The 55,934-nt window shown below is 38.7% G+C and carries 65 protein-coding genes and 1 pseudogene (2 of these 66 running past the window's edge); 28 read left to right on the top strand and 38 right to left on the bottom strand.

The window, feature by feature from the left end; genetic code table 11:
• Window positions 1-937, bottom strand: the 5' portion of a protein-coding gene (locus ACXAE4_RS12180; RefSeq protein ID WP_028414386.1) for an asparaginase. The gene continues 47 nt to the left of window position 1, outside the view; only the first 937 of its 984 coding nucleotides appear in the window; the start codon lies at window positions 935-937; the stop codon falls past the left edge of the window.
• 267 nt (window positions 938-1,204) lie between these two features.
• Between ACXAE4_RS12180 and ACXAE4_RS12175 the strand changes: the two genes are divergently transcribed.
• Window positions 1,205-1,561, top strand: a complete 357-nt coding sequence (locus tag ACXAE4_RS12175) for a helix-turn-helix domain-containing protein (RefSeq protein WP_028414387.1) — start codon at window positions 1,205-1,207, stop codon at window positions 1,559-1,561.
• 23 nt (window positions 1,562-1,584) lie between these two features.
• Here the strand turns inward: ACXAE4_RS12175 and ACXAE4_RS12170 are convergent, their stop codons facing one another.
• From ACXAE4_RS12170 to ACXAE4_RS12160, 3 genes are all read right to left on the bottom strand, one after another.
• Window positions 1,585-1,977 carry a hypothetical protein gene (locus ACXAE4_RS12170; RefSeq protein WP_028414388.1) on the bottom strand — a complete coding sequence of 131 codons (393 nt, stop codon included), beginning with the start codon at window positions 1,975-1,977 and terminating at the stop codon, window positions 1,585-1,587.
• A 131-nt stretch (window positions 1,978-2,108) separates the two neighbouring features.
• Window positions 2,109-2,279, bottom strand: a complete 171-nt coding sequence (locus ACXAE4_RS12165; protein WP_013083852.1) for a hypothetical protein — start codon at window positions 2,277-2,279, stop codon at window positions 2,109-2,111.
• Between the two features lie 286 nt (window positions 2,280-2,565).
• Window positions 2,566-4,056, bottom strand: coding sequence for an MFS transporter (locus ACXAE4_RS12160; RefSeq protein WP_289578007.1), 1,491 nt, complete (start codon window positions 4,054-4,056; stop codon window positions 2,566-2,568).
• Between the two features lie 295 nt (window positions 4,057-4,351).
• Between ACXAE4_RS12160 and ACXAE4_RS12155 the strand changes: the two genes are divergently transcribed.
• From ACXAE4_RS12155 to ACXAE4_RS12135, 5 genes are all read left to right on the top strand, one after another.
• Window positions 4,352-4,666 (top strand): ArsR/SmtB family transcription factor, encoded by a 315-nt coding sequence (locus ACXAE4_RS12155; protein ID WP_013083854.1) that lies wholly within the window; start codon window positions 4,352-4,354, stop codon window positions 4,664-4,666.
• A 70-nt stretch (window positions 4,667-4,736) separates the two neighbouring features.
• Window positions 4,737-5,165 carry a DMT family transporter gene (locus ACXAE4_RS12150; RefSeq protein ID WP_028409192.1) on the top strand — a complete coding sequence of 143 codons (429 nt, stop codon included), beginning with the start codon at window positions 4,737-4,739 and terminating at the stop codon, window positions 5,163-5,165.
• A gap of 12 nt (window positions 5,166-5,177) precedes the next feature.
• Window positions 5,178-5,630 carry a DMT family transporter gene (locus ACXAE4_RS12145; RefSeq protein WP_228307320.1) on the top strand — a complete coding sequence of 151 codons (453 nt, stop codon included), beginning with the start codon at window positions 5,178-5,180 and terminating at the stop codon, window positions 5,628-5,630.
• Between the two features lie 238 nt (window positions 5,631-5,868).
• The gene (locus ACXAE4_RS12140; protein WP_028414391.1) at window positions 5,869-6,324 is read left to right on the top strand and encodes a hypothetical protein; all 456 of its coding nucleotides are present in this window, start codon (window positions 5,869-5,871) and stop codon (window positions 6,322-6,324) included.
• A 401-nt stretch (window positions 6,325-6,725) separates the two neighbouring features.
• Window positions 6,726-8,348 (top strand): APC family permease, encoded by a 1,623-nt coding sequence (locus ACXAE4_RS12135; protein ID WP_028414392.1) that lies wholly within the window; start codon window positions 6,726-6,728, stop codon window positions 8,346-8,348.
• Between the two features lie 30 nt (window positions 8,349-8,378).
• On the opposite strand, the gene ACXAE4_RS12130 is transcribed toward ACXAE4_RS12135, so the two are convergent.
• From ACXAE4_RS12130 to ACXAE4_RS12105, 6 genes are all read right to left on the bottom strand, one after another.
• Window positions 8,379-8,798: an Rrf2 family transcriptional regulator gene (locus ACXAE4_RS12130; protein WP_028414393.1), complete on the bottom strand. Its 420-nt coding sequence runs from the start codon at window positions 8,796-8,798 to the stop codon at window positions 8,379-8,381.
• 99 nt (window positions 8,799-8,897) lie between these two features.
• Complete coding sequence (locus tag ACXAE4_RS12125; protein WP_047750525.1) at window positions 8,898-9,542, bottom strand: hypothetical protein; 645 nt, start codon at window positions 9,540-9,542, stop codon at window positions 8,898-8,900.
• 190 nt (window positions 9,543-9,732) lie between these two features.
• Window positions 9,733-10,098, bottom strand: a complete 366-nt coding sequence (locus ACXAE4_RS12120) for a hypothetical protein (RefSeq protein ID WP_025751140.1) — start codon at window positions 10,096-10,098, stop codon at window positions 9,733-9,735.
• Entirely contained in the window at window positions 10,095-10,400 is a 306-nt protein-coding gene (locus ACXAE4_RS12115) for an antibiotic biosynthesis monooxygenase family protein (protein ID WP_013057785.1), read from the bottom strand. Before ACXAE4_RS12115 ends, ACXAE4_RS12120 begins: the two co-directional genes overlap by 4 nt.
• Window positions 10,401-10,563: 163 nt before the next feature.
• On the bottom strand, window positions 10,564-11,796 hold the full coding sequence (gene ystJ / locus ACXAE4_RS12110; RefSeq protein ID WP_014459372.1) for an NADP-dependent malic enzyme: 1,233 nt from the start codon (window positions 11,794-11,796) through the stop codon (window positions 10,564-10,566).
• Between the two features lie 270 nt (window positions 11,797-12,066).
• A complete protein-coding gene (locus tag ACXAE4_RS12105) occupies window positions 12,067-12,861 on the bottom strand; it encodes an AAC(3) family N-acetyltransferase (RefSeq protein ID WP_289578009.1) in 795 nt (264 codons plus the stop codon).
• Between the two features lie 317 nt (window positions 12,862-13,178).
• Here ACXAE4_RS12105 and ACXAE4_RS12100 point away from each other — a divergent pair, with 317 nt between their 5' ends.
• Window positions 13,179-14,183, top strand: coding sequence for a DUF3231 family protein (locus ACXAE4_RS12100; RefSeq protein ID WP_034270240.1), 1,005 nt, complete (start codon window positions 13,179-13,181; stop codon window positions 14,181-14,183).
• Window positions 14,184-14,414: 231 nt separating this feature from the next.
• The gene (locus ACXAE4_RS12095) at window positions 14,415-14,945 is read left to right on the top strand and encodes a GNAT family N-acetyltransferase (RefSeq protein WP_154973730.1); all 531 of its coding nucleotides are present in this window, start codon (window positions 14,415-14,417) and stop codon (window positions 14,943-14,945) included.
• A 41-nt stretch (window positions 14,946-14,986) separates the two neighbouring features.
• On the opposite strand, the gene ACXAE4_RS12090 is transcribed toward ACXAE4_RS12095, so the two are convergent.
• Window positions 14,987-15,736 carry an SDR family NAD(P)-dependent oxidoreductase gene (locus ACXAE4_RS12090; protein ID WP_274862551.1) on the bottom strand — a complete coding sequence of 250 codons (750 nt, stop codon included), beginning with the start codon at window positions 15,734-15,736 and terminating at the stop codon, window positions 14,987-14,989.
• Window positions 15,737-15,935: 199 nt separating this feature from the next.
• On the opposite strand from ACXAE4_RS12090, the gene ACXAE4_RS12085 reads away from it, so the two are divergent.
• Entirely contained in the window at window positions 15,936-16,202 is a 267-nt protein-coding gene (locus ACXAE4_RS12085; RefSeq protein WP_033580575.1) for a hypothetical protein, read from the top strand.
• Window positions 16,203-16,251: 49 nt separating this feature from the next.
• Here the strand turns inward: ACXAE4_RS12085 and cysI are convergent, their stop codons facing one another.
• Together cysI and ACXAE4_RS12075 are read right to left on the bottom strand one after the other, a co-directional pair.
• Complete coding sequence (gene cysI / locus ACXAE4_RS12080; protein WP_028414400.1) at window positions 16,252-17,973, bottom strand: assimilatory sulfite reductase (NADPH) hemoprotein subunit; 1,722 nt, start codon at window positions 17,971-17,973, stop codon at window positions 16,252-16,254.
• Window positions 17,974-17,995: 22 nt separating this feature from the next.
• Window positions 17,996-19,804, bottom strand: a complete 1,809-nt coding sequence (locus ACXAE4_RS12075; RefSeq protein WP_274862552.1) for an assimilatory sulfite reductase (NADPH) flavoprotein subunit — start codon at window positions 19,802-19,804, stop codon at window positions 17,996-17,998.
• Window positions 19,805-20,416: 612 nt separating this feature from the next.
• Between ACXAE4_RS12075 and ACXAE4_RS12070 the strand changes: the two genes are divergently transcribed.
• Together ACXAE4_RS12070 and ACXAE4_RS12065 are read left to right on the top strand one after the other, a co-directional pair.
• The gene (locus ACXAE4_RS12070) at window positions 20,417-20,599 is read left to right on the top strand and encodes a YolD-like family protein (protein WP_013083869.1); all 183 of its coding nucleotides are present in this window, start codon (window positions 20,417-20,419) and stop codon (window positions 20,597-20,599) included.
• Window positions 20,600-20,624: 25 nt separating this feature from the next.
• Window positions 20,625-20,777: a hypothetical protein gene (locus ACXAE4_RS12065; protein WP_165573525.1), complete on the top strand. Its 153-nt coding sequence runs from the start codon at window positions 20,625-20,627 to the stop codon at window positions 20,775-20,777.
• A 35-nt stretch (window positions 20,778-20,812) separates the two neighbouring features.
• Here the strand turns inward: ACXAE4_RS12065 and ACXAE4_RS12060 are convergent, their stop codons facing one another.
• On the bottom strand, window positions 20,813-22,420 hold the full coding sequence (locus ACXAE4_RS12060; RefSeq protein ID WP_028414403.1) for an MDR family MFS transporter: 1,608 nt from the start codon (window positions 22,418-22,420) through the stop codon (window positions 20,813-20,815).
• 22 nt (window positions 22,421-22,442) lie between these two features.
• The gene (locus ACXAE4_RS12055; RefSeq protein ID WP_013057798.1) at window positions 22,443-22,895 is read right to left on the bottom strand and encodes a MarR family winged helix-turn-helix transcriptional regulator; all 453 of its coding nucleotides are present in this window, start codon (window positions 22,893-22,895) and stop codon (window positions 22,443-22,445) included.
• A 158-nt stretch (window positions 22,896-23,053) separates the two neighbouring features.
• Here ACXAE4_RS12055 and ACXAE4_RS12050 point away from each other — a divergent pair, with 158 nt between their 5' ends.
• Window positions 23,054-23,803 (top strand): MerR family transcriptional regulator, encoded by a 750-nt coding sequence (locus ACXAE4_RS12050; protein WP_289578014.1) that lies wholly within the window; start codon window positions 23,054-23,056, stop codon window positions 23,801-23,803.
• A 128-nt stretch (window positions 23,804-23,931) separates the two neighbouring features.
• Here the strand turns inward: ACXAE4_RS12050 and ACXAE4_RS12045 are convergent, their stop codons facing one another.
• From ACXAE4_RS12045 to ACXAE4_RS12030, 4 genes are all read right to left on the bottom strand, one after another.
• Window positions 23,932-24,465 (bottom strand): GNAT family N-acetyltransferase, encoded by a 534-nt coding sequence (locus ACXAE4_RS12045; protein WP_098113279.1) that lies wholly within the window; start codon window positions 24,463-24,465, stop codon window positions 23,932-23,934.
• Window positions 24,466-24,509: 44 nt separating this feature from the next.
• Entirely contained in the window at window positions 24,510-24,881 is a 372-nt protein-coding gene (locus ACXAE4_RS12040; RefSeq protein ID WP_013083874.1) for a hypothetical protein, read from the bottom strand.
• A gap of 42 nt (window positions 24,882-24,923) precedes the next feature.
• Window positions 24,924-25,115 carry a hypothetical protein gene (locus ACXAE4_RS12035; protein ID WP_014459359.1) on the bottom strand — a complete coding sequence of 64 codons (192 nt, stop codon included), beginning with the start codon at window positions 25,113-25,115 and terminating at the stop codon, window positions 24,924-24,926.
• 84 nt (window positions 25,116-25,199) lie between these two features.
• Window positions 25,200-25,472, bottom strand: coding sequence for a hypothetical protein (locus ACXAE4_RS12030; RefSeq protein ID WP_028414407.1), 273 nt, complete (start codon window positions 25,470-25,472; stop codon window positions 25,200-25,202).
• 222 nt (window positions 25,473-25,694) lie between these two features.
• Here ACXAE4_RS12030 and ACXAE4_RS12025 point away from each other — a divergent pair, with 222 nt between their 5' ends.
• Entirely contained in the window at window positions 25,695-25,928 is a 234-nt protein-coding gene (locus ACXAE4_RS12025) for a hypothetical protein (RefSeq protein ID WP_028414408.1), read from the top strand.
• A 15-nt stretch (window positions 25,929-25,943) separates the two neighbouring features.
• Window positions 25,944-27,053, top strand: coding sequence for a GerAB/ArcD/ProY family transporter (locus ACXAE4_RS12020; protein WP_028414409.1), 1,110 nt, complete (start codon window positions 25,944-25,946; stop codon window positions 27,051-27,053).
• Between the two features lie 149 nt (window positions 27,054-27,202).
• Here the strand turns inward: ACXAE4_RS12020 and ACXAE4_RS12015 are convergent, their stop codons facing one another.
• On the bottom strand, window positions 27,203-27,919 hold the full coding sequence (locus ACXAE4_RS12015) for a CPBP family intramembrane glutamic endopeptidase (protein WP_028414410.1): 717 nt from the start codon (window positions 27,917-27,919) through the stop codon (window positions 27,203-27,205).
• Window positions 27,920-28,138: 219 nt separating this feature from the next.
• Here ACXAE4_RS12015 and ACXAE4_RS12010 point away from each other — a divergent pair, with 219 nt between their 5' ends.
• Together ACXAE4_RS12010 and ACXAE4_RS12005 are read left to right on the top strand one after the other, a co-directional pair.
• Window positions 28,139-29,326, top strand: coding sequence for a macrolide family glycosyltransferase (locus tag ACXAE4_RS12010; RefSeq protein ID WP_028414411.1), 1,188 nt, complete (start codon window positions 28,139-28,141; stop codon window positions 29,324-29,326).
• Between the two features lie 326 nt (window positions 29,327-29,652).
• Window positions 29,653-29,931 (top strand): RNA polymerase sigma factor, encoded by a 279-nt coding sequence (locus ACXAE4_RS12005; protein WP_028414412.1) that lies wholly within the window; start codon window positions 29,653-29,655, stop codon window positions 29,929-29,931.
• A gap of 21 nt (window positions 29,932-29,952) precedes the next feature.
• Here the strand turns inward: ACXAE4_RS12005 and ACXAE4_RS12000 are convergent, their stop codons facing one another.
• Window positions 29,953-30,270 (bottom strand): hypothetical protein, encoded by a 318-nt coding sequence (locus ACXAE4_RS12000; protein WP_028414413.1) that lies wholly within the window; start codon window positions 30,268-30,270, stop codon window positions 29,953-29,955.
• Between the two features lie 206 nt (window positions 30,271-30,476).
• Between ACXAE4_RS12000 and ACXAE4_RS11995 the strand changes: the two genes are divergently transcribed.
• A complete protein-coding gene (locus tag ACXAE4_RS11995) occupies window positions 30,477-30,596 on the top strand; it encodes a DUF4023 domain-containing protein (RefSeq protein ID WP_080754499.1) in 120 nt (39 codons plus the stop codon).
• Between the two features lie 173 nt (window positions 30,597-30,769).
• Window positions 30,770-31,810, top strand: a pseudogene (locus tag ACXAE4_RS11990) (alkene reductase); the annotation flags it as partial.
• 135 nt (window positions 31,811-31,945) lie between these two features.
• On the opposite strand, the gene ACXAE4_RS11985 reads toward ACXAE4_RS11990, so the two are convergent.
• The 4 genes from ACXAE4_RS11985 to ACXAE4_RS11970 form a co-directional block, all read right to left on the bottom strand.
• Window positions 31,946-32,668 (bottom strand): GDSL-type esterase/lipase family protein, encoded by a 723-nt coding sequence (locus ACXAE4_RS11985; RefSeq protein ID WP_028414415.1) that lies wholly within the window; start codon window positions 32,666-32,668, stop codon window positions 31,946-31,948.
• A gap of 245 nt (window positions 32,669-32,913) precedes the next feature.
• Complete coding sequence (locus ACXAE4_RS11980) at window positions 32,914-35,952, bottom strand: efflux RND transporter permease subunit (RefSeq protein ID WP_028414416.1); 3,039 nt, start codon at window positions 35,950-35,952, stop codon at window positions 32,914-32,916.
• A gap of 122 nt (window positions 35,953-36,074) precedes the next feature.
• Window positions 36,075-36,524, bottom strand: a complete 450-nt coding sequence (locus tag ACXAE4_RS11975) for a DUF6188 family protein (protein WP_028414417.1) — start codon at window positions 36,522-36,524, stop codon at window positions 36,075-36,077.
• A 33-nt stretch (window positions 36,525-36,557) separates the two neighbouring features.
• Window positions 36,558-37,133, bottom strand: a complete 576-nt coding sequence (locus ACXAE4_RS11970; RefSeq protein ID WP_475236085.1) for a TetR/AcrR family transcriptional regulator — start codon at window positions 37,131-37,133, stop codon at window positions 36,558-36,560.
• A 259-nt stretch (window positions 37,134-37,392) separates the two neighbouring features.
• Here ACXAE4_RS11970 and ACXAE4_RS11965 point away from each other — a divergent pair, with 259 nt between their 5' ends.
• A complete protein-coding gene (locus ACXAE4_RS11965) occupies window positions 37,393-37,686 on the top strand; it encodes a DUF3817 domain-containing protein (RefSeq protein ID WP_013083888.1) in 294 nt (97 codons plus the stop codon).
• A 47-nt stretch (window positions 37,687-37,733) separates the two neighbouring features.
• Here the strand turns inward: ACXAE4_RS11965 and ACXAE4_RS11960 are convergent, their stop codons facing one another.
• Window positions 37,734-38,108 carry a DUF7674 family protein gene (locus ACXAE4_RS11960; RefSeq protein WP_028414419.1) on the bottom strand — a complete coding sequence of 125 codons (375 nt, stop codon included), beginning with the start codon at window positions 38,106-38,108 and terminating at the stop codon, window positions 37,734-37,736.
• A gap of 75 nt (window positions 38,109-38,183) precedes the next feature.
• Complete coding sequence (gene hutI, locus ACXAE4_RS11955) at window positions 38,184-39,461, bottom strand: imidazolonepropionase (protein WP_028414420.1); 1,278 nt, start codon at window positions 39,459-39,461, stop codon at window positions 38,184-38,186.
• A 414-nt stretch (window positions 39,462-39,875) separates the two neighbouring features.
• On the opposite strand from hutI, the gene ACXAE4_RS11950 reads away from it, so the two are divergent.
• Entirely contained in the window at window positions 39,876-40,139 is a 264-nt protein-coding gene (locus ACXAE4_RS11950; protein ID WP_013057818.1) for a hypothetical protein, read from the top strand.
• Between the two features lie 34 nt (window positions 40,140-40,173).
• Here ACXAE4_RS11950 and ACXAE4_RS11945 read toward each other — a convergent pair whose 3' ends face one another.
• The 3 genes from ACXAE4_RS11945 to ACXAE4_RS11935 all read right to left on the bottom strand — a co-directional run bounded on the left by ACXAE4_RS11945 (window position 40,174) and on the right by ACXAE4_RS11935 (window position 42,192).
• Window positions 40,174-41,001, bottom strand: coding sequence for an LCP family protein (locus ACXAE4_RS11945; RefSeq protein WP_028414421.1), 828 nt, complete (start codon window positions 40,999-41,001; stop codon window positions 40,174-40,176).
• Window positions 41,002-41,134: 133 nt separating this feature from the next.
• The gene (locus ACXAE4_RS11940) at window positions 41,135-41,677 is read right to left on the bottom strand and encodes a GNAT family N-acetyltransferase (protein WP_028414422.1); all 543 of its coding nucleotides are present in this window, start codon (window positions 41,675-41,677) and stop codon (window positions 41,135-41,137) included.
• 101 nt (window positions 41,678-41,778) lie between these two features.
• The gene (locus ACXAE4_RS11935) at window positions 41,779-42,192 is read right to left on the bottom strand and encodes a hypothetical protein (RefSeq protein WP_033580565.1); all 414 of its coding nucleotides are present in this window, start codon (window positions 42,190-42,192) and stop codon (window positions 41,779-41,781) included.
• Window positions 42,193-42,373: 181 nt separating this feature from the next.
• Between ACXAE4_RS11935 and ACXAE4_RS11930 the strand changes: the two genes are divergently transcribed.
• Both ACXAE4_RS11930 and ACXAE4_RS11925 read left to right on the top strand, forming a co-directional pair.
• On the top strand, window positions 42,374-43,153 hold the full coding sequence (locus ACXAE4_RS11930; protein WP_025751115.1) for an undecaprenyl-diphosphate phosphatase: 780 nt from the start codon (window positions 42,374-42,376) through the stop codon (window positions 43,151-43,153).
• A 1-nt stretch (window position 43,154) separates the two neighbouring features.
• Window positions 43,155-43,493 carry a hypothetical protein gene (locus tag ACXAE4_RS11925; RefSeq protein WP_028414424.1) on the top strand — a complete coding sequence of 113 codons (339 nt, stop codon included), beginning with the start codon at window positions 43,155-43,157 and terminating at the stop codon, window positions 43,491-43,493.
• A 29-nt stretch (window positions 43,494-43,522) separates the two neighbouring features.
• Here ACXAE4_RS11925 and qoxD read toward each other — a convergent pair whose 3' ends face one another.
• From qoxD to ACXAE4_RS11890, 7 genes are all read right to left on the bottom strand, one after another.
• Window positions 43,523-43,831, bottom strand: coding sequence for a cytochrome aa3 quinol oxidase subunit IV (gene qoxD / locus ACXAE4_RS11920; RefSeq protein ID WP_013057824.1), 309 nt, complete (start codon window positions 43,829-43,831; stop codon window positions 43,523-43,525).
• Between the two features lie 3 nt (window positions 43,832-43,834).
• Entirely contained in the window at window positions 43,835-44,443 is a 609-nt protein-coding gene (qoxC, locus tag ACXAE4_RS11915; protein WP_013057825.1) for a cytochrome aa3 quinol oxidase subunit III, read from the bottom strand.
• A complete protein-coding gene (qoxB, locus tag ACXAE4_RS11910) occupies window positions 44,443-46,386 on the bottom strand; it encodes a cytochrome aa3 quinol oxidase subunit I (RefSeq protein ID WP_013083896.1) in 1,944 nt (647 codons plus the stop codon). Before qoxB ends, qoxC begins: the two co-directional genes overlap by 1 nt.
• Before the next feature lie 46 nt (window positions 46,387-46,432).
• Window positions 46,433-47,386, bottom strand: a complete 954-nt coding sequence (gene qoxA / locus ACXAE4_RS11905; RefSeq protein ID WP_013057827.1) for a cytochrome aa3 quinol oxidase subunit II — start codon at window positions 47,384-47,386, stop codon at window positions 46,433-46,435.
• Window positions 47,387-47,952: 566 nt separating this feature from the next.
• Window positions 47,953-48,531, bottom strand: a complete 579-nt coding sequence (locus ACXAE4_RS11900; RefSeq protein ID WP_013057828.1) for a hypothetical protein — start codon at window positions 48,529-48,531, stop codon at window positions 47,953-47,955.
• Between the two features lie 307 nt (window positions 48,532-48,838).
• Window positions 48,839-49,186: a rhodanese-like domain-containing protein gene (locus tag ACXAE4_RS11895; RefSeq protein WP_028409228.1), complete on the bottom strand. Its 348-nt coding sequence runs from the start codon at window positions 49,184-49,186 to the stop codon at window positions 48,839-48,841.
• Window positions 49,187-49,667: 481 nt separating this feature from the next.
• A complete protein-coding gene (locus ACXAE4_RS11890) occupies window positions 49,668-49,820 on the bottom strand; it encodes a hypothetical protein (RefSeq protein WP_289578017.1) in 153 nt (50 codons plus the stop codon).
• Between the two features lie 507 nt (window positions 49,821-50,327).
• On the opposite strand from ACXAE4_RS11890, the gene ACXAE4_RS11885 reads away from it, so the two are divergent.
• The 6 genes from ACXAE4_RS11885 (at window position 50,328) to ACXAE4_RS11860 (ending at window position 55,810) form a co-directional block, all read left to right on the top strand.
• Window positions 50,328-50,756 carry a PAS domain-containing protein gene (locus ACXAE4_RS11885; protein ID WP_223546161.1) on the top strand — a complete coding sequence of 143 codons (429 nt, stop codon included), beginning with the start codon at window positions 50,328-50,330 and terminating at the stop codon, window positions 50,754-50,756.
• A gap of 300 nt (window positions 50,757-51,056) precedes the next feature.
• The gene (locus ACXAE4_RS11880) at window positions 51,057-51,416 is read left to right on the top strand and encodes an ArsR/SmtB family transcription factor (protein ID WP_028414427.1); all 360 of its coding nucleotides are present in this window, start codon (window positions 51,057-51,059) and stop codon (window positions 51,414-51,416) included.
• A 31-nt stretch (window positions 51,417-51,447) separates the two neighbouring features.
• Entirely contained in the window at window positions 51,448-54,006 is a 2,559-nt protein-coding gene (locus ACXAE4_RS11875; protein WP_098113276.1) for a heavy metal translocating P-type ATPase, read from the top strand.
• Window positions 54,007-54,064: 58 nt separating this feature from the next.
• Window positions 54,065-54,685, top strand: coding sequence for a class I SAM-dependent methyltransferase (locus tag ACXAE4_RS11870; protein ID WP_154973741.1), 621 nt, complete (start codon window positions 54,065-54,067; stop codon window positions 54,683-54,685).
• Window positions 54,686-54,769: 84 nt separating this feature from the next.
• Window positions 54,770-55,276, top strand: coding sequence for a PCYCGC motif-containing (lipo)protein (locus tag ACXAE4_RS11865; protein ID WP_205664189.1), 507 nt, complete (start codon window positions 54,770-54,772; stop codon window positions 55,274-55,276).
• Window positions 55,277-55,492: 216 nt separating this feature from the next.
• Window positions 55,493-55,810 carry a DUF3243 domain-containing protein gene (locus ACXAE4_RS11860; RefSeq protein WP_014459329.1) on the top strand — a complete coding sequence of 106 codons (318 nt, stop codon included), beginning with the start codon at window positions 55,493-55,495 and terminating at the stop codon, window positions 55,808-55,810.
• A gap of 46 nt (window positions 55,811-55,856) precedes the next feature.
• On the opposite strand, the gene ACXAE4_RS11855 is transcribed toward ACXAE4_RS11860, so the two are convergent.
• Window positions 55,857-55,934 carry the 3' end of an N-acetylmuramoyl-L-alanine amidase gene (locus ACXAE4_RS11855; RefSeq protein WP_028414431.1) on the bottom strand. It continues 768 nt past the right edge of the window, so only the last 78 of its 846 coding nucleotides appear in the window; its start codon lies off the right edge, out of view — the gene reads right to left on this strand; the stop codon is at window positions 55,857-55,859.

Raw genomic sequence — 55,934 nt, 5'->3', positions numbered from 1 at the left:
GGTGAGGGTCTTTGGTTTGTCCGAGCACCCACATTAATTTAGGAACAATGGCTTCTGTGTTCATGTTTTTTGAGCGAACGACGCTGTCATGATTAATCATTCGGCCTACTTCATAAATGCCCATGTCTTCTCCTTCTTCAAGGCACTGAGTAGTAATGACAACGGATACACCGTGATTTGTCAATTCAACAAGCTTGGCTAAAATATTGCGAACTTGAAATGGAATTCCTCCACTTCCATAGCTTTCAACAACAACGCCTTGATATACATCTTTTAATCCATCGAAAAATTCAGGCTTAATTCCGGGAAACAGTTTGACAACTGCCACATCCGTACAAAGAGATGTATTAACCGTCAACTCTTCTTTACTAGAGCCAACCGATTTTGTATATTCCACCGTATTATCATGGATAGACGCCACGTATGGATAGTTAATGCTTTCAAATGCATCATAACTTTTTGTACGAAGCTTAATTGCTCTTGTGCCTTGAATCACACGACCGTCAAAGACTACATAGACTCCGCCTGTTTCCTCACATGCAAAGCGAATCGCATCTGCAATATTGCGCTTCGCGTCCGTTTTACTAAATGAAATAGGAATTTGAGATCCTGTAATTGCAATTGGTTTTTTAGAATGCTGAAGCATGTAAGAAAGAGCTGCCGATGTGTAGGCCATTGTATCTGTTCCATGGGTAATAACAAAACCATCGTATTCATTATAATGCTCTTCAATCGCTTTTGCCATCTCTATCCAACATTCAGGCTGCATATTTGTACTATCAAGATTCATAAGAGATTTGCTGTCAATTTGACAATGTTCATTTAAATCAGGTATGTAGCTTAGTAATTGATCTGGCTCCATTCCAGGAACAAGTCCATTTTCACCTTCAAGTGAAGCGACCGTTCCGCCAGTTGATAACAATAATAGTTTTTTCAAAACCGACATCCCCTTTGCTTAATTTCTGTAAAAAAACCTGACAATCTATCAAATAAATTATATTCATTTCGCGTACTTCACCTGTAATTATAGTAACCCAAATTCAATAAATCAAGAGAAAAATTATTCGTTTCGCGTACACTTTTCTCTACGGCAATGATATAATGAATAAAAATGTAAATTAGCTCACGGTTTGATTCCAAAGATCTGCGCGCGAGCTGAATGCCTCGGTTTTTTACATACTACACCTACAAAGGAGCGTCATGAATGTTAAGCAGATTAGCTCAACTCAGGAAAGAAAAAAAATGGTCTCTTCAATATACAGCTGACCAGCTTGAAATTGCTAAAAGCACCTACGCAGGATACGAATCTGGCTATCGTCGTCCTTCTCTTGAAGCACTCGTTACAATCGCAGAACTATTTGATACATCAACAGACTACTTGCTAGGTAAGGAAAAGGAACCTCATTCTCCTTCAGATGCACCCATCGAATTAACATCGCCTCAGACTCATAGAATTACGGTCGACGGTGCGGAACTATCTCAAGAAGAAATTCAGCAGCTGACGGCCTTTATTCGTGCTAAAAGACAAATTGAAAAAGAAACTGCACCTTCTTCAATTTAAAGAAGATTAGAAGCAGGTTGCTTCTAATCTTCTAGCTGCATGTCTAAATAGGCTACTACTTCTTTTGTTATTTCCTCTTCTGTTTCTTCCATCAGCTCTCCGGTTATCTTGCTACCTGGGAGCTTCTTCGAAGAACGAATGCCCAAAAATGTGCGTACACAGTGCCAGATAGGAATAAAAAGACCATCTAAAAACTCATCTTTTTCTAAAATACCCACTTGAATAGTGGCGTGATAACCAGGGTGAAAAGGATTTTCCCCTTCACGGATCACATCTACAGAGATCTCCATCCCCTTTTTTTCAAAAGCTTCTTTATATTGTTCATATATGGATTTAAGAAGTTCTTGCATAGACCTTTCAACCTTATGTATATGCTTTTCTAACTGCGGCGTAAATTGTTTTGCGGTGTATTCCATCTATTTCCCCCTTCTTTCGGTTCCCTATCTATTATTTTATTGTATCATAAGAAAAGCGTTCGTCTGTCTAGCAGAAAACCCCGCTTTTTTGTAGAAAAGCGGGGTTCATACATACCTTTATTAGCAATAGCCTACATTGCTTTATCTTGTTTAGAAGATGATTTTAATTTTTTATTTTTAGTTGGATCTGGCTCATTAGAAGACATGATGATGTTTCCTTCGCCGTTGCACACTTTGCACTTTATCAATCCAAATTTCTTACCGGCTCCTTGGCATTGTGGACAAACATATCGAATTGGCATAAACTGTACCTTCCTTTTTTCTAATTTATACCTGCGCCTTGAAAGCGCCTGTGGTTAGTTTATAGTTTCATTATAAATTGTACAATCCACCCTATCAAGACGTGCCAAATTGCACATCTTTGATGGCAAGAAATTCTTCCTTTCTAAAATTCACCTAAAAAATGAGTCGATAGGCAGGAGAATTTCTATTGTTGTTAAAAGGCAATACGTCAGAGGAAGTTTCTTATTGGATATAATTAGCGAATCCTCGCGCTAAAAATTTTACTTTTTTTCGTGAATCTAAAGGCTAAACAACCGTTTTATCTCGAATTTCTTTTGAAATGGTTACGTCTTTCCAAAGCTGTTCGTATTTATAGCCCGTTAAACTTTCACAAACCGCTTTCGCTTCAGGAGTAACGGCGGTCGCCGGCCCCCCCTTTTTTCTTCTTTCAATTTCAGCTAATAAAATTTTGTGATTTTTCGGACTTATTTTAAACCATATGGTTGCTATAATTCCCATGAGAATTAAAATAGCAGGTACAATCATGAACAGCTTTTGTAAGCCGGCTAGCGTAGACGCTGACTGCTCGGCATTTGGTACATAGCCAATATTCTTTAAGGCAATACCAACAAGAAAAATCGCAAGCGCCTGAGACGATTTTCGAATAAATGACATCAGCCCTGCATACACGCCTTCTCGTCTTTTTGTCGTAATCATCTCATCTACATCTGATACAAATGGCAGTACATTCCATGGAATCATGATCGCTCCCGAATGACCGCTTCCTAAAAAAAATGCCGCTAAGTAAATAAGAACTAACGAGCTATCTGTTGTTAGGAAACTGAATAAAATAATGCCCGTTCCCCAAATGACCATGCTGAAGTTATAGGTTAATTTATTTCCTAACTTAATGGCTATGTACGTAACAAGAGGAATAAATAGCACTTGTGTAATTTGCACAAAGCTCAGGGTATCTGCATAGATCGCTTCGCGCAGCATGTAATAGGCAATAAAATAAAAGAAAAGAGCATTAAATACATCCATTGCAATGTAAGATGCTAAATACATGGCAAGGTACACGTTAAACGACTTGTTTTTAAATGCACTTCCAAAACTGATAAACAGCTGCTTAAATTCTAACCAAAATCCGTTTTTCTTTTTTCGTTCCACTACTTCTCCGCTATCCCATGTTCCCTTGTAGACAAAAATCCATGGAAGAGCAAAAAGAAGACCAAAGATAATGCCCATGATTAAATATCCTTGTCCACCTGGAAACGCATCAATGATTCGTTTCGGGAAAAAAGCACCTAAAAATGAAGCCCCTTGTGAAAAGACCATGCGTATTCCCGTCATTTTCGAACGAATACTATAATCTGTCGTCATTTCTGCTGCTAGCGTGTTGTAAGGAACCATCACCATACCAAACGCCGTGTTGAATAAAAGATAGGCTAAGATAAAATAGGAGTATTTAAACATATGTGAGCCTTCAATAGGAATCCACAGCATACTGAACGTGATGGCAACTGGAATGATTCCAAAAAGAAAAAAGACTCTTCTTCGTCCTTTTTTTGTCTGAAGATGATCAGATATGTACCCAATGGTTGGATCTAACAAAGCATCCCACACTTTTCCAAGAGCTACAATCGTTCCTGCTTCTACAGGAGAAAGCCCGGCTACATCCGTTAAAAAAACCATAAATAATGTGCCGATAATAAAAAAGGATCCTCCGCCAAACAAATCCCCAAATCCATACGCTACCATATTACGAAAGCGCACTTGTTTTGTTTTCCCTTGCATATGCAGCCCTCCCCCTGAGTAAATAGACTAGCTTCTTTTGTTATTCACTTTTTTCTATTTTACTAAACTATCCCTTAAAAAATAAGGGATATGTCATCTGTTCTACTCACAAAAATAAGATACTTTCTACTTATATAAATAGAAAAGCAGCTGGATAAAACGTTCTTCTTTATACCCTATTATAAGTTGACTTTTTGTTCACAGCTGTTATAATTCAACCCATTGCTAGTTATTTAGCTATAAAATGCAAACTTGAACATTTGACATCTGAGCTGTGACGAATAAAATAATAAGTATGAAACCTATTGATATCTTTAAAGCATTATCTAATGAAACTCGATTAAATATATTAGAGTGGTTAAAAGAACCTGAAAAGCATTTTAAAGACAAACAAGCACATTTGCCTAAGGAGGTCAGCAGCAGAGGCGGTGTTTGCGTGGGAGATATTCAAGAAAAAGCTCAGCTGTCTCAGTCAACAGTATCCAGCTATCTTTCCATGATGCAAAAAGCAGGTTTGTTAGAGTCAATTCGGCACGGTCAATGGACATACTATCGCCGAAACGAAGAGACGCTTCAAGAGCTTTCTTCATTCTTACGAAAAAAACTTTAACGAGTTTTTTTCACTCATTATATCTATTTTTCTAGATATACAAATATAAAGAAATATTGGAGTGATAAACGTGAAGTTGTTGGTTTATTTAGTTGCGGTTTTAGGCGGCGCTGCTTTAAGTATGGAAGGCGCCATTGCCGGAGAACTCGGAAAAACAGTTGGAAAACTTGAAAGCAGTTATTATATTTTTATCATGGGAACGCTCATTTTAGGTCTGACCACTTTATTTGCTGGAAAGGGAGATTTACCTTACGTCTTAAAAGCGCCTAAGTGGAATTTAACCGGTGGATTATTAGGTACGGTTTATTTAACGATTCTAGTGATTAGTATCCCCTTTATCGGAATTGGCGTTTCAATGGTTGCGGTTATTGTGGGCCAAATGATTACAAGCATGATCATTGAGCATTTTGGTTGGCTTGGCAGCAGCAAAATTAAAATTAACAAAGAACGCGTAATGGCTATTGTATGTATGGGAATTGCGCTTGTACTTATTTTCTAGGAGGGTTTTACAATGAGTTTATTGATGGTGATACTTACCTTAATAGGAGGATTAACGCTAAGCGCTCAGTCTTCTATTAACGGTACTTTAAGTAAAAAAACAGGTACGTTTGAAACAGCTTTTTTAACCTTTGCAACAGGTGCCATGATTTTAACGATTGTCGTGGTCTTCTTTGGACAAGGAAACATTCTCTCTGTTTTTGATGTCCCTAAATGGCAGCTTACTTGCGCTTTATTCGGAGCATCTTATTTGTTTCTAACCGTTTTAGCCGTTCCTAAAATTGGCGTAACAGCAGCTAATATTTCAACTGTTATCGGTCAGTTATTTGCAAGTATGATTATCGACCATTTTGGCTGGTTTGGAAGCAAAGAAGTACCCTTTGATCTATCCCGCTGGATTGGTGTAGCATTTATGTTATTAGCTCTTTATTTTATTTTTAAAGGCAATAAGAAACCAGCAGCATAAAATATTCATGAAAATAGCCAAGTGTCCCTATGTAAAGGCGCACTTGGCTATTTTTGTACGTAAACCGCGTTTGAATTTTCAATCAATTATTTAGAACATATTTTATTTAAACGAAATTGGTTTTTAATCAGGTGAATTTCACAAAAAACTGTGCATACCTTCATGCCTTTGTTCAAAAGATAAAGATGCAGATTTAGAAAATCAGCTACATAAACGAACAGGTAAGGTGGGTTTTTTCGTGGGAAAATTTTTGTTTTTAGCAGCATTTGTCTTTTTTTGTTTTACGCTTTCCATTTCCGCAGAAGAAAATATACCAGAAGAAAATATAGAATCACACGTAAGTCAGCCTGTTGTAAAAGATTTTATTTATCAATCTCTTGAACCTTGGGTACATCAAGATATTACTTCTCATTATGAGAAGGTGTACGGTAAACAGCATAAAAAAGTAAAAGTTCGCCCGATTAAAAAAGATGATATCGGAATACAAATGGGTGAAATACAGCCAGGTAAAGGCGGTAAGTTCACTCATATTGTGCGGGTAAAAATCTTAAACTTGAAAGTAAAACCTGAGGGAGAAGATGAATTCTTTGCAACGGATACGCTTATTTACAAAGTGAATATCAACGACCTTTCTGCTGAAAATGATGTAGAAAACGTCGTAAAATTACTCGAGTATAAACATCAAGAAAGATAAAGGCTCAAAAAGCCAATTCTTACCCCTTTTGAAGGTATTTATTCCGCTATTCAAAAGGGGCTTTATTATGAAGTGTGTTTTCTCTTCACAATTTTAGGGAATATAACTACCACTTATCCCCTAATTTTTTCATATTGCTAGTGCATAAGATACGAACTTGATAACTTTTTGTCGGTTTTTATCTATTTCTGTAGGGTTTCTTGTAGGATGAAAAAGAAAGTAAAGCGCTTTAATTGCTATGACAGAAAGGTTGAGGATAGCTGTCCTGCATAACTGGAAATCAATAGGTATTAAGAACTGCATGTAACGACAAAAGTTGACAGCTAAAGATTTCAGAATAATAATAATAAAGCAACAACGTTTAAACGAAAGACTTATTTTACATGAAAGGTGTTAGTCAGATGAACAATTTACATCGAAGAATGGGAACATTCGCGTTAACCATGACGGGACTTGGATCAATTATTGGTTCCGGCTGGTTATTTGGAGCGTGGCGAGCAGCTCAAATTGCAGGGCCGGCTGCTATTTTATCATGGGTCATTGGAATGGTCGTTATTTTATTTATTGCACTTTCTTACAGTGAATTAGGATCCATGTTTCCCGAAGCCGGCGGGATGGTCAAGTATACGCAGTACTCACACGGTTCGTTTATTGGTTTTATTGCTGCTTGGGCAAACTGGATTGCGATTGTATCCGTTATTCCAGTCGAAGCAGTAGCTTCTGTACAGTATATGAGTTCGTGGCCTTGGAAGTGGGCACAGTGGACAAGCCACCTCGTAGAAAAAGGAACGTTAACTGGCGAAGGATTAGCTATCGCTACTGTGCTATTGATTATTTACTTTTTACTGAATTATTGGACAGTTGGACTATTTTCCAAAGCCAACTCGTTAATTACTATTTTTAAAATTGTTATACCGGGACTTACAATCGGAGCACTTTTATTTGTAGGCTTTCACGGCGAGAACTTCACTTCTGGAAGCAGCATCGCACCAAACGGCTGGGCTAGCGTGCTTACAGCAGTTGCTACGTCTGGGATTGTGTTTGCTTTTAACGGTTTTCAAAGCCCTATTAATATGGCGGGAGAAGCAAAAAATCCGGGCCGTTCTATTCCGATTGCGGTAGTAGGCTCAATTTTAGTTGCTACAGTCATTTATTTGCTTCTACAAATTGCATTTATCGGGGCTGTAAATCCTTCTGATATTGCGAAGGGATGGAGTCATTTAAACTTTAACTCTCCGTTTGCAGATTTAGCCATTGCCCTTAACATTAACTGGCTTGTCATTGTCCTGTATGCAGATGCGTTTGTTTCACCATCTGGAACAGGTATTACGTATACAGCTACTACTGCTCGAATGATTTATGGTATGGAACAAAATAAATATTTGCCAAGTGTCCTAGGACGCCTTCATCCGATTTATGGTGTTCCGCGTCAAGCCATGTTTTTTAACTTAGCTGTTGCTCTTGTCTTTTTGTTTTTATTTCGGGGCTGGGGCGTGCTTGCTGAAATTATTTCAGTCGCTACGCTTATCTCTTACATTACAGGTCCTGTTACGGTTATGACGCTAAGACGAACTGGCAGCGATTTATATCGTCCCCTTCGTTTAAAGGGATTAAGCATCATTGCGCCGCTTGGTTTTATTTTTGCTTCTTTAACGCTATATTGGGCGCGCTGGCCGCTAACTGGACAAGTTTTGTTTATTATTTTAATCGGCCTTCCTATTTATTTTTATTATCAAGCAAAGGCTAAATGGAAAGGCTTTCGACAGAACTTCAAAGGCGGCGTATGGATGGTTGTATACTTACTTTGTATGATGACTATTTCATGGCTTGGAAGCGAAAAGTTTGGCGGTCTTAATGTTATTAAATATGGATGGGATATGGGGATTATTGTTGTTGTTTCTCTTCTCTTCTACACATGGGCTTTAAAAAGCGGCTTCAAAACAGAGTATTTAGAGAATGGAAGAAAAGTAAATGATGACTTAAAAGCAGCAGTGAATGAAACAGCAGCTTCCAAAGAGTCATAACAAAAGCACCTTGCATAAGCAAGGTGCTTCTTAGTGAGCAGTTCTAACTTTTTTCAGCACGTCTTCGATCGTAATTTGATCTAGATGCCTGATTACGCTTTGCTCACTTTCTGTAAAAATGTCGTCCATCACTGTTTGAATGTTTGATTTCACAATACAGTCAGCGTCAGGGTCGCCGCTGCACCAGTGAGGCTTCAACGTTCCTGTCGATATAACTCGGTAAATCAGCCCAAGACTTATTTCAGCAGGGCTGCAGCCTAAAGTATAACCGCCGCCTAGCCCTTCTTTTGTCCGAACCAAGTTGTTTTTTCTGAGTGTACTCATTGTTTTCCGAACCCGTGCAGGATTGGTACAGATATTATAAGCAATCGATTCACTGCTTGCTCGGTGATCTGGTAAATTTGCTAGGAACACTAAGCTGTGCACGGCAATGGTAAATTCACTGTTCATCTTCCATAAACCACCTTTTTTCTTTCTCTACTGTAACGTTAAGTGAGACAGTTCGAAAAGTCAAGAGAGCAAGGAGGGAAAGAAGAACTGTAGCTTTATTTATTCACGGTCTTCTTTTTCTATACTTTCTACTTCGTTAGCTGAGTTGATTTCAAGGTATACCGTCTTTTCTTTTAAACTGCCTTTTTCTTCTTTTTCAAAATCTGTGCTTTTTTGATACGTTTTTTTGCCGTTTGGAACTTTTACCGTTATATGTTTGTTACTTTCTTCTATAAAAATACCCACAACTTTACGTTCGTTTCCATCTTGTTCGTACACGCCATCTTTATCTGCTTTTGCTTTTGGAGTTAATTCAATACTAATTGCTTCTTGTGTAGCTGCGTCAATCTCAGCTTCTACTTCTTTATTAAGCATATCTTTTAGCTGTGAGCCTTCCACTTCCATCCCAGAGCTCTTTGGTACTTTAACAAGTTGATCATCAATATTCAGCGTCATTTCTTTTTCAGCGTCTTTTTTTAACGTACCGATCAAGTCAAAATCTTCTTCTTTCCCCTTTTTAATGTCTGGGTCGCTCGAATACTGCTGTAGCTTTGTCAATTCTTGACGATCTTCAATTGGTTTTTCCTCTGCTTTATGATTGTCTGATTTTGTCTTGTTAGCCGGTTCACCTGAACAGGCTGCCGCACTTCCAATCATACAGAGAGTGACTAAGGACAGGATTCCTTTTGTTAGCTGTTTTTGCATATGTATTCTCCTTTTTCTTTTTTATTTCCACCTTTATACATATGTAAAACAAAAAAGTGAAACATAACGACATCCAGGAAACCTACGCTCACCCTACCAATGAAAAAATCCGAACGGGTTGAATTCTTTATCAAGAATCAAACCCGTTCGGATTTTCTTTCAACTAAAACACTTTTGTCCTAGCTTCTTTTTAAAGCTGCTGTTGCTTCAATATATGATTTGCTTCTTCTAAATAAGTGACATACGCCTGTACTTGTTTATCACCGTAATTATCTAGTTCAAACAGCGCTTCTTGTATAAAATTAAAATTATCAATAATATGCTGTGTTTTCATGCCTCGGCTTGTGAGTAAATTGTTTAACCATAAGGCATAGTCCGTAAAAATTTGCAGATTGTCTAACTTATATGTTGTCTCAAGATACTTCATATGATAATGATTATCTTCATGGCATCTTTCTTTGCCGCGCTCTCCGAATTTTTCGAGCAAAGAAGGTTCTAACTCGTAGATTTTCTCCGTTACTCTTTCGACGATCTTATTAACGGGAAGTGAACTCATCGTGCCACCACTTTGTACTGAGAAACTTTTGGGATGACGGCTGCCAGTTCTTGATCAGGGTACTTTTTCTCTAAATCATGAATACGCTTGAAATCTTCGCTTCGTACCCAGCTTAAATAATTCTCTTTCGTATCAAATGTAAGCTGAACGGTGAGCTCCCCTGCTCGCTTATCGTTTTGAAGAAGTAGAAAGTCTACAAATCCTGGAGCCTCGTCGACTGATTTTGAACGATTTTTATAAATTCCAATCACTTCTTCAGCTTTTTCATCCGGTACATTAAATGTTGAAAATACGGTGTACATCTTGGTTCCTCCCTTTATGATACAAAACCTGGGTTCTTTTCTCTTTATTGTACATCATATAGGAGATGAAATGGTGTTACGTTTAGATTTCACTGGGGTTACAGCAGGTCTTTAACCTAAAAGCCCTTTGAAACAGCGTTTCAAAGGGCTTTTTTATCCGTTATTAGTTTTCGATTTTTGTTAATTGTTCTGTATGTGTTTTTACACGTGCTGGATCAATTGTAATACGGGCAACGCCTGAATCCATTGCTGCTTTTGCTACAGACTCTGCTACAGCTGGCGCTACGCGAGGATCAAATGGTCCAGGGATCACGTAATCTGCGTTTAGCTCTTCTTCTGTAATAAGGGCTGCAATTGCTTCAACAGCAGCTTTTTTCATTTCTTCGTTAATATGAGTAGCGCGAACGTCTAACGCACCGCGGAAAATTCCAGGGAATGCAAGAACGTTATTTACTTGGTTAGGGAAGTCTGAACGACCTGTTCCAATAACAGCCGCTCCTGCTTCTTTTGCAGCGTCTGGCTTGATTTCGGGATTAGGATTTGCCATCGCAAAGATAATTGCATCTTCATTCATTGATTTAACCATCTCTTGAGATAATGCATCTGCTGCAGATACGCCGATAAATACATCTGCGCCTTTAATTACATCGCTTAGCGTACCGCTTTCTTTGTTTACGTTTGTGTAAGAAGCAACTTCAGCTTTCACTTTGTTCATACCTTGAGGGCGGCCTTCATAAATAGCACCTCTCGTATCACACATGATCATGTCACGTACGCCGTAAGAATAAAGAAGCTTTGTAATGGCAATGCCGGCAGCTCCTGCTCCGTTTAAGACGATTTTTAAGTCTTCCATTGATTTGTTTACAATTTTTAATGCATTTACAAGTCCTGCTACCGTTACGATTGCTGTACCGTGCTGATCATCATGGAATACAGGAATATCTACTTCTTTTTTCAAGCGCTCTTCAATTTCAAAGCACTGTGGAGCTGCAATATCTTCTAAGTTAATGCCTCCGAATGTGTGAGCCATTAATTTCACAGTTTCAACAATTTTATCTGTATCTGTTGTATCAAGTGCAATTGGGAATGCGTCTACGCCTGCAAAACTTTTAAATAAAATTGCTTTTCCTTCCATAACAGGAAGTGAAGCTGCAGGTCCGATGTTTCCAAGGCCAAGGACAGCCGTACCATTTGTCACAACGCCGACCATGTTTCCTTTCATTGTGTAATCATACACCGTTTCTGGATGTTCATGAATTTCTTTACAAGGTTCTGCTACTCCCGGAGAGTAAGCTAAGCTTAAATCTTGAGCGTTTTGAACTTCAACTTTTGATTTAACTTCTAACTTACCTTGTTTTTCTTGATGCATATGTAGTGCTTGATCACGTAGTGACATAATTGTATTCTCTCCTTTTTTTCTATACATTTAAATTTTTTAATGAATTTATTTAACACTTGCTTTTTATCTCCATAATTGTAAGACAACCTGACTGAATAAATTCACAGACAAGTGCCATTATGAAACAAGAAACATAAAAAGTAAACTATCTTGCTTAAACCACTGCTGCGCTTTGTTAATATAAAGTCTAGACGTGTCAGCAACTCTTGTTTGTCTCACTTCAAGTTGTCTGATATACAGACAACTTAGAAAACATACAACCGCTCACTATAGCGCTTTCAAATACGTTTCAGCAAAATCGACGGCTTTAGGCATTGAAAAGAAGTATGCACGTGCTGAACCAATTTTTTCAGCTTTTATTCCTTTTGCTTCAATAAACGCTTCACCTATCTCTTCAAACAGCCCTTCTCGAAACTCTAATTCTTTATACGTCTTCCATACTCGCTTTCCTGAATCTATAACTGGAGATCCTTTTTGAATCACGTTTCGATATGGAATCCGATATTCTGCTAGATGAAAAGAAGTATTATTCCCAAACCCGACACCTAATAATAAAACAAAGGCATGTTTTTTGTAAAGCCTTTCAAGAGGAGAATTTTCGCCTAAACTAAATTCAAGGGAATGATCTCTTAAGATGTCTTCGCTGTCCTTTCCCCAAGCGGCGAATGAATACATTGGATGGCTGCTTCTTCTTACGCCAGGATATGTTCGAAAAGTTTCCACGATTTGTCCCATCCCGCTTGTTGGGGTGTGGGCTGAATCATATGCAGGCATCGTTTCCCGAATAGTTTCCCACCACTCTTTTGGCACAGCGGGATTGCCCCATTCTGATGGATCCGAAAGATCGACCGACTGTGACGGCATAACGATCGTTCCTTCCTCTGTCACTGTCTCCATTAAAGCTTGAACAACGGCTACTGAACCTCCGTTTACCCACCCTAATGAAGATAGCGAAGAATGAACCATGATAGTCATCCCTTGTGTGATGCCTAACCTGCGTAAATCTTCTTTTAACGTCTCTTTCGTTCTAGGATGATCTGTTGCTTGGACAATGTGCTTCATCGTAAGCTCCTTACTTATAGTGCTGCTAGAATGTGTTGCTGAACTCTAGCAATATATGTAAAACTTATGTTTCCATAATAGTAAGAATAACACCAATTGTCAAATTATTTAAAGTAATAGAAAAACTTAGTTTTATTCATATCAGTTATCATACAACTGACTTGTTGGTAAGTTTTATTTCCTTCAACTATCTTACTATAATAACAGCTACTGAGGTCTTTCAATAAATTAAAAAGAAGAATATTCCTATAAATAAAAGAAATACTAAGGAAGCTATACATATTTACTTATCACTATTTTCAGGAGGAATGTGTACAATGAGCACATCAAAACTTCCGCCGCTCACGTCCTCGGAGCTCGCTAACTTATGGATGACTTATCAAGAAAAAACGATGATTTCGAGGTTTTTAGAATATTGTCTTGAAGGTAAAGAAGATCATAAAGAGCTTTTTGAGCTGTATTATAGCCGCTCATTAAATATTACAGAGCAAATCAAAGAAATTTTAGAGAACGAAGGTGCGGTTATTCCTTTAGGATTTACTAAACATGATGTAAACCTAGGAGTGCCGAAACTGTTCGACTCCATGTTTGAAATCATGTACGTACGCTTAATGTCTCAGATTGAAACAGGCCTATTTGCTTTGCATTCAACGATGTCCTACCGGGAAGATATACGGAGTTTTTTTGTAAATGCAACATCAGAATCGCAGAACATATACAATCAATCCACTCAGATATTATTAGAAACCGGCGTCATTGCAAAGCCTCCTTACGTTTCGATGCCAAAAGAAGTTCGGTTTGTCCACGAACAAAATTATATCGGAGGGCTAAGCTGGCTTAGCGAAAAAAGATCTCTTAATACAATTGAAGTGTCGCTTATTCAACATGCCGTTGATACAAACCTTGTCGGAATGCAGCTGATGATTGGCTTTGCTCAAGCAGCTGGCAACAAAGAGGCGCAGCAGCATTTTGTCAGCGGGATGAAGCTATCAAAAAAAATTGAAACAGAACTCGGAGATATTTTACGTCATAGCTATATAGAGCCTCCTGCTACCCATGCCGGAAAAGCAACAAGCTCAACTGTTTCTCCTTTTTCAGATAAATTAATGATGTACAACACCAGTCTTCTAAGCACCTTTGGCCTAGGAAGCAATGCTTTAGGGGGTGCTTTTAGCTTAAGAAGTGATTTGCCGCTCAAAATGCTGCAGCTGGCTAAAGACATTTACTTTTTTGCAAAAGAAGGTGGGAAAATTATGATTCAAAACGGATGGCTTGAAGAGCCTCCTCAAATTGAAGATCGCAATCAGTTAACGAAAAAATAGGTTCTTGCAAATGGGAAAGCTAGCTGCTAAACGTGCAGCTAGTCCTATTTGTTTTTTTAGTATACTGTTTTTAGTGCTAGTACGTAACAAATGTTTGCGTTATTTAGAAGCTGTTCCTATGTTTTTCTTAGTCGTTTAGCTCATATTTCTACTTAATTTATAACAGAAAAATAAAAGGTATTTTCTCTGAGCTGACGAAATCTTTCTATATAAAATAGAAAGGAGAAACGTATGTTTCCTATTCTTCGTACACCTCGCACTACACTGCGTGAAATAACAGAAGCGGATGCAGATACTATTTTCGACTGCTTCTCTCAGGAAGAAGTTATCAAATATTACGGGCAAGAAAAATTCACAACTTTCCAAGAAGCTTTGGTGCTGATTGATATTTTTGCTGAAAACTACAGAAATCAAAAAGGTTTGCGCTGGGGAATCGAACGGCTCGATACGGGGGAACTAATCGGGACAGTTGGATTGAATCAGTGGAACCAAAAGCATAAGCGCGCGGAAATTGGCTATGAGCTACACCCTCAGCACTGGAGTCACGGCTATGCTTCGGAAGCTGCTTCGGCTGTTATGGCTTATGGATTTGATACCCTTCAGCTAGTGCGAATTGGAGCTGTTGTGTTTCTTGAAAACAAGGCATCTCAGCATGTGCTTGAAAAGCTCGGGTTTCAGCAAGAAGGAGTGTTAAAAAACTATATGTATCAAAACGGAAAAGCTTACGATACGCTTGTTTATAGCTCCCTGCCTCCTACATAATAAAAAAAGGATTCTTTTTAAGAAAAGAATCCTTTTTCGTTTTATTTAAACGCCGCATACCCATCATCAGCCATTATGACACTGCCGTTTACAGCTCCCGCTTCTTCTAAGGACAGCAAATAAACCATATCTGCAATTTGTTTTGGATTAGTGAGCTCTCTGCTCATTGTTTTCGCTTTCATTCCTTCAATCATACCGTTGTCTTTATAGCCTTGAATAATAGGCGTATCAACAAATCCTGGCGCAACGGCGACGACGCGAATACCGTATTTAGCGAGATCTAGCGCAGCTGATTTTGTCATCATCACAACAGCTCCTTTTGTTGCATGATAAGCATACGTTCCGGGTGAGGCTAAGAAGCTAAAAATAGAGGCCGTATTGATAATGACGCCTTTAATACCTAACTCTCTCATTTTCCTGCCTGCTGCCATAATCCCATATGTAACGCCGTGCTGATTCACATTAATAATACGGTGATATTCTTCTAAGTCTTGATCTAAAATAGATGTAGGACGTCCAATCCCTGCATTGTTAAACATCACATCAATTCGTCCAAATGTGTTCACCGTTTTCTCAATCAGTGCTTCCACTTCTTCAAACTTGGTGACGTCCGTTTGCACAAATAAAGCGTGGCCTCCAGCTTCTTCAATTTTTTGAAGAGTCTCTTTTCCTTTTCCTTCATCATAATCAGCAATGATCACTGCGTCTCCTTTTTGCGCGAACTTTAAGGCAGTTTCTTTGCCAATCCCGCTTGCTCCCCCTGTAATAACCGCTACTCGTTTTTGCTGCATGTTTCTCCCTCCTTGATAAAAATTCCTTTCTTTTACATTATAGCATTCTTTTTTTCTACCAGCCGTTTCTATTCATCACCTCATTGCTATGAAATTGGTTAAGTTAGGCATATCCAAACGCCTTTTTTACTAAAAATCAGCGTGTGTACAAGCAGTCTGTGATTTTTTGCATTTACTATAGGGTAAGGAGGTGATGGCTATGCATGAACACACAGGTAATGTATCTATTCCGCGTCCTCCGGATGTGGTGACAATTCTGTGGGAGCGAAATCCTTTGGATAGACAAGCTCCTCGTACCATCGTAGAAGCAACGGTAATTGGCCGCGCAAATCCTTGCGGACGTTTGTTAGCTCAAGGTCAGCGCTACCGCACTGCAGCTCATTGTTTACTTGACAACGGCTTTGAACAAATTACTGCTGAAAGATTAGGGGTATTTGGAGTAGCTGTATTTGTTAGAGAATACTAAAATAGAAAAAGGGACTTTTCTGTAAGTTAGAAAAGTCCCTTCATACGTATTATGCGTGGAAATTCGTGCCGTCTGTTACAGCTTCGATTACACCAGCGCGGATGACAAAGTCACCAAAGTGCTCGCCTTCTTCTCTTTCTTTTGCATAGCGAGGAAGTAAGACGCGCAGTTCATTTAAAATTTCTTCTTCACTGATATTTTCACGGTACATTTTGCTTAAGCGGCTGCCGTCAAATGCTGCTCCAAGATACATATTGTATTTGCCCGGTGCTTTACCGATAAAAGCAATTTCACCTAAAGCAGGACGCGCACAGCCGTTAGGACAGCCCGTCATACGAATCGTGATTTCTTTATCGCGAAGGCCGTTTTCATCTACAATTGCTTCAATCTTCTCAACAAGAACTGGAAGATAACGCTCAGCTTCTGCCATCGCAAGCCCGCAAGTCGGAAGCGATACGCAAGCTAATGAGCTGCGGCGAAGAGCCGAATAATGCTTGCCGTCTGTTAATCCATACTGTTCAATCAAGTCACTAATTTGCTTTTTCTTTTGAGTGGATACGTTCGCGATAATTAAATTTTGATTGGCCGTTAAACGGAAATCACCGCTATGAACTTTTGCAATTTCACGAAGACCCGTCATAAGCTTATAGTCTTCAAAGTCAGCAATACGTCCACCTTGAACAAAAAGAGTAAAGTGCCATTTTCCTTTCACACCTTTTTCCCAGCCGTAGCGGTCTCCGTTATGATCAAAGTGATAAGATTTTGCTTCGTCTAAGCTCCAGCCCAGACGGTTTTCAAGCTCTTCTTTTACCGTTTCTAATCCAAGACGATCAACCGTGTATTTAAAACGCGCGTTTTTACGCACAGAGCGGTTTCCGTAATCACGTTGAATCGTAATAACTTTTTCCGCTACTTCTAGAATTTGGTCAGGTCGGCAGAAGCCAATCACTTTTGCAAGCTGAGGGTAAGTTGTTTTATCCCCGTGCGTCATACCCATACCGCCGCCGATTGCTACGTTAAATCCAACAAGCTTCTCGTCTTCTAAAATGGCAATAAAACCAAGGTCTTGTGAATACACGTCAATATCGTTAGAAGGTGGCACAGCTACGCCAATTTTGAACTTTCTTGGCAAATAGAGCGGACCATACATTGGTTCCACTTCTTCTTCCACTTCCGGTGTGCTAATTACTTTCTCTTCATCTAGCCAAAGTTCGTGGTACGCTCTTGTACGAGGCAATAAATAATCACTTAATTTTTTTGACCATTCGAATACTTCAGCGTGCACTTCTGACTGATATGGATTCGGATTGCACATTACGTTACGGTTTACATCTCCGCAAGCTGCAATTGTGTCTAATAAAGAAGCATGAATTTCTTGAATCGTTTTCTTCATGTTCCACTTTAAAATTCCGTGCATTTGGAACGCCTGACGAGTTGTCAGCTTTAACGTTCCATTTCCGTATTTTTGTGCTAAATCATCCATCACTAGCCACTGTTCTGGTGTTGAAACACCGCCTGGCGTACGAACGCGAAGCATGAATTGGTAAGCTGGCTCTAGCTTTTGTTTTTGACGTTCATTACGAAGATCTCGATCATCTTGTAAGTAGCTTCCGTGGAACTTCATCAAACGATTATCGTCTTCAGAAATACCTGAGCTGATGCGGTCTAGCATTGTTTCTCCTAATGTACCGCGTAAATAATTACTTTCATCTTTTATGCGCTCAACGTCACTTGGAGGACCTTCGGGCGCTTTTAAAATTTTGTTTACCATGTTGAAAATCTCCTTTCAATCCTCAGTATACATCACGCTGATAACGTTTTTGTTTCTTCATTTCAGCAAGGTAAGCTTCCGCCTCTTCGCGGCTCATCTTGCCTTCTGTTTCAACAATTTCAACTAGCGTGTTGTGCACGTCGCGTGCCATATTTGTTTTATCTCCGCACACATAAAAAGATGCGCCTTCTTCTAACCACTGGAATAATTCTTTACTATGTTCAAGCATACGGTTTTGTACGTATACTTTTTCTTCAGTATCGCGTGAAAACGCCACGTCCATTTTCGTTAGCACGCCGTCTTTTAACCACTTTTGCCACTCTGTTTGGTAAAGGAAGTCTGTTACAAAGTGCTGATCTCCAAAGAACATCCATGACTTACCTTTTGCTCCTGTTTCTTCACGCTCTTGCATAAATGAGCGGAACGGAGCCACACCTGTACCAGGTCCCACCATAATAATCGGCGTTTCTTGGTTTTGAGGAAGCTTAAAGTTTTTATTGCTTTGAAGGTATACAGGAATCGTATCACCTGGCTGCAAACGTTCTGAACATAGGACTGAACAAACACCTTTACGCTCGCGTCCATGCGCTTCGTAACGTACCGCTCCAATTGTTAGATGAACTTCGTCAGGATTTGCTGACAAGCTGCTTGCAATTGAATAAAGGCGCGCTGGCATTTTGCGTAAAATAGCTACAAACTCTTGTGCTGATACGTTCCATGGGCCGAAGTCACGAACTAAGTCAATTACATCACGGCCTTGTGTGTATGCTTTTAATTCCTCGCGATTTTCTACAAGCGCTTTTAATTTATCATTTCCAGTAAGCTCAGCTGCTTGCTTTAAAAGCGGCTTTGTTAACACGGTAATTTCAAAATTAGAGAGTAGCGCTTCTCTAAGAGGACGCGTTTCTCCTTCTTTATTAACCGTTACACTTTCACTCGCATCCCACTTGAATTCGTTAAGAAGAAGATCAACAAGCTCAGGATCATTTTCAGGATAAATACCTAAACTGTCTCCTGGTTCATACGTCAAACCTGAACCTTCTAGAGATAGTTCTAAGTGTCGCGTTTCTTTATTTGATCCGCGGCCGTTCAAGTTTAAGTTCTCAAGCACTTCTGCTTTAAAAGGATTTGTTCTTGAGTACGGCGAAGTTCCTGCAGGAGCTTCCGACGGAACAGCTGCCGAAGCGCTGTGTCCTTTCGCTTCGCTTAATCCGTCAATAACACCTTTAAGCCATTTATTTGCGGGCTCTTCAAAATCTAAATCACAGTCAACGCGCGGATACAGTCTTTCACCGCCAAGTTCTGCTAAGCGCACATCAAATTCTTTCCCTGTTTGACAGAAAAATTCGTATGAGCTGTCTCCAAGCGACAAGACAGAAAAACGGAAATTCTCAAGCTTTGGCGCTCGACGGCCGTGAAGAAATTCGTGGAAAGATAGCGCGTTATCAGGCGGCTCTCCTTCTCCATGTGTACTTACAACAATTAATAAATTTTCAAGTTTCTTTAAATTATTTGGTTTGAAATCATTCATAGAAGATACAGTTACATTAAAACCTTTTGCTTCAAGCGTTTTGCCTGTATTTTCAGCAAGACCTTGAGCATTTCCTGTCTGTGATCCGTAAAGAATCGTTACGTCTTTTGAAATCGTCTGCTCCGCTTGAGCAGGCGCTGCTGTAGAAACGTCTGGCGTTCCTTCGGCAGACGTAGATTGAGATGCTGTTAAATAACCACTCAACCACATTTTTTGTGCTTCTGTTAATGTCGGCAGAAGGCGATTAAGCAAATCTGCTTGTTCTTGATTAAAAGGGCTGTTTACTACCTTAAGTTGCAACACTGTCCACCTCACAAAAATATATAATTTAAATATGTATGCTTTTACGAATCATCTTCAACAACATGTAATACCTGTGTCTAATTAATCAATGATGTTTCCCTTCATACATTATTATTCCTATAGATTATATCAAATTTAATTATATAAATCATTAGAAAATTCTTATCAAATTCGTCTACCTGCATTTTATCGGAGAAGAATAAATTAGTAAAATACATATAATTGATAACTAGTATTAAGATCATTAATAATTGAAGCTGTCGTTACGTTTTTTATAAATGCAGTTACTTCCATATCTGCTCATTCTACATCCTTCACACGAATATGAATATTTTGTAATTTTTAGAGAAGTTTTGTAGAAACGGTTTTCTTTCTCATCAGAATGTTACATAATAAATGTAACATTAATCCTTTTAAAAAACACTATACGTAAAAGACGGTATATTCTGAAATTTAGGACATTTTATAGGTGAGCTAGCAACCTTTTATCTATTCATACACGGTGAAGAATATAAAGGGAAGCTTGCAGTACATACCATTCCCTTTTGCTCATCTCAAATGAAAGGACTGGCTTTTAATCAGGTAATCTTTTTTAAGGAGGCTTCTTGAATGTTTTTACGAGAATTAACGAAAAGTGGGACGATAACTGTTTCTTACTATAAAGATGGAACGTTGCAAACGTGCAAAGGCCGCGTGCACAATTTAAATCTCCATCAGCAAATTCTATCCGTAAAAGACGAAAATGAAGCCGTTGTTTCCCTTTTGCTTTCTGATATTAAATCCATTCATTAGTATGTAAAATTAAGGAGGAATTACTATGTGGAAAGATAATAAGCAAGCGCTTACAGATTTTGTGACGGAAGATCGGTTTGAACTGAACTTATATTTATCGTATTTGCTTGATCAAATTTCGTATGACACGTCTAAACAATCCCCTTTTCTTCGCAAGCCTAATGAAACAACTAGTTAATATAGAAAAAAAGCGCACAAATTTGTGCGCTTTTTTTAATGTGATGGCTCTACTTCAGCAATGCCTTCTTCTGGTTTTTCTTCGGCTTTTTTATTTGAAAGCTTGATCTGTCTTAAGAACAATGTGCATACCGCTCCTAAAATAATAAAAGCTAAGCCCATGAAAAAGACGCTGTGCAATGCGCTCATTAGCGAGGTCTTCAAAATAGGCACAATGCTGTCTGAAAGCGCAGCTGGAATACTCTTTAGCGCCTCAGGACTAAACAGCATCTGCAGCACACTTTCAGGATTCGTATCAATCGCTTTTTTGAACCCGTCGGCAAAAGCGCTTGCTTGAGCAGGCAATGAGTTTAAATATGGAACGAGTTTGTCAGTAAGAAGCGTACCTGATTTGGCGTTCATTATCGCTCCTAAAATGGTAATACCGAACGTTCCTCCAATTGAACGGAAAAATTGACTTGATGATGTAACAACACCGAGCTCTTCTTTTGAAAAGCTTTCTTGAAGAGCAAGCGTTAAAATTGGCATCACAAGCCCCATTCCTAAACCGATTATGGCCATATAAGAAGTGGCAACAAGCTTGCTAGTATGAAGGTCTAATGTTGTTAACAAGAAGAACCCTCCTGCCATAATGAGCATACCCGTAACGATTTGAGGTTTGATTCCAACTTTATAAACAAGCTGTCCTCCAATAATACTTGTTACAATCATTGAAATCATCATCGGTGTCATAATGGTACCTGATTCTGAGGCGCTTACTCCAACGATTCCTTGCATAAAGAACGGAACAAATGTAATAGCTCCGAACATGCCAATGCTCATAAAAAAGCCAATGATGTTTAAAAGCGTAAACGTTCGGTTCTTAAATAAATACATCGGAAGAATTGGTTCTTTAGCTTTCGTTTCCACAATAATAAAGCTTATAATCCCAGCAATAGCAAGTGCAAACAAACTAATAATCTGCCAAGAGTTCCAGTCGTAATCTTTTCCTCCAAAGCTCAGGGCAAGAAGCAAGCTTACTACTCCGATAACCATTGTGAACATACCAGCTACATCGAATTTAACAGGTCCTGTATGTTTTTTTCCTTGAAGTCCGAGCGCAATAAAAACGGTAGCGAGTATCCCTACCGGCAAGTTAATGTAAAACACCCATTTCCAGTTCAATGAATCAACAATCCATCCGCCAATTTGCGGACCGATGACAGAAGCAAGACCGTAAATTCCTCCGAATACTCCTTGAAACTTTGCTCGTGCTTTTCCTGTAAATAAATCGCCGATTACAATCATTGCCATCGGCATCATAACGCCGCCGCCAATTCCTTGTAATGCACGGAATAAAATAAGCTCTGTCATATTATTTGCCATCCCGCATAAAGCAGAAGCCACCATAAAAATAATAAGTCCTGTAACATAAATTACTCTGCGTCCTACTAAATCAGCGAGCTTTCCTGCAATCGGAACAACCGTTGTTGACGTTAATAAATAGGCTGTTGTCAGCCATGTCATCATGCTTAAACCACCAAGATCTCCTACGATTCTTGGCATAGCTGTTCCGACAATGGTTCCATCAAGTGCAGAAAAGAACATCGCAATAATTAACCCAATTAATAAAAGCGTGCGCTTTGAATTTTTTTGATTTTCCATCGTGTGTCTCTCCTCTTTTTTGTTACTGCTGCTTATCTTTATAAGAAGCAGCTGATGTTGCAAGCTTTTTCGTAATAGAAGCCATCATGGAAAGCTCTTCTTCTGTTAGATGCAAAAGGTAGCGGTCCATAATGGCTTTTCGACCATTTAGCACGTCTTCAAGTTTGCGATGCCCAAACTCCGTTAAGGTAATGTCAACAACTCTTCTGTCTTCTTTATTGTGTTCTCTTACAACAAAATTGTGCTGTTCAAGACGATCCACTAAAAGAGTCACGGCGCTCGGTTTTACATCCATTAGCTCTGCAATTTGAGAAACCTTACTGCTCCCTACTTTCTTTAAATAAGAAAGAACAAATAATTGCGTAGGAGTCATCTCATGCTCATTAAGGCTCTCCATCATTTCGGGCTGCATTTTTTCAAATAGCACTTGAAGCGATGAACGAATCTCCCCAAGATACTGATTGCTTTTTGTCACATCTATTCCTCCAGGCTTGCTTATTTATTTCATGTTATAAATAGTTAATGCTAATTAAATATAAATGCATATAAACTAAAAGTCAATTATTTCTTTTTTAGTATTGACCCTTACGCTGCGTTATATTTTATAGTAGATTTCAGAAGGGAGATGAAAGAATGAACAGAAAAGTAAAAGAAGTGGCTGACTTAGTAGGAATCAGCGTCCGCACGCTGCATCACTATGATGAAATCGGGCTATTAAAACCTGATGCTGTCAGTGAATCCGGCTACCGGCTTTATTCACCGGCTAATCTTGATATGCTTCAGCAAATATTATTTTTTAAAGAACTTGGCTTCCCTTTAAAACAAATTCACGAGATTATAACAGACCCAACATTTAATCGCACAGAAGCGTTGATACTGCAAAAAAACATGCTGATTGAAAAACGCAGTCGGCTCGATCAAATGATTGCAACCATTAATAAAACGATTCAATATGAAAAAGGAGCGATTGAAATGAACGAAAAAGAGCGGTTTAAAGGGCTGGATTTTTCGCATAACCCATACGAAGAAGAAGCCCGGAAGCGCTGGGGAAATCAGCGCGTAAATGAAGCGAATGAAAAAGTACAAAGCTTTTCACATGAAGAACAGCAGCGCATGTCAAACGAATGGGAAAGTATCTACACTCACTTAGCTTCTCTGCGTGATCTGTCACCATCCTCTACAGAAGCTCAAAAAGCCATTGAGCAATGGTATCAATTTTTAAATGAGAACTTTGGAACGTATTCGTTAGAAGCCTTTAAAGGTCTTGGAGAGATGTATGTACAAGATGAGCGGTTTACAACCAACATCGATCGCTACGGAAAAGGATTAGCGAAATTCATGAACGAGGCGATGAGTACATTTGCTGATGCTAAAAAACAATAAATCAAAAGAGATTGAGATATAACTACATCAATTATATGAAGCCTACGTTCATCACCACAATGAAAAAATCCGAACGATTCATCGTTCGGATTTTCATTCACTTAACATACTTTTGTCTCAGCCTCTTTTTATAAGTGAAGACCCATAAGCATTGTATTATAGTAGACGCCATTTATATAGGTGTCTTTTTCTTTTAATCCTTCTGTTTGAAACCCTAGCTGTTTGTATAAAGAAATAGCTCTTTGATTATCTTCTCGCGTCACAAGTTCGATTTTTTTTGTTTGTTTATTCATACGTGCCCATTCAATCAGCTCAATCATTAGCTGTCTTCCTAACCCTAGCCCGCTATAAGCATTCTCTACCACGATACCAAGGGTACCCACATGCTTATTACGCGGGTTTTGAGACGAGGTGATGGATGCAATACTAATGATTTTCTCTTCTTTTTCAGTCACGACTATAAGAGAGTTTTGCTCTTGTTTTACAGAAGCTAAAAACACTTCATACTCTGAAACTGGTCTAAGAAACTCGCCTTCTCCAAATGAAAGAAAATCACTTTCTCCTCCCACTCGATTGTAAAAAGCAATCATTTTCTCTGCGTCTTTTGATTCTGCTTCTCGAATGGTGACGCCTATACCATTCTTTAATATACGTAAACTCATATATCTATCTTCCTTTTAGTTATTCTTGTTTGCCTATATGGGTTTTAGCGCTGTTTTTCTCTCCACTGACCTAACCACATGCGATTCCCTAAAGCCGTAAAATCATTTTCGTCGGCGTAGCGTTCAATGACGGAAAGCGCGTTGTCCTCAAGCATTGGTGAATAGCTCATAATTTCTAAAATATGATGTGCAGCCCATAGGTCAATTCGATAAGTAGGATTCGTCAGCAGTGTTGAAAATTCAAAGAGCATGCCTGGATAGTATAAATGAATGAGCTGCGCAATTTTTTTCATATCTTCTGCAGCTCGGTTTCCTTTTTTTACAGATTTTTTATCTCGATAATCGATTTCATAATGAATTTTTGCGCTTTTTTGATAAAGATCAACTAGTGTTTCGTACGTACGATGTTTCTGCATTTCTCATCTTCCTTTGCTTCTAGATTTCCTCGTTTGAAGATGCTATAGTTCATTTTTAGGTTTCATATATTCAAATAAATGCAGCAAAAATATGATGCTTCCGCCAATGCACATCACAAAACTTAACGTAGCAGGATACTGAATAAAGAAACCGACAACACCAAAAATCAGCATAGCAAGCGCTCCTATCATCATAAACAGATGATAAGCCGGTGTATTTTCTTCATTATTCATACATAACTCCTTTTCACTATTTTTTAAGTTATTAAAAAGATATGACACTTCTTTTGGACTATGATCTTTTATTTTGCTGCCGCTTTATTTCTTTAGCTTAGCACGCAGTAACGTGAGAAGGCCTCCTCCAAACATGACGCCACCCACAATTTGATACAGGTGTATGTAGCTTTTTACCGTTTCAACATACAGATCTGTGTCTACATTCCCTTTACTTTCTAGCCATTTTTGGCCCATTGCCTGACCCGTTGCAACGCTTTTTAACAAAACGACCAGGCCTCCGAGCATGACAACGGCGGCGATCATAAGCTGTACCTTTTCTTTGTCATCTAGCATTTTTTTGAATTCGTCTGCCATCTATCTCTCTCCCATCCTTACCTTGTTATGTATCTACTTGTTTGTAATCATGCTGTTTTTTCTCTATTATAACGCTCAACTTGGTCATTATAACACGGTTTTGCACTGCCTTTAGTCTTACTTTTCATAAATGAAGCCATTTTGGGTGATACTATTTTTGAAACACAGGCGTCTTTAACATCCCTTCATTATTTTTGAAGGGTTACTAATTGAGGTTGATACATGCTTATATTTTTAGGGATTTTTTTACTTTGTGCAGCTGTTTGTTTAGTGGAAATACCTTATTTAAAAAAAGTGAACAGTCAAAGAGAAAAGCGAATTTTTTGGAGTTTGTTCACAGTAAGTATTTTAATTGTTAGTTTAAAATATGGCGGTGTGGAAATCCCTAACCCTGGAGACGGCATTGCTTTTTTATTAAAACCTTTTAGTGATTTTTTGTTCAGTCTGTTGAAGTAAAAGGAAGTGAACAACGTGCATAGTCAGATAAAATTATCCGCAGCACAGTTTCGAATACTCGTAATTTTTTATAGTTTAGGCGACACTATTTTAGTCGTACCTGGAAGCTTAACGGCTGATTCTAAACAAGAGGCATGGATTCCAGCCATTTTAGGCGTAGGTGTAGGCGTTTTTCTTGTATGGATGTATATCAAACTTTCTAGCCTTTATCCGAATAAAACCCTTGTAGAACTAAACGAAGCCATTTTAGGCAAGTGGCTAGGAAAGTTTGTCTCTCTTTTATTTGTCGCTTCTACTCTTCTTTTTTGCAGTCAAGTTTTGTTTTACGTGGGCTCATTTCTAACAACTCGCATTATTATTCAAACGCCTATGCTTGCTGTTCATATTTTGTTTATGGGAATTGTGATTGTCGGCGTTCGTCTTGGCATTGAAACGATTGCCCGCTGTGCTGAAATTCTCTTTCCTTGGTTTGTTATTCCGTTTTTAATCTTAGTTTTTTCGATCTTCCCTCAAATTCATTATGAGAATTTGCAGCCTTTGTTAGAGGTAGGCGTTAAGCCTATTATTAGATCTATTCTGGTCTTTACAAGTATTACGTCTCTCACTTTTATTGTATTGCTGACCGTTTTCCCTGCTCACGTAGGGGAACCTGATCAGCGAAACCGCGCTTTTTTTACAGGAAGCTTAATCGGTGGAGGCATTATGATTATTATTTTATTACTTGGCATTCTTGTACTTGGAAATACGTATACACGTATCGCTTTATATCCAAGCTATGAGCTTGCAAGGCGTATCGAAGTTGCCGATTTTCTGAAAAATATTGAAGTAATCATGGCCATTATGTGGTTTTTATCTCTTTATTTCAAAACGTCTCTCTACTATTATGCGACCGTTTCCGGACTCGCTCAAATTCTTGAATTAAAAAACTACCGAATTTTAACTCTTCCGCTAGGCATTATTGCCGTTACATTTTCACTTATCGTGTATCCAAGCATTCCCTATGAACAAACGTGGGACAGAGATACGTGGATTCCGTACAGTCTGTTATTTGGACTATTTTACCCTCTTGGGTTATTAATAGTTGGGAAAATTCGCGTAAAGCATTCGGCGTCTTTATCGAAATAAAAAGAAATTGAGACATAACGAAATCCATCCAATCAACAGCTAGAAGGAAGCTACATGCATGGAACTTAGATTCATCCTACCAATAAAAAAATCCGAACGATGAATTGTTCGGATTTTCCCTCAACGAAACTACTTTGTTTTACCCTCTTTTAAAAGAACACGGTTATACTCACTAATCCATTCCACAGCATATGTAAAATCATAGATGGGAAAATAGATTTTGTTCGATAATAAATAATGGCGAAAACAAGTCCCATGACGGTAGCTGTAATCGGAAAGCCAATATGTAAAAGACCGAATACAAGAGCGGAAACGAAAATGCCCACAAGCACGTGATGGCGTTTGGTTAAGAAACCACATAAAACACCTCTATAAAGCAGCTCTTCTTTAATAGGCGTGATAACTGCTACACTTATAAAAAATATCCAGCTTGAAAGCAGCGTTTGATTAAAACTGCCTTGATTTAAATCTTTTTGCTGCTGATCTGCGCTTTCTACGTTTAAAAATGAAAGCATCACGTACTGCACCGCGGCTACAATTAAAAAGCCTACCACAATATATACATACGTTTTCCCTTCTTTTAATACCGAGACGTTCCACATAGGTTTTAAAAATCTGCGCACAGGTCTATAAAGCACCGCAACCCCTAGAAAAAATGCCGCGTCTACAAGCAGAGCATATGGGCCTTCTAATAAAATTCCTGTCATATTTGAACCCATAACTTCATCGTAAATAGCTACTCCAATTCCGGCTAGGATTTGCAGTCCAAAGCCCAACACGATAAATAGAAGCAATGTGAAGTAAGTAAACTCTTTTTTCTTTTTAGGCTTTAAAACCGGTTCTGAATTTGTTGATAACGTACTCAAAATAGCAACCTCCAAAAATGATTCTTTCTCTCTAGTGCTCTCAAAATTCTATCATAAACTCAGTTTAATTATGTTATTTTTTAGGAAAAAAGTTATATTTTTTCACATTTTATACACAAAGGCAGGGCTTCAAAAAATAAATGCGCTAACCAAATTAGTTGTCAACTTCCTTATATTTGATTACGCTTGAAGAAATCTTACCGAAAGTGAAGTGAAAAAATGGCAAACATTTTAATGATCAACTTTCCCGCTGAAGGTCACGTAAACCCAACGCTTGGAATGGTAAAAGCTTTTTCAGACCGAGGTGATACAGTTCATTACATTACGGCCGAGCGTTTTAAAGAGCGCCTTGAAAACGCCGGGGCTATCGTACACATTCACCCAGACTTATTAAGCGGTGTATCCATCAAGCCTGAAACTCCTCAAGGAATCAACGCTTTTTTAAACATCCACATCCAAACGTCTTTAGATACGCTGAAGCTTGTTCATATATTATCAAAAAAAATTGAATTTGATTTTGTGTTTTACGACAAGTTTGGAGCAGGCGAATTAGTGCGTGATTATTTGCGGATCCCTGGCATTGTATCATCTGCTTCTTTTTTAATGCCGAAAGACCGCTTAGCAATGATGCCTCTTCATCCTGATTCAGACGTTCCATTTCAGCCGGATGAACAAGCTCAGTACGGGCTCAGCCTGCTTAAAAATCAGTTTGGCATAGAGCCTAAAAATCTGCTTCAATTTATGAACAATGAAGGCGAATTAACGGTCGTGTACACAAGCCGCTTTTTCCAGCCGCTTCATGAACATTTTGATGACTCGTGTTTATTTATTGGGCCAAGCTTTCCAAAGCGTCACCGCTCTCATGATTTTCCGTTAGAAAAGCTGAAAGACGAAAAAGTTCTTTATATTTCAATGGGAACGGTACTTCATGACGTAGAAGGCTTTTTCAACCTTTGCATCGACGCATTTAGCGATTTTGATGGAAAAGTTGTGATTGCAGCAGGAGACCGGGCCGATTTTAAAAGAATTAAAAAAGCGCCAGAGCATTTTATTATTTTGCCCTATGTTCCTCAGCTTGACGTGTTAAAAGAAGCGGACGTTTTTATCACGCACGGAGGCATGAACAGCGTAAACGAAGCTATTCATTTTAACGTACCGTTAGTCGTTTTACCTCATGGCAAAGATCAGCCGATCGTTGCTCAAAGGCTCGTGGAACTAAACGCTGGTTATCGCTTAGCAAAAGAAACGGTAAATGCCTCTCTTTTAAGAAGTGCCGTTGACGAAGTTGTCCGCGACGACTCCTATAAAAAAGGAATTAAAGAAATCAACGCAAGTTTCCAGCAGGCATCTGGCCCTGCCGCTGCAGCCGAACAAATTGTCAATTACGTAGTGAAGCAACATTCATAAAGAAAAGGTGCACTGATGTGCACCTTTTCTTTATAAAAACAGCCATGTACAAACTGTATATATGCCGATGATTAGTAAACTGACGACTGTAAGGAAAATCAATGCACATCCAGCTCCAATAAGTTTATCAGCTCATTTGGATACGTAACGAGCAAAGCGTGCAGGTTGTCTCTCACTTCCCCAAGTTCTCTTCTTTGATATCTCGTTGAGTATTTTGCCTTGTTTTTTTGATACTACATAGCTCATAAGCCTCTCCTTTTTAGGTGTTTATGCTCATTTTAACAAGGGTACAATGAACTATAATTGATTTTCGAAGGGGCTCGTTTATGAACAATGATCTTTTACTCATTCAAGAGATAAAAAACCGAAAGAAAGAAGCACTTCATCAGCTTTACAATCGATATGAAACGCTTTTGTATCGTCTTGTCTATTCAGCAGTAAAAGATCCACATGCTTGCGAAAGCATCTTAACAGAGCTATTCAAAGAAATTTGGCATTCCCCTGATCTTTTGGTCAAAGAACGTACTCTTTCTCTTTCCTTGTGCAAGCAGTGTGTAAAAAATATAAAAAAGCACAGCCAGAACTCAGAGAAGATTTCGTCGTAAATCATTTTTTTGCTGTACATACTATGAATACAAATCCATATGACTGAAATAATCGAAAATATGATGTAAATCTGTAATCTTTATGCTATGAGTGCTGTAAGCAACGATTATTTCAGCCAGCATAAGAACAAATAAAATGGCCAATAGCACCTTAACAAGCGGAAATTGTCGGAACTGAGGAGAAAAAAGCAGCTTACTGACTGTATACAAAAACAGCAGGATAAAGTAAATCATCATGGCATTGGTCGCCTGAAGGGGCACATTCCAGACAAATATGTACACGCTGAATGTCAAAATTAAAATAAACGACATTTCTTTCCCGCTAAAAAAATCACTCATTGCGTAACACCTTTTCTTGTTCATGAATGAATAAGAAATTATAAACTCACGAAACATTAACGTTATTTTTACAACAGTATACACGATTTTCCTGTTAATTTCTATATACCGGTGTATATACGGAGCTGCTTTTAGCGGATTGGCGTCATGTTTTTGAGTGCAATGGGTTATAGTAACAGGGAAAGCTCATAAAGGAGGTATGGATAATGGAAAACACAAATCAATTTGTTCAAAAGCTGAACGACAATCAAGAAAAGCAGCGTAAAAATAAGCAGGGTCAAGCTACTGGCCATCCGGAGAAAAAACTTCCTAACAAACAGCATTAATATTGTAAAAGCTGGCTGTCAAAACAGCCGGCTTTTTTTGTGATCATTTTTCGGAAGTCGAAATGTTTGAAGATAAAACAAATCCCCTGTTACAATAAACTGAACCCGCTGCAAAAACGTTCGCAGCTATACTTTCCTCTTAAGGAGCTGAATATAAAATGAGTAAATTTGAAAAATTATTCCAACCAACAAACATTGAAGCATTTGATTTACACACTCGTACAGCAATGGCACCGATGACACGATGCTTTGCTGATCCAGAGACAGGCGTAGTCGGTCAAGACGTTGTAGACTACTACCGCCGCCGCGCAAAGGATGGTATTGGCTTAATTATTAGTGAAGGAATTGTTATCAGCGAACGCGCAAAAGGAAATCCTGGCGTTCCCGGTATCTATACACAGGAACAAATTGATTCATGGAAGCCTGTAACAGAAGCTGTTCATGAAGAAGGCGGCACGATTATTGCTCAAATTTGGCACGTTGGCCGCTTGAGTCATCCTGAGTTAATCAATGGACATAAACCTCAGGCACCTTCTGCTATTGCAGCACAAGGTCAAGTGCCTCGTTTCCGCAAGCCGTACGAAGAGCCTGAAGAAATGTCAAAAGAAGATATTAAAGAAGTTGTAGGACAGTACGCTCAAGCAGCTAAAAATGCCATTGAAGCAGGCTTTGACGGCGTTGAAATTCACGGTGCTCACGGCTATTTAATTGATCAATTTAATTCAGACTGGTCTAACAAACGCACGGATGAATACGGAGGCGACCTTGCACAGCGATTAACGTTTATGAAAGAAGTGATTTCTGCTGTTATTGACGCTATCGGAAAAGAACGCGTTGTGATTCGCTTCTCTCCTCATAAGCTTGATAAACCAGACTATCGCTGGGATGATACCGAAAAAGCCATTCAAACGTATACAGAAGCTTTTAAAGAAACAGGCATTGAGATTATTCACCCGTCTATGCTTGATTTTTACGAAGATGTCCAAAACGGCCAAAACCTTTATGAAATCACGCGTAAGTACTGGGATGGACCAATTATCGGCGTGGGTGATTTAACGCCTGAATCAGCTGAAAAAGCGCTTCAAGCCGGCTGGATCGACGTAGCTGCTATTGGCCGCCCGCTAATTTCAAATCCTGATTATTTACAGCGTATTAAAAACGATGATGCTCTTGTCGAATACGATGCTAAAAAACATTTACCAGAGCTTATCTAAAAAAAGCTGAAACAAAAATATTTTAGCTCAAATGAAAAACGAACCACTGATCAGCATGTTTAATCAGTGGTTCGTTTTTTTGTTATGGTGAATGTAGTTTCATCTGTTTCGTTACGCTACGTCTCAACCTCTTTTTTATTCATTAACGTATGACTGAACTTCTTGTTTCCAAACAGCATAGCCTTGGCCTTTTAAATGAAGACCATCCACCGTGAAACTACTTTTTAACTGATTGTTTTTGGATACTTTCGAATACAGGTCAATGTAAGAATCATTATGTTTCTTAGCGAGACGCTCTAAATAGTTGTTTAATGCGATAACATCTTTATTGTCCACTGCGTCGCCGCATTTTTTATTGTTGACGGGCAGTACACTTTGAATATAGACTTTTGTATCCGGTGATTCTTTATGAATACGCTCAAGAATTTCAGCGTAATTGGCTTTGGTTTTTTTTACAGATTTTTGCTCATTTAAATCGTTAATGCCAATCATTAAGAAAATCTTTTTTGGTTTAGCATCTGTAATGCTTTTTAAACGATGCAATACCCCTTCAGTTGTATCATCGGCTACGCCTCGATTGACAATCTGCTTATTATGAAAAAGTTCGCTCCACTCAGAGCGCTGGGTAATGCTATCACCGAGAAATACGATGGACTCTTTAGGAATACTTAATTGCTTGAACAAAGTAGTCCGTTCAATGTAATAAGGATTGTCTCTATAGCTTTGCTTAGACGAACCCTTAGATGACAGCGGATTTTTCATCGCGCTGCTGCTTGTTGCATAAAAAGCAAAAACACCTATGAAAAGGACATTTAAAATAATGGAACTGATAAATACAACTTTCTTTGTTGAACTCACGAAAACGACACTCCTGTACTTTGTATGGTTTTTAGATAACTCTACGATGATATAGTAAAGCTTCCTGTTAACACTCTTTCCCTCCATACAAGACATTTAATCATTTTTTGTAAATAATGATTTTACATAAAAAAGAAGCGGCGCTCGAAAGCGCCGCTTCTTTTTCTATAATATAAGGGGTTAAAACGTACTTTTATTATAACATATAGTCTATGGTCATATTTTCCTCTATTAGAAAATAGTTCTTATGTCGTTTCTTTTTCCAGCTGTTTTTCTCTTTTTACTTGCCTTGCGAAGAAGAGTTCGTATACAACTGGAATAATAATTAAAGTAAGAAGAGTAGATGACGTAAGTCCTCCAATTACCGTGATGGCTAAGCCTTTTGAAATCAGCGTTCCGCTTGACGTAGTAAGCGCCAGCGGGATTAAAGCAGCAATGGTAGCAAACGCCGTCATTAAAATTGGACGCAATCGCGTTTTCCCAGCTTCAATAAGGGCTTCGCGGATTGTCATGCCTTTTTGTTCACGATTTTGGGTAATTCGATCTACAAGCACAATCGCGTTTGTTGTAACGATTCCAATCAGCATTAAGAATCCAATCATGACGCTGACAGACAGCGGTTCTTTTGCAATGACAAGACCAACTAACGAACCGATTGGCACAAAAATGAGTGACGATAAAATGATAAATGGAATACGCGCTTTTCCAAACGTAACGAGCATTGTTAAATACACAAGGCCGATTGCTGTTAAAATGGCTAGACCTAGAGATTGGAAGACTTCTACTGTCTCGTCGCTTCCGCCTCCTCCATCCAAGCTCACATCTTTCGGCAAGTCTAGCTTTTTCACTCCATCTACAACATCTTTGGTCACAGCTTGAACATCATCGCCTTTGATGTCTGCTTCTACTCGCGCAAATACTTTACCGTCGAGCTTTTGAATAGAAGTGAACGTATCAATTGTACGAACGTCAGCGATATCTTTTACTAACACAGGCCCTCTCTCTGTAAACACTTGCAGGTCTTTAATTTCTTTTACTGAGGCAAGGTCTTTATCGTACGAAAGCTGAACCGCTCGTTTTGTATTATCCAATTTTAAGTCTCCAACCGATACCGGTTTGGTTTGATCAGAGATTGTACCGAGCAGCTGAAATCCAGATACCCCGTACTCTGCGGCTTTATCAGGATCTACTTCTACTACAAGCTGCTTTTGCTTATCTGAGAAGTTATTTGTTACATATTTAAGACGTTTGTCTTTGTTTAAGTGGTTTTCCACTTGCTTAGCTGCCTTTTGCAAGTCATCTAAATTAGAAGAATATAAATCAACCGTCACGTTATTATTTGTAGGCGGCCCTCCTGTTGATGCTTCTTGCACATTAACTGTTGCTTTCGGTGATTCTTCTTTCGTGATGCTTTCCATTTTCTTTTGAACTTTATCAATAAACGTATCGACATTCACGCCTTCTTTTACATTCAAGAAATAGCCAACTTGGTTCGGACGTTTTACACCTGTTGAAAAGTCACGTGATCCAACTTCCGTTGTCACGTCTGAAATTTCGTTTTGGTCCGCAAACATCTTTTCAATTTTTAAGGATACATCGTTTGTTTTTTCAAGGGACGTAGATGCCGGTAATTGAACGTTGGCTTGAAGCATTTTTTGTTCTTCATTTGGAATAAACGTAAAGCCAAGTGAAGGAACAAGCGCAAATGATCCAAACAGTAAAATAAAGGATAAAATCAAAATTTTGATTTTATGATTAAGCGACCATGCAATCGCTTTTGCATACCCGCGCTGCAGCTTTCCTTCTTTTTCTTCAGGCGGTACTTTTTTAAATGCAAACTTTGCGAGAATCGGCACGATTGTAATCGCTACAAGAAGAGATGCTAACAGTGAAAAAACAACTGTTAAGGCAAACGGCAAGAAGAACTCTCCTGTAATTCCTCCTACAAAGCCGATTGGCAAGAATACGACAACCGTTGTAATCGTAGACGAGGTAATCGCTTTTAAAATCTCTTTTGTGGACGATTCGACAAGCTCATTGCTCATGCCTTCTTCTGAACGGCGAACGCGTCTGAAAATGTTCTCAATCACAACAATACTGTCATCTACTACGCGCCCAACGGCTACAGCCATTCCACCTAGTGTCATAATATTAAGCGAAATATCAAGCTGGTTTAAGAAAATAGCTGATACTAACAGCGATAATGGAATCGATATAATCGCAATGATTGTCGCACGGAAGTTACGCAAGAAAATCAGCACGGCGAGTGACGCAAATAATGCCCCGAGCAATCCTTCGCGTACTAATGTTTCAACAGACTTTTCAATGCCATCAGCTGAGTCAAAGCCAATTGCGTAGTCTAACTGATCGTCATATTTTTTCAAAATCTTCATCGTTTCGTTGGCCACTTCAACCGTATTAGCGTCTTGCTTTTTTGTGATGGCCATCGACAGCGCATCTTTGCCGTCATAGCGTGTATATTCGCCTTGTTCTGTTACGGCTTCGACTTTGGCAATATCGCCAAGCTTCACAGGCTGTGCTTCAGGGTTCATCGTGGATTTCAGCTGGATTTTCTTTAATGCATCGATCGTGGCAACTTTTTCTTCTACTCGCACTGGAATTTGAAGCTCTTTTCCGTTTAATGTTCCTGCTGGGAAGGAAACGGCTTTTTGGTTAATTTGTTCTTTCATCCCATCAAGCGTTAAACCAGCTTGAGCTGCTTTTTCTTTATCGACCGTAATTTGTAAAAGGTCCTCTTTCACACCGCCAACTGAGACGGAGTTAATACCTTGAATTTTATTCAATTCAGGAATCACTTCATCGTTTAATACTTTTTCAAGATTTGCATCATCTTTTGCAAACAGTGAAATGTTGAAAATAGGGAAGGAACCAAATGAAAAACGGTTTACGTCTACATTTGATGACTCTGGCAAATCTAATTCTTTTATCGACGAGTTAATTTGTTGTTCAACTTTATCTAAATCCGTATTAAACGGGAATTCTAAATTAATAATACCGACGTTTTCATATGATACGCTTTGTACGCTTTTAACGCCTTCAATTCCTTTTACTTGGTCTTCGATTTTCGACGTGACACTTTCATTTACGTCATCAGGAGAAGCCCCAGGATACGTTGCTTCAATAGACAGCTGCGGAAATTCGATATTCGGCAGTAAATCAATTTTTAGTTTTGAAAATGAATATAGCCCCGCTAAAATAAGTAAAAATGAAACGATAAACACAGCTACCGCATTTTTTAAACTAAATCTCGTCAAAAAATTCATCTTTTTCCTCCGTTACGTAACTAAGTTATTTGAGAAGCCTTCATCCTTTAATAGCTGCAGACCCGTTTTATTTTTTTAAACAATTTTAGAGTACCCATGGGTCAGTTTTTCGTAAAAAAAACTCACCTCCTTTCATGTGCTGATGAACTGTCTATACAAACTGAAATTTGATGGTCGCACGCTCCCCCTGGAAGCGAGATAAAGGAAAAGCCGTCTTGACCATATAAATCCCAGCCTTCAAAAAACGAGCTGTCATGAAACATATCTAGCGCATACCCGTTAGAAAACGCAATTCGAAGTATACCGATATCTTCATACCACTGTATAGAGAGAATGCGCTGGCCAAGCAGCAGCGCTTCGACTTGCTGACGCTGCTCAGCGGAATGTAGCGATTTCCAGTCTGCTTGACCAAGCAAGATGCTGCGTTTGTTTTTTAGTCTCCATGGACATTCTGCCACAAGTCCGCCTTTACTAAATCCAAGAGAAAACGGCAGGGTGTTGTCTGTGTTTACCTTGGTAACGGTTTGTTCTTGAAAATATGAAAAATTAATTACTGTGCTGCTGTTATTCATCATATCCCTCCATTATCAACCAGTACCGACGAGTCATTTTTGGGTCTCAAAATAGCAACCTTCAATGTATAAGTTCACAATGAACTCCGCATAGTTCATGATATCTTCTTCTGTTATATCATCATCGGAAACGATATCCATCCTATACCCATTTAACATGCTGCAAAACGCTTTTGAGTGTAAAAAAGCGTTTTTTATTTTTTGCTCTTCAATCAATTTAGCAACAAGCCCGTGATAATCCTCAAAAAATTGATGAAGACGACCCATCATTTCTGGCATTTGGTGAGGGGCTTGCCAAAAAGAGTCCGGATATTTTTTAGTTTCGTAAAAAAAGAGCAGGTGATGTTTCGCAACTGAATAGAGCTTTTCGTGAAACGTTTGGCATTTATCTGTTCTTCGCTTTGCATGATACAAAAACTCATCAAACGAACGATTATTAACAGCGATATAAAGCGACTCTTTAGACGAAAAGTACAAGTAAAGCGTTCCTTTAGATACACCCGCTAGTTTAGCAATATCAATCATTTTTGCTTCATAGTAACCTTTGGATTCGAACACTTCAAAAGCAGCATCTAAAATTTTCTCCCGCTGCTGTTTTCGGTTTGTCATGATAAAAATCCTCTCATACGTTTTCGATACTATACATATAAAATAATTAAAATAACTTGTCAACACGTAGTGTGCTTCTTTATACATTGCATCACAAGAGTATGTCAGTTTTTTAAACACAACACTTCTATAGCGCAAATTAAAGCGTTTTCGACTTTTTTGTGACAGATACAAATGATGCTTGTATATGAAGAGCTTGCTATGGTACATTTTTGTCATCGATACAGAAATTTATTCCGTCGTTACGGGAGGAGAAAACATGGTTCTTACATCACCAATCGGTCGCCTGCGCTTAGTAGGAATTTTAGAAGGAATTTCATTTTTACTGCTGCTGGGCATTGCTATGCCGCTAAAATATGCAGCAGGCATACCCGAAGCTGTATCAGTTGTAGGCGCAGCACACGGTGCACTTTTTGTGCTGTATGCTCTTGCAGTCGTTCATGTAAAATTCGCTCATAAATGGTCAATCGGCCGCTCTTTATTTGCATTTCTTATGTCGGTTATTCCGTTTGGTCCTTTTATTTTAGAGCGCCAGCTGAAAAAAGAACAGTAAAAGAAAAGAACGTCACGGACATCATGTTTCCATGACGTTCTTTTTCCTTACTGTTCCGCACTATTTTCGCTAAAGTGGTCAATCGTTTTCCACCACTTCAGTGAGTGAGGTTTTAATAGCATTCCAATTTCTTCTGGACTAATTTGCTGATCTATAATCATTTCATGCATTGCTTGAAAGAGTCCCGTTGTAACAGCTTCTTTCACATCAGATTCACCTTCTATATACAGCTGTTCAATCGCTTCAAACACATCCGGTTCACGTTCGAGCTGGCCGTTATATTCAAGAGAGATCAAATGACCCGCTACTCGGCTTAATTCATGCTGCAGCTCTTCTTTATCGTTGAAGTTGATTTCTTCGCTTGGCTCAAAAGATGGGCAAGCTTCTTTTAGTAATGGAATAACATTTTGTTTTGTAATCATATCTAAATTCCCTGCCTTTGCATGTGTGACAAATTCTCTATTCTTTACCCTTTTCTCTTTTTCTATAAACTTGTTTTACAAAACTTTACCGTTTTCTACAACTACTTCTCCTTTTTTCACTACGCTATCAATATGATTCAAGCCATACTGATATTGAAGGGTTCGATAACTAGAGACATTAAAAATCGCTAAGTCAGCTTGTTTTCCGGCTTCAATACTCCCAATCTTATCTCCTTGATTAATAGCATGAGCTGCGTTAATAGTTGTGGCTACAAGCACTTCTTCAGGACTCATGTTCATATTCATACATGCCAGATTCATCACAAATTGCTGTGAAGTCGTTGGAGATGAACCTGGATTGCAGTCTGTAGAAAGAGTAACTGGAACGCCTAAATCGATCATTTTTCTAGCATCTGGCCATTTCATTCCAACAAATAAGGAATTCCCCGGTAAAAGTGTGGCTACGATCCGTTTTTCAGCCAGTTTCTTTAACCCTTCATCAGAAGCATACAAAAGATAATCTGCTGATATCGCTCCTACCTCTGCTGCGAGCTCTGCTCCTCTGCAGTATTCAAAGGGGTCGGCATGTATTTTAGGAAGCATGCCATGGCTTTTCCCGGCTTCGAGTATTTCTTGACATTGTTGGAATGAAAAAGCATTTGGAAGACATACAGCATCATTAAATGCTGCGAGCTTATAAGAAGAAATTTGAGGAATCATTTCGTGAATAAGTAAATTGACGTATTTCTGCGTATCTCTTTTATATGCTAAAGGTACGACGTGTGCTCCTAAGAAGGTGCTTATGACATCAACTGGGTGTGTATCATTCAGCATTTTAGCGATTTGCAGCTGCTTCAGTTCTGTTTCTAGTTCTAAGCCGTACCCGCTTTTGACTTCTACAGTCGTGACTCCGTGAGCTAGAAAAGACGTAAGACGCTCATAGCTCTGCTGATAAATCCGGTACGCATATTCTTCCTGTGTTTGAACGACAGTGGAGTGAATACCTCCACCTTCTTCTAATAAATCCAAGTAAGAAGTTGGTCTTTCAAATCGCCTATAAAATTCTTCTTCACGAGAGCCAGCGTACACAGCGTGTGTATGAGGATCAATCAGACCCGGAGTCACAATTTTATGAGAAGCATCAATAATGGTTGCGTCATTCCTTTCCCTTTCATATTTTTGTTCTAGCTCTTTTGTTGTACCTACGGTCACAATTTGATCTCCTTCTATCCAGACTGAGCCATTTTCAATCACCGTCAAGTTTCTCATTTCTTTTCCAGCTAAAGGACCTTTATTTTCTTTGGCCGTTACAACTTGCGAAGCATTTTTAATCCATAGCGCTTTTTTGGACATCGTTGAATTTCCCCCTTTTCTAGCGTGTACCACGTTTTGGGGCTCCATGTTTACCGTAAACTCATTTAGATTCATCTACACATTTCGCACCTCTGCCTTCTTTCTTGTAGGTAGAAATTCGAAAAAGCATGTCCATGGTCTGAAAAGCGTGTTTTTAAGTCTTTAAAGCTAGATAACTTATATTTTTTTCAATTATATACGCTTTTAGACCCTTTTTTTTCTCCGTTTTCTTACTTATTGACTGTTGTTTTATACAGATATATCCTTATATACTAAATCTTTTATCACATGTATTTTATAAACATCACGGCGAGGTCCCCTCAATAGGATAAATAATAGATTTCTAGGAAGAGAACGTTTATAATATTCTTTGAAGTTTTACTTTTAGAAAGATTCACTAATGGAGGAAGAAATATGATTGTCAACTATAAAAACCAAGCAACCGGCCATCGCATGAATAACGGCTGGAATCTTTTCTATGCGTCAAACTTAACGATGTGGCGCAAAGATGAAAAGTATTTGCTTTTAGATGAAAACCAAGATGTAGTGATGATCTTTGGCTTTAAAAAAGACGAAATCATTCTAGATAAATTGCAAACGTGGGGCTATACATTTGGTGTCCATCCAGAGAAAAAACAAATTTCCTGCTTGCAGCGTCAAGAAGAAATTGGTGAATAAAAAGAGGGCTGAAAAAATTCAGCCCTCTTTTTTATTAATGGGTTTGTTGAAACATAGCGCTCAGCTGCTTTTTTTCAGATGGTTTTACAACATAATACCATGTACCATCTACCATTTGTCCTTCTCCTTTTACCGTTACCGTTTCGAAATCAGGCCGTCCATTCTTAATGACGTTATACATCGTAAATGCATCGCTGACATCAATATTCGTTTGGATATGCTTTTTTGCGAGCGTGAGAAGACTTGGGATATTTTTCACCGTTGACATGTTCATTCCTTTATCTAATAGAGCTTCCACCACTTGACGCTGGCGATTGTTTCTTCCTAAATCACCTTTTGGGTCTTCATGTCTCATCCGTACATAGGCAAGAGCTTTTTCACCGTTCAACGCATTTTCTCCTTCAGGAAAGATAAATGAATCAAAGACAAAAGGAAACGGGTTATTCACGTTCACGCCGCCAAGTTCATCGACTACATCTTTGAACCCCTCCATATTTACTTTCACATAGTAGTCAACGTCAATATTTAAAAAATTCTCAACCGTGCGCACGGTTAAAGGAATGCCTCCGTATCGATAAGCATGGTTAATTTTCTCATCCGTCCCTTTTCCATCAATGTGCACGCGCGTATCTCTAGGGATCGGCATAACCTTTGCTTTATTATGGCTTTTATCTAAATTGACCACCATTAATACATCTGAGCGGCCCGTATCGCCTGGCCTTTCATCTACGCCCATAACGAGTACATTAAACGAATGAGGCTGCTCTTTAGCAGATGTTTGATGCTGATAGACAATTCCAAACCCAGCGGTTCCTAAAAGCAACATACATGCCGCTAAGACGCCTACTTTGTATTTTTTCATTCATACGGCCTCCTTTACACATCACTTACTCTCTATATGCCTTAATGAATGAAAATTTATACCTTCTTGAGGAAATTTAAGCACACGTCAAAAAAGCCCGCTTGTTGGGAAGCTGGCTTTTCACTAGTAGATGTTAGCTTGATTTTTGATGCACATCACGCTGTGCCCATTCACTTTCTAGCATACTCATTTCAATTAAGCTCCAGTACTGTCCATCTACAAGCCGGACATCTCGAAGAAGGCCTTCGCGTGTAAAGCCAATTCGTTCATAAGACTGAATCGCCCGCTCGTTAAAATCAAAGACGCCGAGCGAAATTCGGTGAAGGCCCAGTTCTTCAAAACCGAAAGCTAACACTTTTTCAAACATGTGCGCGCAAAACCCTTTTCCTCTATACTTTTCACCAAGCAGCACTCGGCCAATTCTTCCTGTTTTATGATAATAATCAATATGAGCCAGGGAAATATGCCCAATAAGCTGTTCATTGTCATCTATGACAGAAAAAGCATAGGTAGAGGCACCATCTTCATTTGCATATCGAATGTAGTGTTTTAACTGTCTAGGAGTAAGCGGAAAAGAAAAGCTAGAGCCGCTCCATTGCACCATAAATGACTCGGAGGGAATCCAATCCATTAGCTGTTTAAAGTCTTTTTTGGAGAACGGTCGTAGAGCTATCACATAATTCTCCCCCTTATTATTTCTGACTTTTCTAAATATATTACATTTATCATAATAAACTGTCAACTGTCTATGTAAAAAAAAGCCATCATTTCGATGACTTATAGCTGTAATGCTTTTCTGAGAAGAGTTAAATCATGAGTAAATTCAAAAAAATAGGTTCTATTTTCATTGTCAAATACCATCATGATTGGTTTTTGGTTCGGTTCAAGAACAAAAATAACTTCACTTGCCAGCGTGTTGACCGCACTATTTTCAATTTTCACGGCTGGATCAAGAGGTACTTTAACAAGATAGCCTTTTTTAGGAAGCGGACTTGCCTTTTTATATAAACCAGTAATGGACGCAATACTTTTTTCGGCTTCTTTTTGAACATTTGGAGGTTTGGGCGTTGAACGAACGACTCTGCCCGTTTCAATTTGAAACACCTCTACTTTTGGCTGTTCAGCACTTACTGCTTGTGGAAAAATAAAAGCAGCGAATACGACGCATACAGCAACCCATTTTCGTATCATTTTAAGCACCTCTTTCCATAGTGGATGAGATGGAGATAAGAATGGTCGTCTCTTCTTATACTATGACCTATTTTTACGTATTTATTTCACTAAATGAATGCCTATACTTCCATGTTTTTGTCATGTTCTCAGAACTTCCTCTATACACTACTAATAAGGACACGCTGTATGAGGTGATAAGATGTCGTGGTTTGAAGCATTTATTTTGGGAATCATTCAGGGGCTTACAGAGTTTTTACCGATAAGCAGCACGGGGCATTTGTATTTAGGGCGCCACTTATTTGGCTTAGACGATGCAGGATTGTATTTAGATACGATGCTGCACATGGGCACTCTGCTTGCTGTGTTTGTCTTTTATAAGCGTGAGCTATGGCATATTATTCGGCATCCGTTTAGCAAGCTTACAGGGCTTTTAGTGATAGGAACGATCCCTGCAGTTGCGATTGGTCTTTTGTTTAAAGACTATTTTGACAGCATTTCTAAATCAGGCTTAACGATCGGCTGGGAATTTCTTGCGACGGGACTGCTGTTATGGTTTGGTGATTCCGTAAAAAATGGCTATAAAAAAATGGATCATATTTCATACGGAGATGCTTTTTTTATCGGCTCGTTTCAAGCAGCTGCGATATTCCCTGCTGTATCCAGGTCTGGCTTAACGATGGTAGCTGCGTTAATGCGAAAATTAGACCGTGAAACAGCCGCTTATTTTTCCTTTTTATTGTCGACTCCGGCCATTTGCGGAGCAGTGTTACTTCAGTTAAAAGATGTAGTCACAGGTGAAGTCGAGCAGCTCTCCGTTTTCTTTTTATTCGTCGCTACCCTTTCATCTGCTTTATTCGGTTATGTAGCGGTAAAATGGATGATCAATTATTTAAAGCATCATTCGTTAAAAACGTTTGCGATTTACGTTTGGATATTAGGTGCAGTCGTGCTTGTTTGTCAGTTTACGGGGGTGTTTTAAGATGAAGATAAAAGTCCGGACGCTTTTTTTAGTATTGTTTTTTGCCGGCATTTTAGTCGTGACAAGCTATGTTGATAACAATTCCCAGCAGTCGTTTGACAGCTTATCTCACCTTTCACTTGATGGAGGAGCTGTTGAAACTTCTGCTGATGAAGACGCTGCGGAACAATTAAATATGTCGGTCAAAGAAGTTCATGTTAAAACAGAAAAAAGAGGCGGATACCGAATTGAAGTATACGAACAAGTAAATGTTTATAGAGATGATAAAGGAAAAGTAGTAAAAAAAGTGGCTACGGGAGAATATCAAACGTTGAAATATAAACTGAATGAAAAAAAATAAACCACTTACCGAAGTAAGTGGTTTTATTTTTAATGGTTAAAGTGAGCTGCAAGAATCCACAGTGTACCAACAACGATACAAAGTGCAATAAAGAAACTGTAAAGAATATTTGCAACCTGTACTTTACCATTTTCACTTTCAGTCATGTGCATGAACATTACTAGCTGCATTGCTGCTTGTAATAACGCTAGGATCATGATAAGAGTCATCGTAATGCTTCTTGATAGATCAGCTAGCACTACTAAACCAAGCGCTGCGAATGTTAAGGCTAGTGAAAGGATAAGCCCAAATACATGACTAAGCGGAAAACCTGCTTTTTGGCCTTGTTTATTTTCCATGTCTTATCCCACCAATCCGTTCAAGTATACAAGCGTGAAGATGAAGATCCATACAACATCAAGGAAATGCCAGTATAAACCGATAATAAATACTTTACGAGCAGTAACTGGTGTTAATCCTCGTCTTACTAATTGAATAATAATACTGATTGCCCAGAATACACCGACTGTTACGTGAAGACCGTGCGTTCCAAGTAGTGTAAAGAACCCTGATAAGAAGGCACTTGTTTGCATTGTTGCACCTTCGTGAACTGCGTACATGTAAAACTCACGAATTTCGTAGAAAAGGAATCCTCCACCAAGAACAAGTGTAATAACAAACCAAACTAAAAGTCCTTTTAAATCATTATTACGCATTTTAAAGATGGCAATTCCCATCGTGAAACTACTGAATAGTAGTAACAGCGTTTCGATCATAAAATCTTTAACAACGAACAGTTCTTCTGCAGTAGGGCCACCCGCTGTACGTGTATGGTACGTTAAGTACGTTACGAACAGCGTAGAGAACAACGCGATCTCGGCACCTAAGAAAATCCAGAATCCAAGGATATTCAGGCGACTTTGTTCTTCTTGGTATTCTAACGGCAATGATTTATCTAAATGTCCTGCCATTATTTGTCACCCCCTGTAATTCCTTCAACCTTCTTGATTTCATCTACTTTTACATAGAAGCCCGGATCATAATCAAATGAACGAGCAAGCATACAAGCAAAAATACCTGCTAATCCAACGATTGCCATTGGAATCCATTCAAATACTAAGCCAAATCCACCGATAAACCAGAAAATACCTGAGATAAACGGCACACCAGAGTTGCTTGGTAAGTGAATTGGTTTTAAGTCTTCTGCTTTAATTTCTGTTTCATTACGTTTTTTCATGTGCCAGAATGCATCCATTTCTTTCACATGAGGAATTACTGCAAAGTTGTAAGCTTGAACTGGTGATTTAGTCCACCACTCAAGTGTACGACCATCCCAAGGATCGTTTGCAGTGTCGCGTTTGTTTTTCCATGCACTGTATAATAAGTTAACTACTAATACGAAGAAGCCAAGACCCATTAAGAATGCACCGATTGTTGAAACTAAGTTTAATCCGTTCCAGCCAAGGTTGTCTGCATAAGTTTGCATACGACGAGTCATACCGTCTAAACCTAGGAAGAATTGTGGGAAGAAACATACGTTAAATCCAACAACAAAAATCCAGAATGAAATTTTTCCTAATTTTTCGTTCAACGTGTGACCGAAAATTTTCGGATACCAGAAGTATAAACCTGCGAAACAGCCAAACACTGTACCAGAGATTAATACATAGTGGAAGTGAGCGATTAGGAAGTAACTGTTATGATATTGATAATCGGCTGATGCCATCGCAAGCATAACCCCTGTTACCCCACCGATTACGAAGTTTGGAATAAACGCTAATGACCAAAGCATCGCAGTCGTAAATTTGATACGGCCTTTATACATTGTAAAGAGCCAGTTAAAGATTTTAACTCCGGTTGGTACTGCAATTAACATCGTTGTGATTGAGAAGAACGAGTTAACTGACGGTGAGTTACCCATTGTAAAGAAGTGATGCACCCATACAAGGTAACTTAAGAATGCGATACCGACCATTGATACTACCATTGCTTTATAACCGAATAAGTTCTTACGAGAATGTGTACTGATAACTTCTGAGAAGACACCGAATACCGGTAAAATAACGATATATACTTCAGGGTGACCCCAAATCCAGAATAAGTTAGCCCACATCATTGGAAGACCGCCGTTAGCCATTGTAAAGAAGGCTGTTCCGAATACACGGTCAAGTGTCATAAGTGCAAGCGCTACTGTTAATACAGGGAACGCGAAAATGATAATAATTGATGTGATGAAGATTGACCAAGTAAACATTGGCATTTTCATCATTGTCATGCCAGGGGCACGCATTTTTAAAATTGTTACAAAGAAGTTGATACCAGTCATTAATGTACCAGCACCAGCAATCTGTAGTGAAACGGCATAGAAGTTATTTCCGATACCCTCACTGAATTCTTTACCTGCAAGCGGGAAGTAACTTGTCCAACCTGCATCAGGAGCTCCTCCGATTACGAAAGAAAGGTTAAATAGCATTGCTCCCATAAAGAATGTCCAGAAACTGATTGCGTTTAAGAACGGATATGCTACGTCACGCGCACCAATTTGTAATGGAACGATTACGTTCATTAGTCCGATAATAAATGGCATTGCCATGAATAAGATCATGATAACACCGTGAGCCGTGAAGACTCCGTTGTAGTGATGTTCATCTAAAATGTTCATACCCGGGAATGCAAGCTGCATACGCATCATGATTCCATCAATTCCGCCGCGGAAAAGCATTAATACAGCTGAAAGGATGTACATGACACCGAGTCTTTTATGGTCAACTGTTGTTAACCATTCTGTCCATAACCATTTCCATTTCTTGAAATATGTTAAGACAAAAACGATACCGATGACCGTCATAGCGATTGCTGCGTCAGCAGCGTAAATCATAGGTTCGCCAGTGACGAAAAATTCATCTAGCTTCATTATGTCTTCCCCCAATCATTACGTTATTTAGTGTAATAAATGAATGTTATTCATGATTTGAGTGATCCATGTTTTCCATTTCTTCATTACTCGTTTTTTCGTCTTCTTTCATCTTGCTGTGATCATGTCCTGTACCACGTTCTAGCTCTTTGCCAGGAATGTATACATCTTTTGCATGGTCAATCCATTTTAAATGTGTACCGTTGTAAGTTTGACGACCAACAACGCCTGGGCTTAGGATTTGATCATATTTCTTTTCAGTCAATTTACCAGCTGTACCTTTTACGTCACTAACCCACTCTTTGAAGTCTTTGTCCGTTTGAGCCTGAACTTCGAACTGCATTTGAGTGAAATGTTCACCCGAGAAGTTAGCACTACGTCCCATATAAGAACCAGGCTTATCAGCTTCTAAGTATAATGGCATTGACATATTGTTCATCGAATATTTTTGTCCGCCAAGTTCTGGTACCCAGAATGAGTTCATAGGTCCTTGAGCCGTTAACTCAAATTTCACTGGCGTATCTGCTGGAATGTTTACGTAGTTAACCGTCTCGATATTTTGTTCCGGATAACTGAAAATCCATTTCCAGTTTGCAGATGTAACGTGAATCACGATTGGATCTTTATCCTTTGATTCTGCCGGTACTTCTTCTGCAGAGTAGATCGCTTTAACAGTTGGCACTGCTAATAGAATTAAGATGATGATTGGGAATGCTGTCCAAATAACCTCCATCTTTAAGTTACCTTCTTGCTCAGGTGGCTCATAGTCCATGTTTTCAGGTTTTTCACGATATTTGACAAGAACAAATATAAAAATAGCAAATACGACAACAACCACGATCAACATCATCCACATAGACCAAATGATTAAATCAGATTGCGTTTTTGCAACAGGACCTTGCGGGTTCAATACAGCAAGTTTTGAACAACCGCTCAAAAATACTAGTGAAAGCGCAGATAGTAAACCTACTAGCTTCCAAAATCCTTTTTTTGGTTTCACTTAAAACTCTCCTTTCTAACAACACATGATGCGAAGCCTATATTGATGAACATTCAAAATGCGCTATCTTTCGCTAGATAACGACATTTTTATACAGACTCTCTTCCCCCTTATTTGTAGGCCACTACTATTGTAATACAAAATGACATTTTTTTCGTCCCTTTTGCTTTATTTTTTTATATTAAAAATATTCTAATATAGTGACTGTACCAATGGGGTTAGAGTGCTTCAACCTTGCGATATTCTATCACATAATTTGGTATGAATAAATGTAAATAAAAGGATTCAACTCCCATTTCTTAACTATTTCTTTAGGAATAACTGCAAAATTAGCTTTGCATGTTTGCTTCAACATTGATATATCAATACACATCGACATAATTGAATATTTTGTGACAAATTTTCAAAGAAAATGTGACGCCCTGTATGAAACTTATTTTGCCCGTTAATTCCCCTTTGTTTTGTAGCAAATATTTGATTTTTTTGCTTAAAATTCTTTCTTTCGAAAATATGAACAAAACGTGAATTTTTTTAAAAAGCTTTTTATTATAGAAAAAAGCCACGTGTTATTCACGCAGCTCTTGGTCCATAAATTCTTTAACCGTGATATCATCCCCTGCTTTATCTAGCAGCGTTGTCGTTGCTGGAAACGGATGTTTAATATGACTCGGTATTTTTTCATACAGCACAAAATAATCACTTTTTGGAACCGCGGCATCAATTGTATATGTATCGTGCACCAAAGCCGCCTTTACGCGCTCAATTTGTTTACTTCTATTTGTTCCTGTAAACAGCGCATATGTACCTTTATTTGTATGGATATCATCATAATCCACTAAATTGCTCATTTTGGTACTGACTTCAATACGCAGGCGTTTGTTCCATCCTTGCTTCAATACGGCCATTCCTTCTTTATCACCAGGTATGGAGAATAAGGCTATGTATGTATTAGAGTGATCAACCCGTTTAAAATCTTGCAGCGTAATCCTTGCAGAACCATCAATACTTTCTTTATGCTCCCAATTTCGCAAATGCTGCTGCACACTTGCAGCATTGTTTTCAATCGGATATCGAATCATCTCATACGCAACAATTACAACCGCTATACAAATGAACAGAAATAGCAACCGCTTTATCTTTCGCACATCTATTCACCTTCCTTAGCTTACTCCCCTTTTATGTAATTGCCTAAATTATAACTTCCTATTAAACCCCTGTCTATGCACTAGTAGAACTACGTTTTTTTTTACCACAAAAGGGATTTTTCAAACCTTTTGTCATAAAAATACGCTAAAAGACTCAGTAGCTGTTGAACCAAAAGAAACCGATCTCCACTCCCCTTCTTAATCCTTAAAGCAAAAAAAGATACCCATTTTGAAATGAGTATCGCTTAGCTTATCTATTATATCCTTCTATATCAAAGTCGTTTAAGGCTTATTTGCCGTTTTTTTATTATACACATCTTTCCGCACACATGTATCCTTTGACCTGATATCCATGTTTTTTTAGCTGCCGAATGCTTAAATTTCGGGAAATGCTGTCAGGAACAATTACGACCACTTCTTTATATGGAATTTCCTCATGCTGTCTCTCTAAATAAGGAAGCGGAATATGGATTGCTTTTTGACAGGGGTTTTGTTTCATTTCATGAAAATGACGAACATCTACATACGAAATCGTTGTAGAAGCACAGTCGGCGGTCGTCACTTTCTTTATTCCTTGCACCGGCACATAGCGTTTATAAAAACTGTAACAAATTAATAAAAGTAAAATACCTATGCTCATATATAATATCGCCATGTTTTCCTCCCAATTAATTTCTATACCCCTGTATGTATACTATATTCAAAAGAAAGAATCAACACAGAAGTACTCTATCTCATTTCTCTCTGAAAGAAAAATGGTCTTTTTACACTTTATTATGAAACCACAATAAAGTGACGAAATCAATCATTATTTATTTTGATTTTTCGAAAGATTTAAATACTAGTAAACAGATCGTTTTTTCTTATTATAATGAAGAAACGCAGAATTTTTATCTTCATTTCCCCTTTTCTTTCCCGTTAAGGCTGAGGTTCGCTTATGAGTAATATAGTAGACCCAGTGTTGCAAGAACGTCAGAAAAATGATTCTAAAAACGAAGGATGCGAGATAGGATAGTATGAACACGTGAAGCGAAAGACTATATTGTGATTGGCTCAGGAAAATACGAGTTAACTTAGAAATGCGATATACACAAAAAAAAGGAAAGCTTCGGAGACGAAAGCTTTCCTTTTCTAGATTAATCTCCGTCAAGGTTTGCACGACAATTATTATGAGACAAAGAGGTACTTTGTGCTTCATGCTGTTTTTTTTCACCCTGCATTGTCATATTTTCTCCGTCCTTGCTCCATTTAGCAATATGTTTAGTTTTCTTTCCTTGGTTTAATGTCATGTTCATTCCCCTTTCTGGTGGATATAGTGTATGAAAATAACTCACACGCCATAAGAGGAAATGATATGAAAAAGCCCCTCTTAAATTGAGTGAGCTTTCTGCCTAAAACTGCTTTTCCTTTTATTGCTGAATCCGCATGAAAGGATATTCTCTATTTTAAACGTTCGTTTCTCGTTCCTTAGTAAGCACCAAGCTTTTACGCTCTGAGGATCAATTTTATACACAATGATAAATCGCTGTGTCAAACATCCTTTATCATCCATATAAATAATTTCAACAGGTCGTTTCGAAGAGTAGCTTTCTTGAAGTAGCCGTTCCATAGAATTCGCTCCTTTAATTTTTAGTTTACCGAACACACGTTCTTTTTTCAAGTGTTGTAAACTGAATAATTCGGTAGCTTTTACAGCTTAAAATGGAGAAAAGAGTGGGAAAAATGATAAAAATCATACAAATATTAGGTAATTGTGATATGGTAAAAGAGATTACTTAAGTTGGGAGAGGTGCATGATGGAAAGTAACATACTTAAATGGATCCCCGTTCCTTACTTTCAATTAAATCAAGAAGGTAAAATCCTGCATTTTTCTAGTCAAGCACATTCTTATTTTTCTTCAGTCTCCAGTCTGTGGAGCATTATTCATAAAGACGACCGGAAACAAGCAATGTGGATGCTGTCACAGCACTCTTCATCTAACCCCATCATCAGGCATTTGCGTTTGAGAACGAGCGATGATACATTTGTGAATTTTAAATGCACGATTCATTGGAAAAATAATGTAGGTCATTTAGTATGCACCGAAAAGAAAAATGTCAAGGATCCATTAGATGTTGTATTATCTGCTCAATCCTATTTAGAAAACTCAGACAAGCGATTAAAAGAATCGGACAAGGTGTTAAATAATGCAGCAGATTTATTATTTAATCGATTAAAACGATAACCAAATGAACATAATTTGCGCTGTATTCGGTTATTTCTCTCATTTTTAAAAGTCATTGAAAGGCTACCTATAGGGGTGGCTTTTTGTTTTGTTCTACACGTAAAGTCATTCTCTTTTTGTCCGCACCATTTAGTCCACAGTACATACACTAATAGGCATACTTTTCATATTTATTCTTTCTATATTTATGTTTTGCTCAGAAAAAAAGTCCGTATAATCAATAAATGTTTGAACATTTTTTAAAATTGACATATATTATAAACAAACAATCATTTGAATGTTTGAATGAAGGAGGAAATCATGCCAAAAGACCGCTGTGATATTTATTGTTTTAACGAAGAAAAGGTGAATCGTATTAAGCCTTCTATCGATGTTGAAGCTGTTCAGGATATTTCTACGATGTTCAAAGCGTTGGGAGATGAAACGCGGCTGAAAATCGTATTAGCCCTTTATAAAGGTGAGGAATTATGTGTATGTGACGTAGCCAACATTGTAGGCTCTACGGTTGCTACTGCTTCTCATCACTTAAGACTGCTGCGAAATATAGGAATTGCCAATTATCGCAAAGAAGGAAAGTTAGCTTTTTATTCTTTAAGGGATGCACATATTAAACAAGTAATTGATATTATGTTTGCTAAAAAAGAAGATGTAACCATTTAAGTTTTTCTTACCGTATAGGGAGTGGGACACAATGAAACACGAAGATAAAAAACATCATCACCATACCGGAAGCTGCTGCAGCGGCCCTTCTTCATCAGAAATTGAGAACAGCCCCTGCTGCTCCTCTTCTTCAGAAGCCGCACCTACTGAAGAACCTTCTTCCTGTAGTACAAAGAGTCACGCACACAGTCACAGCTGCTGTTCAGATACAAGTGCGTTAACGACCGATAAAAGCCAGCATTCTTGCTGCAGTGATCACGATATAGCAACAGGCAGTGACATAGAAGAAACGGCTGAATACCGCGTGTATGGAATGGATTGTCCTTCTTGTGCTGCTACGATTGAAAAAAGTTTAAAAACGTTAAACGATATTCAACACGTAGCAATCAACTACAATACAGGAAAGCTTCAAGTGGCGGCGGCAAGTGAATCAGCTCTGTCACTCATTCCAAACTCAGTGGAAAGACTGGGCTTTAGTATTGAGCCTATTCAATCAAATAAGAAAATGAAAACGTATTTGATTGAAGGAATGGACTGTGCAGCTTGTGCAAACACGATTGTGAATCATTTAAAAACAGTTCCTGCTGTCAAAGACGTACGCGTTAACTTTTCAACGGGAAAAGCACAAATTGAACATGATAATGAAGCTGATGACATTATTAAAGAAGTATCTAAAGCTGGGTATACCGCTACTTTAGTGACCAGCAGCAGGCAGCCCGCTGAATCTCGGCACCATAAAGGCAAAAATGGTCCGATTATTTTTTCAGGTATTCTCATCGCACTAGGTTTTATCGGTTCTCATACAGGAATTGCTTCTTATATGACAACTGTACTGTACGCTATTGCTATGATTGTTAGTGGATATAAGCCGGCTAAAAGTGCTTATTACGGAATCAAAAGCCGTTCTTTAGACATGAATGTTTTAATGACCGTTGCAGCACTTGGAGCAGCTGTTATTGGTGAATGGCTTGAAGGCGCTACGGTCGTTTGGCTGTTTGCTTTAGGTGTAGCTCTGCAAACAAGATCAATTGAACAAACAAGAAACTCGATACGAGGTTTGATGGATTTAGCTCCTTCTGAAGCATGGGTAAAGGAAAACGGGCAGCTGATTAAAAAAGCTGCGGAAGATATTTCAATTGGCAGCACGATTGTCGTAAAGCCAGGAGACCGAATTCCGCTCGATGGTGAAATTATAAACGGGGAATCCAGTATCAACCAAGCTCCTATTACAGGTGAATCTATTCCCGTTGATAAAGTAATGGGCGATGCTGTCTATGCCGGCACGATTAACGAAAGCGGATCGTTAGAAATTAAAGTAACAAAGCTAGTCGAAGATACGACCATTTCTAAAATCATTCATTTAGTGGAAGAAGCACAGGAGAAAAAAGCGCCGACTCAAGCATTTGTTGATAAATTTGCAACCATTTACACACCTATTGTCTTTATTTTAGCTTTATTCATTATGGTCATCCCTCCCCTGTTTGATGGTGCATGGAGCGAGTGGTTTTACAAAGGGCTTGAATTATTAGTTGTCGCTTGTCCATGCGCGCTAGTCATTTCGACTCCCGTCGCCATTGTATCTGCGATTGGAAACGCGGCGAAAAATGGCGTGCTCATTAAAGGCGGGACGTTTTTAGAAAAAGCCGGTGCAATCAATGCGATTGCTTTTGATAAAACAGGAACGCTAACAGAAGGCAAACCAGCCGTTTCAGAAGTTGTTTCCCTTGCTGCTGAAGAAAATCAGCTTTTAGCGATAACCAAAACGCTTGAAGATTATTCAAATCACCCTATTGCCCGCGCTATCGTGGATTATACTGCGGAGAAAAAAGTTGTTTCTTTACAAGGATCAAATTTTAAAATTCTTACGGGAAAAGGCGTGCAAGCAACAATTCAAGACACGGTTTATTATGCAGGTAATGCAAAATTATTCTCAGATTTAGGAACACCTCTAACACACTGCTGGTCTCAGATTGAAAAGCTTCAAAACGAAGGTAAAACGATTATTATTGTCGGAACAGCTAAAAGTGTTCTAGGCATTATTAGCGTAGCTGATACCATCAGACATACAACCGTATCTGCTTTAGAAAGCCTTAAGCAAAACGGAATGCAGCAAATTGTGATGTTAACCGGTGATAACGAAGGAACAGCTAAAATGATTGCTTCTCAGTCTCGGGTAGACCGCTATTTCGCTGATTTGCTGCCTGAAGACAAAGTAAAGGCCATACAGCAGCTTCAACATGAAGGGTATCAAACGGCTATGGTTGGAGATGGAATTAACGATGCCCCTGCCCTTGCTACTGCTGATCTTGGCATTGCAATGGGCGGTGCTGGTACTGATACAGCCATGGAAACAGCTGATATTGTCCTGATGGCAGACAATTTAGAAAAGCTTCCTCATACAATGAAGCTAAGTCGCAAAGCGTTAGCTGTTATCAAACAAAACATTTGGTTTTCTATTATTGTTAAAGTCATTGCCTTAGCCTTTATCTTCCCAGGGTGGCTTACTCTGTGGATTGCCGTCTTAAGCGATACAGGAGCAGCGCTACTTGTTATTTTAAACAGCCTTCGCTTACTCAAAATGAAAAAATAAATGGAATCTATAAGCTTTCCAGCATGCATTGGAAAGCTTATTTTTTAGGAGGGTTTACGTGAATAACCGCTGGAACCAATTTATTTATAAGTGCTGGGCCCCTTTTTATGATGTCTTTTTTAATAACGGGATGTTTTATCGAGCCAGAAAAAAAGTCTTTCAAGATGTCCCCTTTTCGTCTGAGCAGCGCATTTTATTTGTAGGTGTTGGAACGGGTGCCGATTTAGCTTTTATTCCTCATCAAGTAAATGTAACAGCCATCGACTATTCCAGTGAAATGCTTCAAAAAGCAAAAGATAAATACAAAAACCCGTCTATAACTTTCCACCAAATGGACGCTCAGCAGCTAACATTCGACTCTTTTTCGTTTGATGTTGTTGTAGCAAGCTTGATTCTTAGCGTAGTACCTGATGCAAAGCAAGCTTTAAAAGAAATGACCAGAGTAGTAAAGCCTAAGGGAACGATCCTGATTTTTGATAAATTTGAAACCAAAAAGAAATCCGCGGCTTTTCCTAAAAAAATATTCCGCCTCTTCGTAAAATTACTAGGAACGGATATTGGCCTCTCTTTTGAACATATGCTTGAAGCAAGCCCGGATCAGCTTATCTTGAAGGAAAATTCAAGCGTCATGTTGAAAGGTATGTATCGGAAAATTATTTTGCAGAAAGTTGATGAATGACTTCAAAGACGAATGATGTCTTTTTAACGTGATGGATGTACATATTATTTTCTATCTTTAATTGAAGAAAGGATGAACATTTTGATGATGAAATCAAAGGTCATACCAGTTGTCCTTGCAGCAGGCATGGTGTCCGGCTGTGGAAACGAAAGTAAAGAAAGTTCAGCTAACAAACAGACAGAAACAACACACCATGAAGAACATCAGCCGCACACATTAGGGGATAAACGAGAAGAAACAAAAAATAGTGAAACTCTCCCTTCCTTTCTGAGTGACAAGCCCGAAGATATGCAACTTATTTATGCAGCCGCTGCTAAGCACCAAACCTTACTAGAAAACATTCCTTGCTACTGCGGATGTGGAGAAGAAGCTAATCATCAAAACAACTACGACTGTTTTATCTTTGAAAACAAAGAAAACGGCGCAGTAACGTGGGATGATCACGGAACAAAATGCGGTGTCTGCTTAGAAATAGCGGCTCAAGCTGTAGTAGACTACAGCAAAGGCAAAAGCATCGAAGACATTCGTCAAGAAATTGATCATAAATATAAGGAAGGCTATGCCAAGCCTACTCCTACGCCCGAGGTATGATGCTTCAGCATAAAAATTAGTAAAAGACTTTGGTCTCTTCATCCAAAGTCTTTTTGTCATTTTATTATTTGTTGGTAAAATCTCGTTTGACCTCCCCTTTTAAGTCCTTATAAAACGCCATAATGTAAAAATAACACATTTGGACGTTTATTTACTGAATGCTCGGGGAATATGCTTTCTAACACCCAAATATAACCATGAGAGGAGAAAAAAACTATGAGTAATTCTGTAGAAACAAATCATTCAGCAAAAGTTGAAGGAGCCATTAATTCTATGAGCGAGGAGAAAAAAGAGGATATTCTCTCTAGCTTCGAAGGATTTAAAAGTTATCTAGGGGACAAGGTCTCAAAAGGTGAAAAGTTAGGGATGAATGAGGAACAGCTTGCTAAAACAGCTCAGAAAGTAGCTGATTATCTCGCTAAGCATGAAGAGCCGCGCAACCGAGAGGAAAACCTGCTTCACGAACTGTGGAAGGTTGGAAACGAAGAGCAACAGCATCACCTTGCCCATATGCTTGTAAGATTAGTTCAATAATAAAAAAGATGACACGGAAGCGTGTCATCTTTTTTATTTACAGATATTAAACAGCGGGAATGATGATTTGCTGCCCAATTTGCAGTTTGGTAGGATCTACGCTGGGATTTGCATCCTGCAGCTG

Source organism: Priestia sp. ABM2_011 (assembly GCF_056158845.1).
Note: the sequence above shows the minus strand (reverse complement) of the source record. Positions and strands in the feature narration are given on the sequence as shown.

Coding starts and splice junctions, on each gene's coding strand:
- ACXAE4_RS12060 (WP_028414403.1), bottom strand. CDS start 22,420: ATGGAAAATCAAAAAAATTCAAAGCGCACGCTTTTATTAATTGGGTTA.
- ACXAE4_RS11875 (WP_098113276.1), top strand. CDS start 51,448: ATGAAACACGAAGATAAAAAACATCATCACCATACCGGAAGCTGCTGC.
- ystJ (WP_014459372.1), bottom strand. CDS start 11,796: ATGTCACTACGTGATCAAGCACTACATATGCATCAAGAAAAACAAGGT.
- ACXAE4_RS11980 (WP_028414416.1), bottom strand. CDS start 35,952: ATGAATTTTTTGACGAGATTTAGTTTAAAAAATGCGGTAGCTGTGTTT.
- ACXAE4_RS12070 (WP_013083869.1), top strand. CDS start 20,417: ATGTTTTTACGAGAATTAACGAAAAGTGGGACGATAACTGTTTCTTAC.
- qoxD (WP_013057824.1), bottom strand. CDS start 43,831: ATGGAAAATAAACAAGGCCAAAAAGCAGGTTTTCCGCTTAGTCATGTA.
- ACXAE4_RS11890 (WP_289578017.1), bottom strand. CDS start 49,820: ATGACATTAAACCAAGGAAAGAAAACTAAACATATTGCTAAATGGAGC.
- ACXAE4_RS11975 (WP_028414417.1), bottom strand. CDS start 36,524: ATGAATAACAGCAGCACAGTAATTAATTTTTCATATTTTCAAGAACAA.
- ACXAE4_RS11965 (WP_013083888.1), top strand. CDS start 37,393: ATGGTTCTTACATCACCAATCGGTCGCCTGCGCTTAGTAGGAATTTTA.
- ACXAE4_RS11995 (WP_080754499.1), top strand. CDS start 30,477: ATGGAAAACACAAATCAATTTGTTCAAAAGCTGAACGACAATCAAGAA.
- ACXAE4_RS12145 (WP_228307320.1), top strand. CDS start 5,178: ATGAGTTTATTGATGGTGATACTTACCTTAATAGGAGGATTAACGCTA.
- ACXAE4_RS12100 (WP_034270240.1), top strand. CDS start 13,179: ATGAGCACATCAAAACTTCCGCCGCTCACGTCCTCGGAGCTCGCTAAC.
- ACXAE4_RS11925 (WP_028414424.1), top strand. CDS start 43,155: ATGAAGATAAAAGTCCGGACGCTTTTTTTAGTATTGTTTTTTGCCGGC.
- ACXAE4_RS12035 (WP_014459359.1), bottom strand. CDS start 25,115: ATGAATAATGAAGAAAATACACCGGCTTATCATCTGTTTATGATGATA.
- cysI (WP_028414400.1), bottom strand. CDS start 17,973: ATGGTAAACAAAATTTTAAAAGCGCCCGAAGGTCCTCCAAGTGACGTT.
- ACXAE4_RS12005 (WP_028414412.1), top strand. CDS start 29,653: ATGAACAATGATCTTTTACTCATTCAAGAGATAAAAAACCGAAAGAAA.
- ACXAE4_RS11960 (WP_028414419.1), bottom strand. CDS start 38,108: ATGATTACAAAACAAAATGTTATTCCATTACTAAAAGAAGCTTGCCCA.
- ACXAE4_RS12025 (WP_028414408.1), top strand. CDS start 25,695: ATGCTTATATTTTTAGGGATTTTTTTACTTTGTGCAGCTGTTTGTTTA.
- ACXAE4_RS11945 (WP_028414421.1), bottom strand. CDS start 41,001: ATGAAAAAATACAAAGTAGGCGTCTTAGCGGCATGTATGTTGCTTTTA.
- ACXAE4_RS11860 (WP_014459329.1), top strand. CDS start 55,493: ATGAGTAATTCTGTAGAAACAAATCATTCAGCAAAAGTTGAAGGAGCC.
- ACXAE4_RS12090 (WP_274862551.1), bottom strand. CDS start 15,736: ATGCAGCAAAAACGAGTAGCGGTTATTACAGGGGGAGCAAGCGGGATT.
- ACXAE4_RS12105 (WP_289578009.1), bottom strand. CDS start 12,861: ATGAAGCACATTGTCCAAGCAACAGATCATCCTAGAACGAAAGAGACG.
- ACXAE4_RS12175 (WP_028414387.1), top strand. CDS start 1,205: ATGTTAAGCAGATTAGCTCAACTCAGGAAAGAAAAAAAATGGTCTCTT.
- ACXAE4_RS12040 (WP_013083874.1), bottom strand. CDS start 24,881: ATGCAGAAACATCGTACGTACGAAACACTAGTTGATCTTTATCAAAAA.
- ACXAE4_RS11865 (WP_205664189.1), top strand. CDS start 54,770: ATGATGAAATCAAAGGTCATACCAGTTGTCCTTGCAGCAGGCATGGTG.
- ACXAE4_RS11880 (WP_028414427.1), top strand. CDS start 51,057: ATGCCAAAAGACCGCTGTGATATTTATTGTTTTAACGAAGAAAAGGTG.
- ACXAE4_RS12065 (WP_165573525.1), top strand. CDS start 20,625: ATGTGGAAAGATAATAAGCAAGCGCTTACAGATTTTGTGACGGAAGAT.
- ACXAE4_RS11885 (WP_223546161.1), top strand. CDS start 50,328: ATGGAAAGTAACATACTTAAATGGATCCCCGTTCCTTACTTTCAATTA.
- ACXAE4_RS12165 (WP_013083852.1), bottom strand. CDS start 2,279: ATGCCAATTCGATATGTTTGTCCACAATGCCAAGGAGCCGGTAAGAAA.
- ACXAE4_RS11970 (WP_475236085.1), bottom strand. CDS start 37,133: ATGACAAACCGAAAACAGCAGCGGGAGAAAATTTTAGATGCTGCTTTT.
- ACXAE4_RS12155 (WP_013083854.1), top strand. CDS start 4,352: ATGAAACCTATTGATATCTTTAAAGCATTATCTAATGAAACTCGATTA.
- ACXAE4_RS12120 (WP_025751140.1), bottom strand. CDS start 10,098: ATGAGTTCACTTCCCGTTAATAAGATCGTCGAAAGAGTAACGGAGAAA.
- ACXAE4_RS12160 (WP_289578007.1), bottom strand. CDS start 4,056: ATGCAAGGGAAAACAAAACAAGTGCGCTTTCGTAATATGGTAGCGTAT.
- ACXAE4_RS11895 (WP_028409228.1), bottom strand. CDS start 49,186: ATGGCGATATTATATATGAGCATAGGTATTTTACTTTTATTAATTTGT.
- ACXAE4_RS11935 (WP_033580565.1), bottom strand. CDS start 42,192: ATGATACGAAAATGGGTTGCTGTATGCGTCGTATTCGCTGCTTTTATT.
- qoxB (WP_013083896.1), bottom strand. CDS start 46,386: ATGAAGCTAGATGAATTTTTCGTCACTGGCGAACCTATGATTTACGCT.
- ACXAE4_RS12095 (WP_154973730.1), top strand. CDS start 14,415: ATGTTTCCTATTCTTCGTACACCTCGCACTACACTGCGTGAAATAACA.
- ACXAE4_RS11950 (WP_013057818.1), top strand. CDS start 39,876: ATGATTGTCAACTATAAAAACCAAGCAACCGGCCATCGCATGAATAAC.
- ACXAE4_RS12130 (WP_028414393.1), bottom strand. CDS start 8,798: ATGAACAGTGAATTTACCATTGCCGTGCACAGCTTAGTGTTCCTAGCA.
- qoxC (WP_013057825.1), bottom strand. CDS start 44,443: ATGGCAGGACATTTAGATAAATCATTGCCGTTAGAATACCAAGAAGAA.
- ACXAE4_RS12010 (WP_028414411.1), top strand. CDS start 28,139: ATGGCAAACATTTTAATGATCAACTTTCCCGCTGAAGGTCACGTAAAC.
- ACXAE4_RS12170 (WP_028414388.1), bottom strand. CDS start 1,977: ATGGAATACACCGCAAAACAATTTACGCCGCAGTTAGAAAAGCATATA.
- ACXAE4_RS12045 (WP_098113279.1), bottom strand. CDS start 24,465: ATGAGTTTACGTATATTAAAGAATGGTATAGGCGTCACCATTCGAGAA.
- ACXAE4_RS11930 (WP_025751115.1), top strand. CDS start 42,374: ATGTCGTGGTTTGAAGCATTTATTTTGGGAATCATTCAGGGGCTTACA.
- ACXAE4_RS12085 (WP_033580575.1), top strand. CDS start 15,936: ATGCATGAACACACAGGTAATGTATCTATTCCGCGTCCTCCGGATGTG.
- ACXAE4_RS12135 (WP_028414392.1), top strand. CDS start 6,726: ATGAACAATTTACATCGAAGAATGGGAACATTCGCGTTAACCATGACG.
- ACXAE4_RS12000 (WP_028414413.1), bottom strand. CDS start 30,270: ATGAGTGATTTTTTTAGCGGGAAAGAAATGTCGTTTATTTTAATTTTG.
- ACXAE4_RS12050 (WP_289578014.1), top strand. CDS start 23,054: ATGAACAGAAAAGTAAAAGAAGTGGCTGACTTAGTAGGAATCAGCGTC.
- ACXAE4_RS12115 (WP_013057785.1), bottom strand. CDS start 10,400: ATGTACACCGTATTTTCAACATTTAATGTACCGGATGAAAAAGCTGAA.
- hutI (WP_028414420.1), bottom strand. CDS start 39,461: ATGTCCAAAAAAGCGCTATGGATTAAAAATGCTTCGCAAGTTGTAACG.
- ACXAE4_RS12030 (WP_028414407.1), bottom strand. CDS start 25,472: ATGGCAGACGAATTCAAAAAAATGCTAGATGACAAAGAAAAGGTACAG.
- ACXAE4_RS12125 (WP_047750525.1), bottom strand. CDS start 9,542: ATGCAAAAACAGCTAACAAAAGGAATCCTGTCCTTAGTCACTCTCTGT.